Here is a 56030-nt window from a genome sequence, read left to right as displayed (position 1 = left end):
CGCCGGCACCACCGCGGTGACGAGTGGGTCGAACTCGGGCGCGGTCGCGCTCCAGAAGGCGGCCAGGTGGAGCACGAGTCCGAGCAGCACCGCAGGCCGGTGCGAGCGCGGCAGGACACCGGCGCGCTGCGCGTGCTCGATCGCCTCGACCGCCCCGGCGGTGCTGCTGACGACGGCCTCGATCGGCGCTTCGGCACCGCGCTCCAGGCGGTGCCAGGTCGCGATGCGCTGGGCCCACGGCCGCCGCACGTACGAGTCGTGCAGGCGGCCGGCCCACTCCGGCAGGTCGTCGGTGTCGAGCGGCACCTCGGCGAAGGTCTCGGCCACGGTCTGCGCGAGGAGCGCGTCGAAGAGCCCCTCCTTGCTGCCGAAGTAGTGGAAGACCTGCGCCTTGTTGCTCGACGAGGCCGCGGTGATGCGTTCGATCCGGGCGGCACCGACCCCGACCGCGGCGAACTCGTCACGCGCGGCGAGCAGGAGCTTCGCGCGCATCGCGTCGGCGGCAGGGGGCGTGAACGTGGCCATGCGGACCACCGTATCGACCGTGTGGCCCGGTGGGGTGCACTGGTCGCGACCACCCGACGGACTGGAGGCGCGGTGCCGGCTGGCACCGCGCCTCCAGGCAGTGGGACCGTGCGCCCAGGGCGCGGGTCAGGAGATCTCGTCGAACCGCCACTGGTGCGGCGGCCGCCGCACCAGGTCACCGGGGTCGGCCGCGATCCGCGGCCGGTCCTCGCCGTCGACCGACGCGATGACCACCACCCGGTCGTCGTTCGACCGGAAGAGCCGCGCGTCGTCCGAGCCGAGCTCGGGTAGGGCGACCGCCCGCACCCAGGCGACGAGGTCGTCGAGGCGCTCCGGGGCGGCCGCGGCCTCCCACATCAGGGTCGGGCGACGGTCGTTCACCGTTCCACCAGCGGCGGGACGCGCGGGATCTCCTCGGCGTGCTGCATGTCCGCCTCGGTCAGCCGGAACGCCTCGGGGTAGGCGTCACGCTCCGACCGACGTGCGGGCTCGGTGGTGCGCCACGTGTACAGGCACCGCTCGCACTGGCGGAGTTCCCAGACGCCCGCGACGGGACTGACGGCGATCGTCTCGATCACCTCGGCACCGCAGCGGGGGCAGACGGACTGGGACGGGGAGGCGGTCATCGCTGGGCTCCGATCATGGTCGTGAGGCGGGTGATCCACGCGGCCGTCTCGGGCAGGTCCCGCGCGGGCTGGCTGAAGTGGCCGCGGACGTCCGGGGCCACCGGGGTCGTCGCGTCGATGATGAGCTTGTCGGTGATGCCCGACGGCGAGGAGCTCGGGTCGAGGGCGACCACGGACATGTTCGGCAGTTGCACGAGGTCGCCGGCCGGGTTCACCTTCGTCGACAGCGCCCACATCACCTGCGGCAGGTTGAAGGGGTCGACGTCCTCGTCCACGACGATGACCATCTTCACGTAGCCGAGACCGTGCGGGGTCGTCATCGCCCGCATCCCGACGGCCTTCGCGAAGCCGCCGTAGCGCTTCTTGGTCGACACGATCGCGAGCAGGCCGTGCGTGTACATGGCGTTCACCGCCTGCACCTCGGGGAAGTCGGCCTTCAGCTGCTTGTAGAGCGGGACGCAGGTCGCCGGCCCGATGAGGTAGTCGACCTCGGTCCACGGCATGCCGAGGTACAGCGACTCGAACACCGGCTTCGTCCGGTACGAGATCCGGTCGATGCGGATGACCGGCATGCTGTGGCCGCCGGAGTAGTGCCCGGTGAACTCGCCGAACGGGCCCTCGAGCTCGCGCTTCCGGCCCTCGATGACGCCCTCGATGACGACCTCCGAGCCCCACGGGACGTCGAAGCCGGTCAGGGGCGCCGTCGCGATCGGGTACGGCGCCTGGCGGATCGCACCGGCCATCTCGTACTCGGACTGGTCGTAGCGGAGCGGGGTCGACGCCATCAGCGTGATGATCGGGTCGTTGCCGAGCGTGATCGCGATGGGGAGGTCCTCGCCGCGCTCCTCGGCGGCGTGCAGGTGCAGCGCCACGTCGTGCACCGGCACCGGCTGGATCGCGAGACGACGCTTGCCCTTGACCTGCATGCGGTAGATGCCGACGTTCTGCTTGTCGAAGCTGTCCGGGTCGTCCGGGTCGCGGGAGACGACAGCGGCCTTGTCGAGGTAGAACCCGCCGTCGCCGTCGTTGAGGCGGAAGAGCGGCAGGAGGTCGAAGACGTTGATGTCATCGCCCTCGACGGTGTTCTCGCGCCAGGGGGCGTCTTCGCGGCGCTCGGGCGCGACGGGGAACGCGTCCCAGCGGCGGATGAACTCGGCGACCTGTTCGCGCGTCGGCGTCTGCGGGTCCATGCCCATCGCGATCGCGTGGTTCGGCCACGAGCCGAGGGTGTTCAGCGCGACGGTGGCGTCGGTGAAGCCCTGGAGGTTGTCGAAGAGGAGGCCGGGCGCGTTCTCGCCGATCCGGCCGGCGGCGTTCGCGGCGGCGGCGAGGTCGGGTTCGGCCTGCACCTCGTCGGTGATGCGGAGCAGCTGGCCGTGTTCGTCGAGTGCGTCGAGGAACGACCTCAGGTCATCGAACGGCATCGGATGTCCTTCCTGGTTGGTGGGTGTCGTGCGGGTGCGGGGCGCCGTCCGGGAGACGGTCGAGCTGGCCGTCGCGTGCGCGGTCGAGCTGGCGGTCGCGCTCCGCGTGGAGTCCCTCCCAGCGCCGGGCGCGGGGGTGGGGCAGGTCGAACTGGTCGAGGACCCGGGCGACGACGTGGTCGACGATGTCGTCGACGGTCTCCGGGTGGTTGTAGAACGCCGGCATCGGCGGGACGATCCGGACACCGAGTTCGGCGAGCGCCGTCATGTTCTGCAGGTGGATCGCGCTGAGCGGCGTCTCCCGCGGGACGAGCACGAGCTTCCGGTGCTCCTTGAGGACGACGTCCGCCGCCCGGCCGAGAAGTTCGTCGGCGTACCCGGCGCGGATGCCCGCGAGGGTCTTCATGCTGCACGGGATGATCACCATCCCGTCCGTCCTGAACGAGCCGGAGCTGATCGACGCGGCCTGGTCCCCCGAGCCGTGCACGACGTCGGCGAGCGCCCGCACCTCGGCCACCGAGTACGGGGTCTCCAGCTCGATCGTCGTCCGGGCCCAGCGAGAGAGGACGAGGTGCGTCTCGACCTCGGGGATCTCGCGGAGTGCGCGCAGGAGTGCGACGCCGAGCGGCGCCCCGGTCGCTCCGGACATGCCCACGATGAGTCGCATTGCCGTCCTTTCTGTTCGTATACGAACGATCTGTCCGGACCGACTGTACTCTGTTCGTACACGAACTACAACCTCCGGAGGCCTCCGTGTTCGACGACACCGCGTTCCACCTGATGCGCGTGATCCTGCAGGAGCACGGCGCGCGCTGGACCGAGCGCCTCCCCGACCTCACGAAGCCGCAGTACGCCGTGCTCGAGGCGCTCGACGGCACCGGCGGACTCGACCAGAAGGCCGTGGGCGAGGCGAGCGCGACGACGAAGGCGACGCTCACCGAGATGCTCGGGCGGATGGAGACGCGCGGGCTCATCGAGCGACGGGCCGACGCCGGGGACGCCCGGCGGCGGCTCGTGCTGCTCACCCCCGCGGGGAGCGCCGCGCTCCAGGACGCTCGCCACGTCGCCGCGGCGCTCGAGACGGAGATGCTCGGTGCGCTGCCCGCGGGCGAGGTGGCGCACCTCACGCGGACCCTCGCGGCCCTCCGCGCCGCCCTGCGGGTCGGTGACCACGAGACGGCGTGAGCCGTGTGCACTGGTCGCGACCAGCGACTGACTGGAGGCGCGGTGCCGGCGGGTGCCGCGCCTCCAGGCCGACACGACCACGCGTCCACCACCCGCCGGACGCGCCCACGCTGCTAGCGTTCGAGCACGAGACGGGGGAAGTCGATGCGGACACGGTGGGGTGTGCTGGTGCTGGCGCTGGGCGCAGCGGTGACGACGGCGACGCTGGCCGGGTGCAGCGGGGCGGACCCGGCCCCCGACCCGACATCGTCGGCGCGGGCGTCGGAGACGGCCACCCGAGCCGACCCGGCCGACCTGACCGATCGCTTCGCGATCCTCGGACGGGCCTTCGCCGCGACCGACGCGCTGCCCGACGACATCGGCACGGTGGCTCCGGACACGATGGTGCCCAACAGCCAGCGCTTCGCCGTCGAACACGCGGGCACGCGGTACTGGGTCGCCGCGGAGCGGGACGGTGGCGTGTGCCTCATCGCCTGGAACCCCGACCGCGACAGCGTCGACTCGTACTCGGTCTGCGGCGCGACACCCACGGCGAAGGCCTCGGTCGTCACGAGCATGCTCGACGAGGCCGGGCACCAGACCGTCCTCGTGTCGGACGGGTTCGAGGACCACGGCAGCGACGCACTGCGGGAACTCGCCCCGAACGTCTGGGTCCACTGACCGCTGCCCGAACTGGTCACACCGGGCGGCGATGCCCCCGACGTATGATCCGGGAAGCACCACTCGTCAACGGAGACGGAGACCGGCATGACCAGCACCCACCCCCTCGCCGACCAGGCCACCGAACGACACGGTGAGACGCCGCGGCCGTCGCGGGCCACCGCCTCGGTGGCGGCGATCCTCGCCGAGTCGGCCGCCCGGTACCCGGACGACGTCGCGGTGATCGTCGGCGACCATCGCACCACCTACGCGGAGCTCTGGGCACAGACGCTCGCGTACGCCGGCGCACTGCAGGCGAAGGGCGTGACCGAGGGTGTCCGCGTGGCGATGCTCGTGCCGAACGTGGCCGACTTCGCCCGGGTCTACTACGCCACGCTGGCGCTCGGGGCCGTCGTCGTGCCGGTGCACGCGCTCCTGAAGCGGCACGAGATCGAGTACGTGCTGCGGGACAGCGGCGCGATGCTGCTCGTGTGTGCTGCTCCCCTCCTCGCCGAGGGTGGTGCGGGCGCGGCCCTCGCCGGGGTCGACGTGGTGACCGTCCTCGCTCCGGCCGGGTCCGACGAGACCGAGCACGAACGGCTCGAGTCGCTCGCCGAGTCCGCCGAACCGCTCGACACCTACGTGCCGCGCGACCCGTTCGACACGGCGACGATCCTCTACACGAGCGGCACGACCGGGCAGCCGAAGGGCGCCGAGGGCTCGCACTTCTCGCTGCTCGAGCAGGTCAACACGAACCTCATGAGCACGTTCGACATGCGCCGCGGCGACGTGCTCCTCGGCGCGCTCCCCCTGTTCCACACCTTCGGCCAGACCTGCACGATGAACACCGGCTTCCGCGCCGGTGCGACCATCGTGATGCTGCCGAAGTTCGACGGCGACGCAGCCCTCGCCGCCCTCGTCGAGCACGAGTGCGGCATCTTCATGGGCGTCCCGACGATGTACATCGCACTGCTCGACGCCGCGACCCGCAGCGACGCCCGGCCGGCCCTGCGCTACGCGATCTCCGGCGGCGCCTCCCTGCCGCTCGCCGTGCTGGAGCGGTTCCAGACCGTGTTCGACGCCCCGATCCACGAGGGCTACGGCCTCACCGAGACCTCACCGGTCGCGACGTTCAACCACGTCGGACGGGCCCCGCGACCGGGCACCATCGGCACGCCGGTCTGGGGTGTCGACGTCGAGATCGCCGACCCCGAGCGGACCGACGCGATCACGCTGCTGCCGCACGGCGAGATCGGGGAGCTCGTCATCCGCGGGCACAACCTCATGAACGGCTACCTCGACCGACCCGAGGACACCGCGGCGGCGATCGTCGACGGGTGGTTCCGGACCGGCGACCTCGGCACGAAGGACGACGACGGCTACCTGACGATCGTCGACCGGACGAAGGACATGATCATCCGCAACGGCTACAACGTGTACCCGCGGCAGGTCGAAGAGGTGCTCGCCACCCACCCGGACGTCACCATGGCGGCCGTGTTCGGGGTCCCCCACGAGCTGCACGGGCAGGAGATCGAGGCCGCCGTGGTGCTGCGCGCCGAGGCCACCGTGACGCCCGAGGAACTGGTCGCCTTCGTGTCCGCCGAGATCGCGGCGTACAAGTTCCCGCGCGTGGTGCACGTGCTCGACGCCCTGCCCCTCGGGCCGAGCGGGAAGGTGCTGAAGCGGACGCTCGTGGAGCGGTTCAGCGTCGCGGAGGAACCGACCACGGTGGCCTGACCCGCCTCCCCGTCGGCGGGCGGGGCGTGTCCACAGCACCCCCTGTTCACCGAACCGTCGCCCGCTCGTGGCACCCTGGTCGGGGGCACCGCCGCCCGCAGCCCGACCAGCCGCGACCGGAGCCCGATGCCTGCACCCGACCTGATGATCGTCACCGACCTCGACGGGACGCTCCTCGACCACCACGACTACTCGTTCGACGCCGCCGTGCCGGTGCTCGAGCGCCTCCGGCGTGCCGGCGTCCCCGTGGTGTTCTGCAGCAGCAAGACCCCGTCGGAGATCACCGCCCTGCAGGCGCGGACCGGCCTGGTCGGCCAGGCCTTCGTCGCCGAGAACGGGGCGGTCGTCGTCGGCGGTGGCGAGCGCGTCCTGGCCGGACCGGCAACGGGTGACCTCGACCGGATGCACACCGAACTCGACCGCATCCGCGACGAACTCGACCTGGGGTTCTCGACGTTCTCCGGCGTCACCGACGAGACCGTCGCCGCCTGGACCGGGCTCGCCCCCGACGCCGCGGCCGCCGCTCGACAGCGCGAGGCATCCGAGGTCCTGCTCTGGCACGCGGCCGACGACGACCGCGCGGACGCGTTCCGCCAGCAGCTCGCCGCCGCCGGGTACGGGCTGGTCCGGGGCGGGCGGTTCTGGCACGTCCTGCCCGCCGGGCACGACAAGGGCGCCGCGATCCGGATGCTCCTCGACGACCACGAGCGTCGCACGGGGACCGTCCCCCGCACGATCGGGCTCGGCGACGGACCGAACGACACCGAGCTGCTCGACGCCGTCGACCTCGCCGTCGTCGTCCGCGGCCACGGCCCGGCACCCGGACCGCTCGCCGACGACCGACCCGAGCGCGTCCACCGCACCACCGCCCCCGCCCCACTCGGGTGGGCCGAGGGCGTCACCCACTTCCTGAGGAGCGACCGATGAGCGACTTCCACCAGAACGGCGTCATCACGACGTTCCACGACCTCAGCCGTCGCAGCACCGCGAGCATCGAGGAGGACCTCCGCGGGTTCGCCGAGAAGCGCCCGATGAGCCTCATCCTGCCGGCGCTGTACTCGGAGCTCGAGCGCCCGGCGCTGTCGCGGATCGTCGACGAACTGGCCGAGGCGGACTGGCTCAGCGAGATCGTGATCGGGCTCGACCGGGCCGACCGCTCCCAGTTCGAACACGCCCGCGAGTTCTTCTCGCGGCTGCCCCAGCGGCACCGGATCCTCTGGAACGACGGCCCGCGGCTGCGCGAGCTCGACGCCGACCTGGAGCGCGAGGGCCTGGCACCCGGCGAGCCGGGCAAGGGACGGAACGTCTGGTACTGCACCGGGTACGCCCTGGCGTCCGAGCGGGCGGACTCCATCGCCCTGCACGACTGCGACATCACCACGTACGACCGCGGCATGCTCGCCCGGATGCTCTACCCGCTCGCCAACCCGGCGTTCGACTACGAGTTCTCGAAGGGCTACTACGCCCGCGTCGCCGACGGCCGGATCAACGGCCGGGCCGCGCGGCTGCTCGTCGGACCGCTGCTCCGGTCCCTCCGCCAGGTCTACGGGGAGTCCGAGTACCTCGAGTACCTCAGCAGCTTCCGCTACCCGCTGTCCGGCGAGTTCGCGATGCGCGCGCACGTCCTCAACGGGCTGAAGATCCCCGGCGACTGGGGGCTCGAGATCGGCATGCTGTCCGAGGTGTACCGCGATTACGCGACCCGGCAGGTCTGCCAGGTGGAGATCGCCGACGCGTACGACCACAAGCACCAGCCCCTCGCCGAGGCCGACGGCAGCGGCGGGCTCGCACGGATGGGCAACGACATCGTGCAGTCGCTGCTCCGGAAGCTCGCGACGATGGGTGTCCCGCTCACCTCGGACTCGTTCCGGGTCCTCAAGGCGACGTACTACCGGAACGCGCTCGACATCGTCGAGGTGTACCGGCACGAAGCCGAGATGAACGGCCTCGGCTTCGACCAGCACGCGGAAGAGGCGGCCGTCGAGCTCTTCACGAAGGCGATCCTCGACGCCGGCGGCGCGTTCACCGCACGCCCGAACGACAAGCCGTTCATCCCGAGCTGGAGCCGGGTGCGGTCAGCGGTGCCCGACGTCCTCGACCGGCTGCGGGCCGCGGTCGAGGCGGACCAGCAGGACTGACGGACCCGACGGGGCCGACGGGCGGTCACGCCCGTCTGCCCGTCTGCCCGCCTGCCCGCCTGCCCGCCTGCCCATCTGCCCGCCTGCCCGCCTGCCCTACACGGACGCTTCGGTCCCCCGCACCCGGCCGACCACCACGTCGACGATCCCCGCGAGGAGCGCCGCGGCGACGAAGCCGAGCGACACCGCGAGTGCGAGCGGCAGGCCCTCGGAGTAGTCCCCGCGCGAATCGGCGAGCGTCGAGTAGAACACGCTCCCGACCGCCGCGATCCCGATCGCGGACCCGACTCGGGCGCCGACCTGGATGAGTCCTCCCGCCGAGCCGCCCTGCTCGACCGGCACCTCGGACAGGGTGAGCGTCTGGTTCGGCGAGATGGTGAGGCCGGACCCGATCCCGGCGACGAGCAGCGGGGCGACGAGCCACCAGCCGAGGTCCGACTCGTAGTGGTTGGCGACCACCCAGATCACGCCGCCGAGGCCGAGCAGCACGAGGACCGTCCCCACGACGATGAGCTGCCGACCGAACCGGTGCACGATGCGCCCGCCGATCGTCGACGCGACCCCGGACCCGACCGCGAAGGACACCGAGGACAGGCCGGCGAGGAGCGCCGAGTAGTGCAACCCCGACTGCAGGGCGAGCGTCAGGACGAAGAAGAGCGGGGTGAACCCGGCGAAGTAGACCGTCGCCAGTCCGACGCCGAGCGAGAACGACCGACGCCGGAACAGCCGCAGGTCGATCACCGGCTCCTTCGTGCGCTGGTAGCGCCGTTCCCACAGGACGAACGCGACGCCGAGCACGACGGCGGCGACCACGAGCCACCACTTCGCGGTGCCCTTCCACTCCTGGGACTGCACGAACGGCAGCAGGAGCGCGACCACCGCGGCGCCGAGCAGCGCGATGCCCACCGGGTCGAAGTCGTGCTTCCGTCCGCGCTCGGCACGCGAGTCGGTGGGCAGGTAGCGGAAGGCCAGGAGGATCGTGACGAGTCCCACGGGCAGGTTCACGAAGAACACGAACCGCCACCCGTTCTCCGTCCCGAACGCCGTGATGAGCAGGCCGCCGACGAGCGGGCCGATCGCGGTCGCGATGCCGACGGTCGCGCCGAACAGCCCGAACGCCGTCCCGCGCTCCTTGCCGCGGAACAGCTGCTGGATGAGCGCGGTGACCTGCGGCGTGAGCAGCCCGCCGGCCAGGCCCTGCACGAGGCGGGCGATGACGAGCACCATCCCGTTCGGGGCGAAGCCGCACAGCGCGCTCGCCACCGTGAACAGGCCGACGCCGATCACGAACATCCGGCGTCGACCGGTGGCGTCACCGAGCCGGCCTCCCGGGACGAGCAGCAGGCCGAAGGACAGCGCGTACCCGGAGAGGATCCACTGCACCGCCTCGGGCGAGGCACCGGGGAGCCCCTTCGAGATCGACTGGAGCGCGACGTTGACGATCGAGACGTCGAGCAGCACGATCCCGCCACCGAGGAGGCAGATGACGAGGGCCTTCCAACGGTTCGGGTCCGGCTGGTCGGAGGGAGCCGCTTCGGGCTCGACGGGCGTGCGGGGTTCGGCAGTCATGACGTCCCCACGGTAGGCGCGCGCTCGGCCGGGGTCCGGGGAGAGTGCGCATCCCGTCCCACCGGCAGGGCGGTCTGAAGGCTTCCACAGCCCGGACGGCCCCCACCATCCCATCCGAGCCCGCCCGCCGGCCGTCCCCGTAGTCTCCAGGAGTGCCCACCGACCCGGCCCACTGGTTCCTCGCCCGCGACGAACGCGGCAACACCGCCACCGACGTGCACTCCGGTGCCGGTGACGCGACCGCGTGGTCCGGGGGCAACGCCGTGCGGCCCCTCGTGCACGGTGCCCCGTACTTCGAGCGGCTGCACGCGGAGCTGTCCGCGCTCGGCCCCGGCGACCGCGTGTGGTTCACCGACTGGCGGGGCGACGCCGACGAACGGCTCCTGGCTGACGGGCCGACGATCGGGGATCTGCTCGCCGACCGTGCGCGGGCGGGCGTCGAGGTCCGTGGCCTCATCTGGCGCTCCCACGGCGAGCGCGTCTCGGCGTCCCTCAGTGCCCGGGCGAACGAGCTCCTCGGACGGAAGATCAACGAGGCCGGCGGCGAGGTCCTCCTCGACCAGCGCGTCCGGGTGTTCGGATCGCACCACCAGAAGTTCTTCGTCATCCAGCACGCGGGCGACCCCGCCAGGGACGTCGCCTACGTCGGCGGGATCGACCTCTGCCACAGTCGACGCGACGACGCCGCCCACGCCGGCGACCCGCAGCACGTGTCGATCGACGCCCGGTACGGGGAGCGGCCCGCCTGGCACGACGCCTCAATGGAGCTCCGCGGTCCGGTGGTGGCGGACGTCCGCGCCGTCTTCGCCGAGCGGTGGGACGACCCGCACCCGCTCGACCGCAGCCTTCCGTACCGGATGCTCCTGCAGCGGCTCACCCGGATGCCGCGCCATCCCGAGCCCCTCCCCGAGCGGACGCCCCCGCCACCGCCCGCCGGCGACCACGCGGTCCAGCTGCTCCGGACCTACGGCGTGAAGCGACCACCGTTCCCGTTCGCACCCGAGGGAGAGCGGAGCATCGCGCGTGCCTACGCCAAGGCGTTCCGGCAGGCTCGCTCCCTCATCTCGATCGAGGACCAGTACCTGTGGTCACGCGAGGTCGCGACCGGGATCGCGGAGGCGCTCGAGCACAACCCCGAGCTGCGCGTCATCGTGCTCGTCCCGCGGTACCCGAACTCCGACGGCGTCCTGAGCGGTCCACCGAGCCGCCTCGGCCAGATCGACGCCATCGAGACCCTCCGCCGGACTGCTCCCGACCGGGTCGGCGTCTTCGACCTCGAGCACGAGGACGGCCGGCCGATCTACATCCACGCCAAGGTGTGCATCGTCGACGACACCTGGTTCACCATCGGGTCGGACAACTTCAACCGCCGCTCGTGGACGACGGACAGCGAACTGACCTGCGCGGTCGTCGACGAGACCCCGGGCGATGGGTCCCTCGCCCGTGACCTCCGGTCGCAGCTCTGGGCCGAACACCTGGCGACCACGCCGGACGACCCGCAGTTGCAGGGCTCCGGCGCCGAACTCCTCGCGCTCTGGCGGTCCCGTGCACGGGCGCTCGACCACTGGCACGAGGACGGGCGGCCCGGGCCGCGGCCGCCCGGCCGGATCCGTCAGCACGTCCCCGAGCCGGTGTCCGCGGTGCAGCGCCTGTGGGCCGCCCCGGCGGCGCGTCTGGCCGTCGATCCGGACGGACGTCCGCGCCGGCTGCGCGGGTCCACCCGCTTCTGACGAGCGACGCGCATGACGCCCGGACGCGCTGGCGCGCGGACGCGCCGATGCGCGGGACCGGAGGCGCGTTCGGCCCGCCCCGCGCCTCCGGGCCGGAATCGTCGCCGTGCGCAGACTCGGAATTGCTCAACAGCCTTGACATGTGATGTTCCGGTCTGCCACGGTGCGATGCGAGCGAGCAGAGGAGTTGCCATGGAGTCGGTCAAATCGCCCTACTCGAGCGCCCCTGTTGTCAAAACCGTACCGATTTTGGTACGGTTTCGGCAGGGTGGAGGTACGGCAGTGACGGCACGAGATGAGCTCTGGCCGATTGCGGTCGAGCAGTACGGCTTCATCACGACCAGTGACGCGCGAGACGTCGGCGTCGACCCGACCGCGCTCCGCAAGCTCGCGCACCGAGGCCGCCTCGAACACGTGGCGCACGGCGTCTACCGATTCCGAGAGCTCCCCGTGACGGGGAGAGACGACTTCATGCGGGCACTGCTCTCGACGGGTGTCCGCGACGCGGCACTCTCGCACGACACTGCCCTGTTGGCTCTCGACCTCTGCGACGTCAACCCGACCGCGATCCACGTGACCGTCCCGCGTCGATCGAGGATCCGCCGGAAGACCGACCGGGTGGCGCTTCACCATCTCGATCTCACGCCCTCCGAAGTCAGGTGGTGGGAAGGGATGCGGAGCGTCACCGCCGACACCGCGATCTGGCAGGGGATGCAGTCCGGGGTGCCCCGCCATCTCCTCGAACAAGCCACGGTGACCGCTGCACGACGAGGCGAGATCACGGCCGAGCAGCACGAGGAAGCGGCGTCGGCGTTGGCGCTGCTGTGACGGACGCCGCACTCAACTCGCTCCCCGGCAAGGAACGGGCGCCCCGTTCGGTCGGGATCCTCAACGGCTGGGTCACGAACGCTGCGAAGCAGGTCGGCGTCCCGCATGACCGACTGACCTGGATCATCGCCTCCACCGTCGCGATCGCGGTCCTGCAGCGAGCAACAGGAGCGGACGGTCGGACGCTGTTCGCGATGAAGGGCGGCGCCTACCTGGAGCACCGTCTCGAACCGAACGCCCGGAGCACCCGCGACGTGGACACGTTGTTCCGCGGTCCCGAAACGTCATTCCTCGGCGCGCTCGATGCCGCGATCGCTGAGCCGTGGGGGCCATTCACGATTCGGCGAAGTGAGGTGCGCGAGATAGCGAACGCGCGTGCCGCGACGACACCACGCCGCTTCGACCTCCGGTTGGAGATGCACGGCAAGGCGTTCCGACGCATCCCGATCGAGGTCAGCTTCGGCGAAGGTGGCGTCTCGGACGAAGTGGAGACGTTCCCGGCCCCGAGCCTCGCGTTCTTCGGCATCGATTCGCCGGACCGCATCGCCGGGATCACGCTCGCGTACCAGGTTGGACAGAAACTGCACGCTGCAACTGATCCGGACACCGACGAACGTCCGAACGATCGGGTCCGAGACATCGTCGACCTCGTGCAGATCCGGCGAGCATTCTTCCCCGGGTCGGCTGGACTCTCGGATCTGAAGCGTGCCTGCACGAGCATCTTCTCGGCGCGCGCAACAGTTGCCGCCGCCGCGGGTCGATCGCCGCGGACATGGCCTCCGCCGATCTTCGCGCGATCGACCTGGTCGCGAGACTGGGCGAGGCCAGCTGCGGAGGCAGGCCTCGACCTGACCCTCGACGAGGCACTCCGATCGGTTCGGGACTGGGTCGAGGACATCGACGGTGCCGGGACGAGCGAGGGTCACTGATCTCGGGAGGAACGGGCCGGGCGCGCCCGGTGCCGCAGACCGTGAGCGACGAACTGTTGCGCGGGACGAACGGTATCGGTGCGATCCGACCTGGACGCGCACCATTCCGCCACGAAGAGGCAGCTTTCCGCACCCGGGTTTTCCCTAGGCTCAGAAGCAGGATCCGCTCCGCGCACGATCCCGCCGCACCGCAGCGGCCGACCCGATGACGGGAGGTTCGACATGTCGCAGTTCGTCCAGGGGTTCACGCAGGACGCCATCGTCGGAGAGCCCGAGGTCGTCGAGGACCGCCTGCCCGTGCGCGAGGTCGCGACGCACCCCGCGTGGCTGCGGCTGCGGGACGCGGTCGTGTCGTTCCGTGCCGTGCAGACGGACGACGGCTCGGTACCCGACCCGTCGGACCACCGTGCCGCGTCCGCGGACGTGGCCACGATCCTCCAGGCAGTCACGGAACTGGCACCGCACTTCCCGCACGACGCCGCGTACCTCGCCGCGCTGCAGCGCGACTTCGCGCGGTGGGAAGCCGACGGCTTCGGTGTGCCCGACTTCCTCGACTCCCTGAACGCGTTCCAGCCGCAGCAGCACCGCGTCGACGGGCTCGGCCACCTGGTCGTCTTCCCCATGGTCACGCAGAACGGCAGCTCCTCGCGGTTCGTCGAGGCGCTCCTCGTCGAGGTGATCTGGCCCGACTTCATCGCCGAACTCGAGGCCGGCGACCACGGCAACGCGCTGTTCGTGGCCCTGCGCTTCGTCGACTTCACCCCCGGCTACGACACGAACTCGGCGGTGCTCTTCCCCGAGACGGTCGCGATGCGCGAGCTCCCGACGTTCACCTGGGGCGCGATCTTCCAGGACCGCGAGGCGGCCCGCTACCGCCGGGTCGTCCGCGCCGCCGCGGAGATCACCAAGCTCGAGCTGCCCGCCGACGCGGCCGCGATGCTCGACGACCAGGAGCTCACCGAGCGGGTCTTCGTGATGTGGGACATCATCCACGACCGGTCGCACATGCGCGGCGACCTGCCCTTCGACCCGTTCATGATCAAGCAGCGGATGCCGTTCTTCCTGTACTCGCTCGAGGAGCTGCGCTGCGACCTCACCGCGTTCCGCGAGTCCGTCCGGCTCGAACGCGAGCTGTCCGCGCGCCCCGACGGGGAGCTGTCCGACGCGCAGCGCGCGATCCGCGACCACGCGCGTCTCGTGCAGTACGCCGTCGTCTTCGACCGCATCTTCCGCTTCGCGATCACGGGCAGTCGCGTCCGGAACTACGACGGGCTGGGCGGGCAGCTGCTGTTCGCGTGGATGCACCAGCACGACGTGCTGCACTGGACCGACACGCAGCTCACGATCGACTGGGACGCCGTCCCGGACGTCGTCATCGCGCTCAGCGACGAGATCAACGACCTCTACCGGCGCTCGATCGACCGCCCCAAGGTCGCACACTGGCTCGCCGCCCACGAGATGCTGACGCGCACGCTGACGCCGCACCCGGCGTCGCGCTGGGCGCGCGGGCTGCCCGACGAAACCCTCGCCGGACCGCCGAAGGGCTACACCGACGCCGTGCTCGACGACGAGTTCCCGCTGTCCATGTTCTACGAGGCACTGGGCAAGAAGATGGCTGCGGTGATCGCGTCAACGGCCGGCATCACGGGGACCTCCGCGGTCCTGGGTGCCGCCGCGTGAGCGCGGGGGCCGTGGGCGGCCGCGCGGTGCTGATCGCGGGGGCGACCAGCACCAGCGGCGCAGCGGTCGCGCGGGCGCTCACCGCCGCCGGGGCGGCCGTCGTCGCGGTCGGTGCACGAGCCGACGGCCTGGAGGCACTGCGCGCCGCCGTCCCGGACGTCACCACCCACAGGTGCGACCTCGCCGACCCCGACGCGGTCGACGCGCTGGTGGCAGCGGTCCACGCATCGTCGGGTCGCGTCGACGGCCTGGTCCACCTCGTCGGCGGCTGGCGTGGCGGCGGCAGCATCGCCGGGCAGTCCGACGAGGACTGGGACTTCCTCGACCGGGGCTTCCGGACCCTGCGGAACACGACCCGGGCGTTCGCCGACGACCTCGTCGCCTCGCCCGCCGGACGCCTCGCGATCGTCTCGTCCACCTCGGTGGAGTCGCCCACCGCCGGCGCCGCGAACTACGCCGCCGCCAAGGCCGCGGCCGATGCCTGGGTCCGGGCCGTCGCGCAGGGCTTCCGGAAGGACGCGCCGGACTCCGCGGCGGCCACGGTGTTCGTCGTCGGTGTGCTCGCCGGGCTCGAGGAGCAGCTCGGCGACGCCGTCGTCCGGCTGTGGTCGGCACCGCCCGCGGACGTCAACGGCGTCCGGCTCCCGCTCACCCCTCGTTGATCCGCTCCCCACGCCCGCTGCTCCTTAGGATGACTCCGTGACCCTTCGACTCCACGACCTGGACCTCCGGGGCTTCGCCTCCGACAACTACGCGGGCGTCCACCCCGAGATCCTCGACGCGATCGCCGCGGCCAACGCCGGCCACCAGATCGCCTACGGCGAGGACGTCTACACGGCGCGTCTGCAGGAGGTGTTCGCGTCGCACTTCGGCGAGCAGTCGCAGACGTTCCCGGTGTTCAACGGCACCGGGGCCAACGTCGTCGGGCTGCAGTCGATGCTGCCGCGCTGGGGCGCCGTCGTGTGCACCTCGACCGCGCACATCCACACCGACGAGGCGGGCGCGCCCGAGCGGGTCGCCGGCATCAAGCTGCTGACCGTCGACGCCCCCGACGGCAAGCTCACCCCGGCGCTCATCGACGAGCAGGCCTGGGGCTGGGGCGACGAGCACCGGGCCCAGCCGCTCGTCGTGTCGATCACCCAGACCACCGAGCTCGGCACCGCCTACACGCCCGAGGAGATCCGGGCGATCGCCGACCACATCCACCCGCTCGGCATGAAGCTGCACATGGACGGCGCGCGCATCTCCAACGCCGCCGCCACCCTCGGCCTGCCGCTCCGGGCCTTCACCACCGACGCCGGCGTCGACGTCCTGAGCTTCGGCGGCACCAAGAACGGGCTGCTGTACGGCGAGGCGATCGTCGTGCTGAACCCCGCCGCGTCCGAGGGGCTGCACTACCTCCGCAAGATGAACATGCAGCTCTCCTCGAAGATGCGGTTCGTCTCGGCGCAGCTCATCGCCCTCCTGACCGACGACCTCTACCTGCGGTCCGCCCGGCACGCCAACGCCATGGCCGCGCGGCTCCGCGGCGCGCTCGAGGCCGGGATCGCCGACGGCAGCATCACCGGTGTCGCGTTCAGCCAGGAGACCCAGGCGAACGGGGTGTTCGCGACGCTGCCGGCCGGTGTCGCCGACCGACTCCGTGAGCACTTCCGGTTCTACGACTGGGACGCCAGCCGGAACGAGGTCCGCTGGATGTGCGCGTTCGACACCTCCGAGCAGGACATCGACGACTTCGTGGCGGCACTGGGGCGGGAGCTCGTCGCGGTCTGATCACCGTAAGATCTCGTGTGACCTCCGAGCGCTCCGACCCCAGCGGCATCCTCCCCGAGGACCTCGACGCCACGCTCCGGGTGCTCGAGCAGATGACGTCGATCGACGAGGCACACCCCGACTTCGTGCGGGTGCGCCAGGCCACCGCGAAGATGTTCAAGGCCGTCAAGCGCGCCCACCGGCTCGAGAAGCGCGCGGTCATCGCCGAGGCCGACCGCCTCGTGATCGCCGCCACCGCGACCGGAGCCTCCGACCGGATCGACGACGAGACCCGCGGGATCCCAATCAGCACCGCGACGACGGCGTCCACCGCCGGGACCCTGCTGAAGTCGCGCCCCTGCTACATGTGCAAGCAGCAGTACACGGTCGTCGACGCGTTCTACCACCAGCTGTGCCCCTCGTGCGCGGCGATGAGCCACGCGAAGCGCGATGCCCGGACCGACCTGACCGGCAAACGGGCACTCCTGACCGGCGGCCGCGCGAAGATCGGCATGTACATCGCGCTCCGGCTCCTGCGCGACGGCGCCCACACCACCATCACCACGCGGTTCCCCCGCGACGCGGTACGCCGGTTCACGAGCCTGCCCGACTCCGCCGACTGGATCTCGCGACTCAAGGTCGTCGGCATCGACCTCCGCGACCCTGCCCAGGTCATCGGTCTCGCCGAGGACGTCGCCGCGGCCGATCCCCTCGACATCCTGATCAACAACGCCACGCAGACCGTGCGCCGCTCCACCGGGGCGTACCAGCCGCTCGTCGACGCCGAGCTGGCACCGCTGCCGGACGGGCCGCTGCCCGAGCTGGTGACGTTCGGGCACACGAACGACCAGCACCCGCAGGCACTCGCCCGCTCGGTCACGGCGCACCCGATCCTCGCGGCCGCCGCCGCTCGGGCTGACGAACTCACCGAGCAGGCGATGGCTCCTGGTTCGAGTTCGCTCGAACGCCTCGCCTCCGGCACTGCCATCGACGCCGGTGGCCTCGTCCCCGACCTGCACGACGTCAACTCGTGGACGCAGGCCGTCGACGAGGTCGACCCCCTCGAGATGCTCGAGGTGCAGCTGGCGAACACCACGGCGCCGTTCATCCTGATCTCGAAACTCCGCCCCGCCATGGCGTCGAGCGGGGCGGACCGCACCTACGTCGTGAACGTGAGCGCGATGGAGGGCGTGTTCGGCCGCGCCTACAAGGGGCCCGGTCACCCGCACACGAACATGGCCAAGGCCGCCGTCAACATGCTCACCCGCACCAGCGCGCAGGAGATGTTCGAGACCGACCGCATCCTGATGACGAGCGTCGACACCGGGTGGATCACCGACGAGCGGCCGCACCCGACGAAGGTCCGGCTGGCGGAGGAGGGCTTCCACGCGCCGCTCGACCTCGTCGACGGGGCCGCCCGCGTGTACGACCCGATCGAGCGGGGCGAGGCGGGCGAGGACCTGTTCGGCGTCTTCCTGAAGGACTACCGGCCGAGCTCGTGGTGACCCGGCGTCGGCGCGGGTACGCTGCGCGTCAGGTCCAGGGGCCGTCCGCGGTCCCGAGGTGCTCGTGCCCGAGCGGCGTGATCGGCACGACACCGAGGCTGGTGAGCCCGACCTGCAGGAGCGCTGCGCGGGACGTCCCGACGCGGCCGATCGCGCCCATCCCCTCGATGACCGCGCAGAAGTAGGTACCGAGCGCATCGGCATCGGCGTCGGCGTCGATCTCACCGGCCTCCTGCGCGTCGACGATGCACGCGGTGTAGTCGGCGCGGATGGCATCGAACGCCTGCGTGACGGTCGCCGCGACCTCGGGATCACGGGCGGAGAGCTCGACCGCCGCGCGGAGCAGCAACGACGGCGGTCCCTGGGCTGCACCGTGCTCGATCGCCGAGGACACGAGCTGCGTGCGGATGCGGGCGATCGGGTACTCGGCCCCCTGCAGGACGGTCTTCACGGCGTCGACGGCCCCCGCGGTGTCGCTGAGGAACGCCCGCATGAAGAGCTCCTTCTTGCCCCCGAACGCGTTGTACAGGCTCTGGCGCCCGAGCCCGGTCGCCTCGAGCAGGTCGTCGAGCGACGTGCCCTCGAACCCGGTCTCGGCGAAGGTGCGTCGGGCGCGTTCGATGACGTCGGCCTCGTCGAACTTGCGTGGTCGTGGCATCGAGAACTCCTGCGCATCGGTTGTTGACTGATCCGTCCATTATGCCGTACCGTTCTGGATCATTCAGTCAACAACTCACATCGGAGGACGACATGACCGGAACACTGCAGGGAAGGACAGCGCTCGTCTCGGGCGGGACGTCGGGGATCGGGCTCGCGGTCGTGCACCGGTTCGTCGACGAAGGGGCGCACGTCTTCGTCACCGGACGGCGCCAGGAAGCACTGGACGCCCTCCGTGGGGAACTCGGCGACGCCGTCACCCCGATCCGCGCGGACGCCACCGAGGCGGACGGCATCGCGACGGTCTTCCGTGCCGTCGCCGAGCGAGGGTCGGGCCTCGACGCCGTGCACGTCAACGCCGGGATCGGAGAGTTCAAGCCACTCGCCGAAGTCACCGCGGATGACTTCGAGGCGACCTTCGGCACGAACGTCCGCGGCACCACCCTCACCGTGCAGGGTGCGCTGCCGTTCCTGCGCGAGGGATCCGCGATCGTGGTCACCGGGTCCACGGCGGCCTCCGGCACCGAGCCGTCGTTCGGGCTCTACGGTGCCTCGAAGGCCGCGATCGCCACGCTCACCCGCACGTGGGCAGCCGAGCTCGCACCGCGGCGCATCCGGATCGACACGGTCGTCCCGGGGCCCACCGAGACGCCCGGGCTGAAGGGGCTCGCTCCGGGCAACGGCGACGCCCTCTTGGCACAGATGGCCAGCGGGATGCCGCTCGGCCGACTCCTGCGACCGGAGGAGGTCGCCGCCGCAGTCCTGTTCCTGGTGTCCGACCAGAGCTCCGGGATGACGGGCAGCGAGCTCCTCGTCGACGGCGGCAGCACCATCGCCTGAACCGGCCACACGGCGCGACGGGAGGCGCGGTGCCAGCTGGCACCGCGCCTCCCGTCATGGTTCACCGGTCTCAGCGCTCACCGGTCTCAGCGCTCACCGGTCTCAGCCGGTGACCCGCCCCCGCCCGGCGAACCGGACGATCAGTCCGGAGATCACGGCGCCGAGGATCGGCGCGACGATGAACACCCAGAGCTGCCCGAGCGGCGTCGCTCCGCCGTAGACCGCAGCGGCGATCGAGCGAGCCGGGTTCACCGACGTGTTGCTCACCGGGATGCTCACGAGGTGGATCAGGGTCAGGGTGAGGCCGATGCCGAGCGGTGCGACCGCCGCGTACTCCTTCTTGGCGGTGATCGACAGGATCACCGCGATGAACACACCGGTCAGGACGGCCTCGGTCAGGAACACGGAACCGAGCCCGTAGCCGCCGGGGCTCGACGAGCCGTAGCCGTTCGAGGCGAACCCGCCCTCCCGAGCGGCCTCGAAGGCCCCGGACTTGCCGCTGAGGACCGCCGCGAGGATGCTCGTCGCGACCACGCCGCCGACGACCTGCGCGACGATGTAGCCGGCCACGTGGCGCGCGTTGGTCCGTCCGGCAGCCAGGAGCCCGAGGGTCACGGCCGGGTTGAAGTGGCCGCCGGAGATGTGCCCGACCGCGGAGATGCCGGCGACGAGCGTCAGACCGAACGCGAGTGCGACGCCGAGGTAGCCGACGCCCTGCTGGTTGTCGGTCGCGCTCGGCACGTTCGCCGCGAAGAGCGCGGTGCCGACTCCGCCGAGCACGAGCAGGAAGGTGCCGAAGAACTCGGACGCGTACCGAGCGAGCGGCGACCACTCGGCGGCGTCTTCGCGGCGCTGTTCTGATGTAGAGGTGCTGACGGCTTGCTTGCCGTTCTTCTTCGCCATGGAGGGCTCCTCGTGATGAGCGGCAGGACGCTGCGCGTCCTGCCGCAGGGAAGGGGTGGGTCAGGGAACGCGCCGGCGAGAGCGCCCGCGAGCGGGTTACTCGACGCGCGACTCCTGCTTGTCGTCGGCGTCGTCGTCACCCGGGATGTGGACGTCCTGGACGGTCACGTTGACCTCCGCGACCTCCATGCCCACGATCTGGGTCAGCGCACGGGACACCGACGAACGCACGCCGTCGGCGACCTGCTGCAGCGGGACCGGGTACTCGGCGACGATCACGACGTCCGCGGCGACCTGCTTCTCGCCGACCTCGACCTTGACGCCCTGACCGAGGTCGCGCTGGCCGATCGCGTCACGGATCGCGCCGATCGCGCGGGCCGCGCCGCTGCCGAGCGAGTGCACGCCGTTGACCTCGCGGGCGGCGATGCCGGCGACCTTCTCGACGACGGTGTCGTCGATGACGGTCTTGCCGGACGGGTTCGAGCCGGCGGAGTGGTTCGCGGCCGCGCGGGTGCCGGCGATCGTGTTGGGGGTCGCGGTGTCAGTCATGTCGTTTCCTTCCGGTCGTCCCGCCGGGCGTTCCAGCGGGTGCTGTTCAGGGAGGAGACGGGGCTCCCCGCGCGGAAGTCACACGTCGTCGGAATCACCCATCGACTTCCCAGACAACGCCCGTCCCCGGACCGACCTGTCCCCCGATCCGGAGTGCCACCGGGCACCGACACACAAGAGAACGGCCGTTCTGTCCCATCCTCTGGGGTATCCCCGCCCCCTGCCCGCAGGTACCGCTCCTCCGAACCCTCGGCACCCGCACCACCTCCCAGGATCGGAACCACCGTGCTGATGCCCGTACCCGTCGCCACCCCGGACGACTTCGCCGCCATCGTGCGCGGCCACGCCGGACTGGTCCGCGCGACCGCGATGAGCATCCTGCACTCCCGAGCCGATGCGGACGACGTCGTCCAGGAGACGTTCCTCGCTTCCTGGGAGCACCTGCACACGATCGACGACGTCGCAGCGATCGGCGGCTGGCTCGTGACCACCGCACGACGGCGGAGCGTCGACCGACTGCGGTGCGCGACGAACCAGTCGAGCACCGAACTGGACGAGACGTACGCCGCGCCGGGCGAATGGGCGCCCGCCGTCGTCGCCGAACGTGCCGAGCTCGTCCGTGGCGCGCGACGGGTGCTCGCCGGGCTGCCGGCGACCCAGCGACGGTGCTGGGAGCTCCGGCACCTCGACGGTCTGGCCTACCAGGAGATCGCGGAGGTGCTCGAGGTGCCGGTGTCGACGGTGCGCGGACTGCTCGTCCGGTCGCGGGAGACGTTCGAGCGGGAGATGGCAGGGTGGCGGTGAGCTCGGTCCGACGCCCCGCTCAGCCGAGCGGCTCGACGCCGTAGCCCACGACCACCGCCCGCAGTTCGTCCAGGTACGTCTGCGCCTGCACGGTGAGGGGCACCGAGGCGTGTGCGATCCAGCCGATCTCGATGCGTTCGTCGACGTCGAGGGGGATGGCGACGATCTCCGGGTCGAGGTCGTCGCTGATGAGGCCCGTCGAGATCGTGTACCCGCCGAGGCCGATCATGAGGTTGAAGATCGTCGCCCGGTCCGAGACGCGGATCTCCCGCTTGCTCGACATCGTCGACAGGATCTCCTCGGCCAGGTAGAAGGAGTTGTTCGCGCCCTGGTCGAACGTGAGCCGGGGCAGGTCGGCGAGGTCGGCGAGGGTCGCACGAGCACGGGACGCGAGCGGGTTCCGCCTGGCCACGAAGATGTGCGGCTGCGCGACGAACAGCGGTGTGAACACGACCCCGGCGTCGCGCAGCAGCTTGCCGAGGACCTGCTTGTTGAAGTCGTTGCGGTAGAGGATGCCCACCTCGCTCCGCAGCGTCCGGACGTCCTCGATGATGTCCCAGGTGCGTGTCTCGCGGAGCGAGAACTCGTACTCGTCCGCGGCGGCGCCCTCGACCATCCGGACGAAGGCCTCCACCGCGAACGAGTAGTGCTGGGCGGACACCCCGAGCAGCCGACGCGACCGCTGGCCGCCGACGTAGCGCTGCTCGAGAAGGGAGACCTGCTCGACGACCTGCCGCGCGTACCCGAGGAACTCGACGCCGTCGACGGTGAGCACGACGCCCCTGGCCGATCGGGTGAACAGCGGGCGTCCGATCCGCGTCTCGAGGTCCTTCATCGCCGCGGACATCGTCGGCTGCGACACGTAGAGCAGGTCGGCCGCTGCGCTGATCGAACCCTCCGTCGCGACCTCGATGAAGTACCGGAGCTGCTGCAGGGTGATGTCGTTCGAGACCCGGGCCATAGGCCGAGGCTATACCGGTGCATAGCGTCTCGGTATTACCTGATGGCTCGTCATTCCCGCCATGATCGATTCATCCTTCCCACCGTGCCCACGGGCCGCTCGACGAACAGATTGCCGACCATGGCGAACGACCTCACCTTCAGCATCACCAGGACGCGCTTCGACGAGGACTACTCCCCCGCCGACAGCTCCCGGCTGACCACGAACTTCGCCAACCTCGCGCGCGGCGAGCAGCGTCAGCAGAACCTCCGTGCTGCGCTGGCGATGATCGACGGGCGCGCGAACGACCTCGCCGGGGTGCGTGACCGCTACCGCCTGGAACTCGACATCGTCTCCGCCGCACTCGCGTTCTCCGACGGTGGGTCGGATGCCGAGTTCCCGCTGCTCGAGATGCTCGACGTCACGATCGTCGATCAGCACACCGGCGAGCGCCACCACGGCATCCTCGGCAACAACTTCTCGTCGTACCTGCGCGACTACGACTTCTCGGTGCTGCTGCCGTCATCGCCGGGCTTGCCGTCTGACTTCGGGGCGCTGCACGGGGCCCTCTTCCAGCGCTTCCTGGAGTCGTCCGCGTTCCGGGACCAGTTCACGGCGGAGCCCGTCGTCTGCATCAGCGTCTCGACGAGCCAGACCTACCGCCGCACCGGGTACGTCCACCCCGTCCTCGGCTCCGAGTACGAGCACGAGCACTCCTCGCTCACCGACGACTACTTCGGCCGGATGGGCATGCGGGTCCGGTACTTCCAGCCCGCCGGAGCGTCGGCCCCGCTCGCGTTCTACACGCGCGGCGACCTGACCGTCGACTACACGGACCTCCAGCTCATCGGCACGATCGCCACCATGGAGACGTTCCAGAAGATCTACCGCCCGGAGATCTACGCCGCGAACACCCCGGCCGGGAGCACCTACCGCCCCACGCTCGACCACACCGACTTCACGCCCACTCCGGTCACCTACGACCGTGAGGAGCGCAGCCGCCTCGGGATCACCCAGGGCCGGTGGACCGAGGAGCACCTCGTCACACCCCACCGCGCACTCCTCTCGCGGTTCGCTGCCGACTCCGTCCCTGCCCGCTGACCTCCTCTGACCGACTGGACCGACACTCCCATGAGCTCTCTCCTCCCCACCTCGATCGTCGGTAGCCTGCCGAAGCCCTCCTGGCTCGCCGAGCCCGAGCGACTCTGGTCCCCCTGGCTCCTCGACGGCGCCGCACTCACCGAGGGCAAGCAGGACGCACTCCGCTCCGCCGTCCACGAGCAGGAACGGCGCGGGATCGACATCGTCAGCGACGGCGAGCAGACCCGTCAGCACTTCGTCACGACGTTCATCGAGCACCTCGACGGAGTCGACCTCGACCGCAAGGAGACCGTCCGGATCCGCGACCGGTACGACGCGGCCGTCCCGACCGTCGTCGGCGCCGTGAGCCGCCGGGCGCCCGTGTTCGTGGACGACGCCCGCTTCCTGCGCGCGCAGACCGACCGGCCGATCAAGTGGGCACTGCCCGGCCCGATGACCATGATCGACACGCTCTCCGACCAGCACTACAAGTCTCGCGAGAAGCTGGCGTGGGAGTTCGCCACGATCCTCAACCAAGAGGCCCGCGAACTGCAGAACGCCGGCGTCGACATCATCCAGTTCGACGAGCCCGCCTTCACCGTCTTCCACGACGAGGTGCAGGACTGGGGCGTGGCCGCGCTCGAGCGTGCAGCCGAGGGGCTCCGCGCCGAGACCGCCGTGCACATCTGTTACGGGTACGGCATCGAGGCGAACAACAAGTGGAAGGAGACGCTCGGCGCCGAGTGGCGCCAGTACGAGCAGTCCTTCCCGCTGCTGCAGCAGTCCTCGATCGACATCATCTCGCTCGAGTGCATCCACTCGCACGTGCCGCTCGACCTCGTCGAACTCATCCGCGGGAAGAAGGTGATGCTCGGCGCGATCGACGTCGCGACCGAGACCGTGGAGACTCCGGAGGAGGTCGCGGAGGTGCTCCGTCGGGCGCTCGAGTTCGTCGATGCCGACAAGCTCATCCCGAGTTCGAACTGCGGGATGGCTCCCCTCGCGCGAGATGCCGCGCTGGACAAGCTCAGTGCACTGTCCGCTGGTGCGGACATCGTGCGGGCCGAGCTCGTCGGCGCGGCGGTCCCGTCGGCCCGCTGATCGCCGCGAAACACCACGGCGGCTCTCTTCCGAAAGGTGGAGGGCCGCCGTTCGTGTTGCGTCCGCCGCATGCGCGGCTTTCGGTCCGGCCTGGAGGCGCGGCTTCCGTCCGGCCGGCAGGTCGCGTTGGTACTGCCCTCGCCTTCACAGCCCCTCGACCGCGGTCGCCGTCTCAGCGATCCGCTTTCAGTCCCTCGCGAGGGGAAGCAGCCAGTACGGAACGAACGCCCACGCGGGCACCGCCGCGAGAAGCCACCAAGCCGTCGGACTCAACGTCGAAGCCGCCAATCCCACGATGATCAGCCAACTCATCGCGAGCACCGCGACGAACCCTGCGGTGACCGCACACGAGATGCGACCTCTGCGCCGGTCTCGAGCAAAAGCGGACCCGACAGCCGCCACGAGGAACAGCGCCTGTACCGCCGCGAGCAGGATGGCGGTCCCCAACGGTGTTCCGTACCCGCTCGGGCTGCCATCCGGGCCGAACGTCGTCGCGATCCGTTCGGGTAACCGATCCCACCAGGCGCCGGTGACCGCGACCTCGACCACGACGGGGAACGCAGCAGCGATGGCAGCGAAGACCCCCTCTCGCCTGCGTCGGCCGCGGGCGCCGGACATCGGTGCGGTCATCAGCGATTGCACGTCTCCCGCACTTCCCGCTCGATGAGCGCCGTGGCGATAGCGTCGGCCGCATGCGGAGCCTTTGCGAGCGCGTGGACCGCCGCGGTGACTCCTGCCGCGCTGGCGATCACCACTCCTGCCGCTCGCACCTCGCCGTTGATCCAGATCGATGCCCCTTCCCGCTGCCAGCTCACCGTGCGGGAGGGCCCCGCTTCAGGTTCGAGCACCCAGTCGGCGTAGCGACAGAGATCGTCGAACGTGGACCAGACGCCCCCTGCCGCCGCGAACGAGGACTCCCCGAGCGCCCACGGCTTGATCGCGCGACCGAACAGCTTCGGCACCACCCGGTCCGCCGGAGCTGGCACGAGCGCCGCAGAGCTGATCCCCGCCGGGTCGAGGACGTGCTGGCGCACAGCGGCGAACCAGTCGCCGTGCACCTCGTCGAGGACCGCGCCCAGGAGCGCGTACCCCAGGTTCGAGAACACGAACTGCCCTCGGGGTGCGACCGGCACCGCGACTGCTTGTTCGATGGGAACGCCGACGGCCTCTCGGTACGGGTCGCCGAACAGGCGGCCGCGCATCGTAGCCGCCAGCCGTGGCAAACCCGAGGTGTGGAGGACGAGGTCCGCAACGGTCATCTCGGAGTCGGGCACGCCTGGGAGGTAGTGCACGACCGGCCGCTCGACCTCGAGTGTGAGCCAAGCCGTCGTGCCCACGAGTCCCTTCGTGATGCTCCCCCACTCGAGCATGGAGGCGGTGGCGTAGGGCCCACGGGGCTCGCGGACCGCTCGCCAGCCGTCGGGTGCGCGAAGACTCGCACGCCAGTGCCCAGATGGCGTCCGTGAATCTCGCACGACGGCTCCGACCACTACGAGCCGAACCCATCTCCGTTGGCTTCGCTCGACCGCTCGCGGCACCGTGCGATGAGCCACGTTGCCGGCCCGATGATCGGGACGAAGAGGACGACAAGTGTCCATACGATCAAGCGACGGCCTGAGGTCGACCCGGATCGCATCAACGAGATGAACGCTGCGAGTGCGAGGAACAGCGCGATGAGTGACACGGTCATCAGCACTCCGTCGAGCGCGGTCGGAACGAGCGGGTTCATGGTCGACTTCTCGGTCCAAGACGTCAATTCGTTCACTCCCAGCGGTTGTAGGTGATCGCGCCGTTGCCCTTGGCGCTGAGCCGCTGGACCGCGGAGTACGTGCTCCACGCAATCGTTCCCCATGGGGTCGGCACGCCACGCTTCACGACGACCTTGCACTTCGCGGTGGCCTGTCCGCCACTGATGTAGCCGCTGCTCTTGGAGGTCGTCACCTGCGTGAATGGCTGGACGTTCCTGACAACCGTGCACGAGTACCCGAGCATCTTCCTCGCCGTGGTGCCGCTGTACTCGTACGACATCGCGACCTTCGTCTCGGTGAGCCTGATTCCAGCGAAGGCGAACCACTGCGTACCCCAGGACGACCGCGATGCCGCCCTGGTCCCCACCCCGACGCCATCTTCGTTTCGCACGGCCGCCGACGGTTCCACTTCTCCCCACTCGAAGTCCCCGCTCGTGCGAACGGTCACAGGGCCAAGGACCCTCTCGTCGGAGGCGGCAGTTGCGGCAGACGCAACAGCCGGATCCAAGAAGAACGACGCGAGCTCATGCCGCTGTTCAGCGCTGAGGTTTTCGAAAGCCGCGACGTCAGACGAGGCTCCGGAAGCAACGAGGTCGGCGCGGATAGCCGACAACACTGCAGACGACGTTCGCGGAGCGGCAACGTCGCGGGCGGCGGACGGTGCGGCCACAGCGTTGGCTGGCGCGGCACCAATGATGGAGGTGGCGACGACCGCGCAAACTGCGCCGATCGGGACCATCCGTCCGTAGGTCGGCTGCTTCATGAAACTTCCCCTCACTCTCCGGCCCCAACGCCGGGTCTCGTAGCCGGCAGCGTTGCCGACGGTGAGCAGTTAACTTTCGATACATCAGATACGCAACTTTAGACTCGAGTCGGGCGTGTCGCCTCCAGACGCGGGGCGAAAGCGTGCGGCCGTGCCCGGGCCTCGCCCGAGGGATGACAATGCTCGACATGCTCCAGCGCGAGAAGTTGGCGGAAGCTGCTTCCCCGTGACCGCCAGTCGCGATGCGCCTCCCCGCAGTCCGCCAGCCGCGTACAGTCCCAGCCAACGCAGCACTGGCGGAAGATCGGGAAACGCGATGCGACTGATCACGGGGACGACACGGGTCGTCGCACTGGCAGCGGGAGCGCTGATCGGTCTCGCGCCGCCAGCGACCGCGGCCGGATTGGGAACGATCACGGTGCAGCTCACGACGCTGGACGGCACCGCTATCCGATTTGGCGGACGTCGAACTCGCAGCGATCGGCGCCGACGCCGTCGTCGGGAACGCCACCACCGATGACGACGGCACCGCGACGCTCACCGGCATCCCCACCCCGGAGACGGTCACGGTGGCGACACGGCAGCTCCCGCCGCACGGTGCCGATACCTACACGCCCGGGCTCCGCTCGGACATCGAGGTTCGCAGTGGTTCGACCGCCTTGGTCACCCTGCCGCTCGTGGTCGGCGCCACCGTGCAGGGCGAGGTTGTCGGCCCCACCGGACCCGCCGCCAGACGCGTCATGTACGCATGGAACGAGGACACCTCGCAGGTGATCCGGACGACCTCCGACAGTGCGGGCAAGTACCAGTTCGTCGGGTTGGGCGCGGGGAACTAGCGCATCGAGGCGTACGCCAGCGGAACCTCGTCGCCCGCGGTCTGGAAGACCCGGGTGTACCAGCACCGCGGCACGCTCCCGGCTTCGCAGGTAACGCTGTCGCGGCACTACGCGCACAGCGACTACGACCTGATCGTCTACGCCGCCTCGGCTTCCCGCGACCCGTCAGCGCAACTCAGCGGCGCGAGCGCCACCGTGACGAACGCGACGACCGGAGCGTCGTTCTCCACCAGGTTCTCCACCCTGCTCGACAACGAACAGACAGCACAGTTCCAGATCCCCTCCGGGCAGTACCTGGTGGAACTGCGCACGGCGGCGACATCCACAACACCCGCACGAGCCCTGTGGCTCGCACGTCCCGGCGGCGTGTACCGGTACGTCTCCGACCGGGCACAGGCCGTCCCGGTGAAGGTCGTGTTCGGCGGTCACAACTTCTGGGGCGGGTCGTTCTCGGAGACAGCCTCGCGCTGAGTGCTCCGTGAAGCCCTCGGGGTCGCTTCACGATCGCTGACACGGTCGGGTCAGCCCTGGAGCGTTGACTGCACGCATGATTACCAAGAACGAGATCCACGAGGTCGAGAACGCGCCCGTCCGAGACCGTGACGGCGCGTCGGTCGGCAAGGTCGCGCAGGTGTTCCCTTCCGACAAGGACGGCAGCGCCGCGTTCGTCAGTGTCGCGACAGGGCTGCTCGGAAGTCACCACACGCTCGTGCCGGTCGAGGACGCCACTTTCGACGGCACGGACCTGCACGTCGGGTACACGAAGAGTGCGATCAAGGACGCGCCCTCCCCCGGGGCCGGGAACGCCCTGTCAGTCAGCGAGGCGAACGCCGTGCGCAAGCACTTCGGGCTGTCGCCCGCCGGCAAGGCGACCGGCGACATGGGCGACCCGCACGAGAACCTCGACCAGGCGGGCACCGGCCCTGCGGGCGCGGACGACACCGAGGGTGCGGGCACGACGCCGCCTGCGTGAGCGCTTCTGGGGCTCGCGCCGTCGCGCCTGCTGGATGCGCGCCTCCAGGCCCGGACTGGAGGCGCGGCAGCAGCCCGCGCCGCCGGTCACGCCGATGCGGCGTCACCCTGGTGCGTGACGACGCTCAGTCCCAGGGACCGTACGCGGTGCCGAGGTGCTCCTCACCGAACGGCGCGATCGGCAGTGCAGCGAGGCTCGCGATCCCCGCCTGCAGGAGCGCCGCCCGTGAGGTCCCGACGCGTCCGATTGCGCCCATTCCCTCGATGACCCCGTGCCCGACCGCCGCGGACACCAGCTGCGTCCGGATCCGGACGATCGGGTGCTCGGCACTCCGCATGACGGGCTGGACCACCTCGACGGCCTCCGCGGTGTCGCTGAGGAAAGAGATGCCGTACCGGCTGGTCGCGTTCACCGAGCATGAAGTCGACATGGCAGCGCTCGGCTTCGACCCCGACACAATCGGCTTTGCCGGCACCGAACTCATCCGGCCCGCCGACCCCACGGTCTTCCTCACCGCAGCCGCCGCCGGCTACACGGACCGCACCGACGACATCATCACCGCGAGCACGCTCCTCCGCGCTGACTACCGCAACGCTGACGACGCAGCATCACTGCAAGAAGATCACTGCAAGAAGCCCGCGACCGGCTACAGTTCCTCGCCGACACCGGCTACGACCTCCGCAACAACCTGCCCAGCTGACGGACACAATGACCCTCATACTGCAGGCCGATCATTCGCTGGCCGTCCTTCCGCGGATCGGGACCACCCTCATGTCGGACGACGACGAGCTTTGGTATCACGACCACAAGACGAACGCGCAGTGGGAGCGCCTCGACAACCTAGGGCAAGCAGAAGACGTCCTCCGGTCCCGAACGGACCGGAACCCCTGGGCTGGCATCGGCCGATACTCCCGTCGCAACGCAGACGGCGACTTCGAGCAGCTACACCTCTTCGAGGTCCTCGGCTGGGCAGACCGCGTCTACGTCTGCGGCGATATCTCCCGGATCGGGTCCCAGTGGCGATGGAGCAGCTGGCCAGCTGACGCTCTCGGTAGAGACCGCACGCTCAGTACGGTCGGACCCGCCTGGTATCAGGCCGCCGTCTACGAGCAACAAGTCGTCTCAGTCAACGATGCTGTTGCACAGCTGCGTCCTGCGCTACCCGCCGTAGAAGGACTCTCAGAGCAGGGAGCCCGCTACCTCTGGCTACCACGCGAACGCGACCTGGCACCGAATACGCTTCTCCGCGTCCCAATCCCGGACAGCTAGCTCTCACTGTTCGTTCCCGGACAGCTAGCTCCCACCGTGTGTTCCCGGAGAGGGCGGTAGCGGCGGTGACCTCTGGTGCACTCCGCTGCGCCAAACCCACGCCGTAACCTTGGATTCGCCGCGCCCCGCCTCCACCCGGACGGCGTCCCGCGTCATGCTCCGCGCAACCGCGTCATCCCGATGAATCAACCGGTCCGGAAACCGGAACCACGAATAGACCGGCAGCGGCTTGTCAAGCTCACGCACCTCCGCCCCACGCGCCTCCACCTCGAGCGAGAACAGCGGAGACGGCACCCAACGATCAGAACGACGACGGCCCACAGGACGAAGCGTAGGAGCGAACACCGACGCCCGAGACGTGTCCGCGTGCGGCACCCCATCACCGAGACGAGCTGCGGACCAGCCATGTGAGACTGCCGCCGCGTCGGCCAATGTCCGTACTTCAGGCTTGCTCTAGGGAAGCACCGGTCGGATTGGGCTGAACTCGTTGCAGGACTGCTACGCGAGACGGGCGGCTCGTCGTCGACACTGACCCGCCAGTTCCCCTAGTCTCATCGCAGACTGAAGCACATGAGGGGGAATTGCATGGCAACGAAGGAAGAAAAGGCTCAGAACAGAGTCTCGTTCGTGACACAGCTCGCGCCTGTGGATGAGCCCGGCCGCGCACTCCACGCCATCGTTCGATCGGTGCTTCGGGCAATGGTCGATCAAGTTCCACAGAGGTCGCTCAACGTAGTGCAGTCCACGAAAGAGGACCTCACGATGGATCAGCTTGCGGCCGTGTCTCGACTGCATCGTGACAAGGGCATGGCTGGGGACGGTTTCGAGTGGGCTGTTCACGAGGCGATCGCTGGCGGTGAAAAGCGAGTCATTGACCCCCTGGCGGAAGCCATGCAGGCTTCGTCTCGCGCCTTCAAGACTCTCGACAAGCCGACCTCGTTGCTCTTCGGCCAAGAACGGGCGAAGTACAACGGATTCCTCGACGCGGTCGTCGAGACCGCGGCTGACGAAGCAGTCCTCCTTGCCGACGGACGTGGGCACCCGCCTAAGTTCGCGCGGTGGATTCGTGAGGCGGCACGGGGCGAGGCAGCCGAAGCAGATCTAGGCGCACGGCTCAAGAAGGTGTGGCAGACAGACCTTTTTGTCAGCGACGAGGGTCGTCATCGTCACCTCGCCGTGACGATCAAGAGCAATAAGGAAGCCTTGACGGGAGGGCCGGGCCTCCGACTAGCGATAGTCCCCGAGCACCGCGACCTGCCCTCAGGGGTCTCGAGGCAGGAGACAGTTGCAGGAGACAAACTTATAGTCGTCACTTTGGCAGATCCGACCGGTTTCTGGGGCCTCTACAAGAACGGTTTTGCCGCCGTCGCCGAGGCGATAACCACGCTTGGCCACCACGACCGCATGGCCGCCTACTGGGCTAAGCCCGATCCGGCCGCGCAGCGAATCCAGCAGAAACTCGAGCAGTATGGCTCTGTCAAGGTGTCCGAGGTTGAGGCCGCTCTCGATGAGGTTGCGCAAGAGGGACTCGTCGGCGTCGAAGAGCACTTGCTGTCCGTGGATGCTCCTTCCTGGTTGCGCTTGGGTTCTCCAGATGCGGAAGCATCTCGACTCGCCCCTAGGCCGTCCTTCAACCTGTCTTAGGCCAGCCCGCCGCGGTGGCCCGCCGGCCAGAACATACTCTTGAGCGGCTTGGATAAGTGCAACTTTGCGCTCCTTCCTGAGCGGAGGCCGTTCGACTAGCCATCGGTCATCAGTCATTCAGTTGAATACCGGAAATGAGCATGTGTCGGCGGGGCGAGATGTAGGGTCGGCTTATGCCAGGCAGCAAGCGCCACCATTGGATTTCGCAGATGGTGCTGCGTCAGTTCGCCGACGCGCAGGGACAGGTTCACGTCGTCGACGTCGTCGAGGAGCTGCCACCGCGGCGCGCGAACCCAAGGGATGTTTTCCATCGCAACAACGCACACCGCATCACCGGGCTACCGGTAGAGCCCGACTTCTTCGAGCAGGCGCACAGCCGAGTTGAGTCCGACGCCTCTCGAGTGATTCGCCGGTGGGAGGCCGACCAGAGTGCCGTCGTGACTTCGTTGGACCGCGACGTGATGACGCGATTTCTCACCCTTCACATGCTTAGGCAGCCCAGCGTCATGAACAATGCTCGGACGCAGACTGCAGCTGAGCTCGGGTCGCTGACGCCGGAAGAGGAGCAGGACTACATGGTGTGGGCCGCATCCCTTCCTGCTCTCCTCGATGATGACTGGTTCAGCATCGACCTGAACAACGCCGAGCGGTGGCAGCAGTACAAGGAGGCGTTCTGTGGTTACGAGTGGTCACTCCAGCGCTTTCCTGAGCGGTCGCTCGTACTTGGGGACCGACTCGTCTCCGGCTTCGGGCACCGCTTTGCTGAGCCAGGCACATGGGAGTGGTCACAGGGCCAGCACGCCCGCGCAGGCGTAGGCGTCGCTAGACGTCTTAGCGTGCCACTCTCTCCAACCCTCGGCTTACTGCTTGCCTATGAGGGCCGCCCGACCTCACTCACCGCGGACCGATTCAATCTGACGTCAGTGACATCTGCAGAGAGAACTATCGTGCAGCACCGCGAATTCTCTCACTCGTCGCCGAGCAGAGCCGCGTACGTTGCGGAGCTTGTGCAGCGGCGTCGAGCGTTCGAGCGCACTGGGTTGAGCGCCCGATAGTCGATCCGTTACTGAAACGTCGGCAGCAGGGTGCTACCCGCCCGAGAGCCCACCGTCGTCGAACTACTTGCGCTGGCGGAGGCCTGCGTTGATGAAGCCGTCGGTATCGTCATCGAACACCGCGGACGGGTCGTTGACCTGGTGCCCTCATCACGGTCCGCGGCGAGGTGGGACGGGCGGGTCACTTGTTGGTGGTGGGATGAAATCCGACCGGTGGCCTCCGGGCGCTGTCGCCCGCTGACCATAGACTCAGGCTGTGACCGACGGCGAGGTGCGAAGCGATGGTTCTGCGTCCGTGTGCACCAAGGAGGACTGCGCTCCAATCCGCCATCATTGGTACGCCTCCGATGGCACGCAAGAACACCGAACCGTTGCCGGCCAAAACGTGGCGCAGGCGCTCCGACAACTGCTCACTGAGGCTGGACTCGAGGGCGAGGACCGGGACCGCGTCATGGGTGAGGTCGCGGCCCGCATGAAGCGACTGGTGCAAGGCAAACTTCTGCCGATTCACCACGTGAAGGGCCCGATGGAGACCGTGACCGGCATCGACCTCTTCGAGGTTCGAACACAGGTGTACCGCGGCGAGGGTATCGACGGGGTGCTGGTACGCGTCTACCACGTCGAGCCCGTCGACCTAACTCGGGTAGGGGGCTCCACCGTGGTAGGGCTGCATATGCATCTCAAGGACGTCTCAGACCCGAAGCAGGTCCGTAGCCGCCAAGACGAGGAGCTGCAGCACGCCCGCAAGCGTTACTTCGAGGGACGCGGTGGCCAGTGGGGCGGAGCCTCGCTCCCGTAACTACTGGCGGGTTCACAGCAGTGCCATATAGGCTGCGGCCTATGACCATCGAGTTCGACGACGGGCTGGGGTTCGAGGCAGAGGAGACGCCGTCCGAGCGTCTTGCCCGGCAGCTCGCAGACGCCGACCTTCAACTGATCGCCCAGATCCGTGCCAAGCGGATTGAGCTCGGCCTCTCGCAGGCCGAGCTCGGACGGATGCTGCACATCAGCCAAGCAACGGTTTCCGAGTTCGAGAGCGGGATGACCGAACCAAAGATGCAGACCGTCCGCCGCTACGCACATGCCCTCGGCCTGCTGATCGAGCACTCCGTCCGCGACGTTGACGCCACCTACGAGCCAGGGCGCGACGCCGTTGAGATCGAGCTCACCAGTGGTGCGAGATTCACCGCGCAGACCGGCTCATACACAGCACTGGCCAACTCGAAGCGAACGGACTTCGCCATTGCAGCGTGACGACCGCGTCGACGGTGACGAGCAGTTGGCGTCCAGCCGAGTCGTCGGGGACATCCATGAGCTGGTCGAACTGGTTGAGCTGGAGGACGTCTTTCTCTGGGAGGAACGAAGCCGCCGCATCGACGAGACGAAGACCGAAGGTGACGAGGTCCCTCGAGTGCGGAACGTGATGAACGTTGCGGACCGCGCCGACGGACTCGGAATCGGCTTTCGGTTCCGGATGACCTTCGACGACCGCCAAGGCAACGAGTTCATTGCCGATCTTCAAGCACAGTACGAAACACCGGAGCGACTCGAAGTCAGCCAAGAGCTGCGAACCGAATTCGCCGAAAGGGTTGCCTTCTTCACGGTCTACCCGTATCTGCGGGCCTCGATACAGACTGCCGCCGCCCGTATGGGGGTTTCCGCACCGGTGCTGGCGATCGTGCGTGCTGGACAGTTCAAACTGGGTTCACCCATGAGCGCAGACGCCGCAGCAAACGAGTTCGAGGACAGGGCACCCGAAGAGTAGAACCACAGCGACTGTTGCGGGTCAGAGGTGATCGGGGCTGCGGAGTGCGGGCTCAAACCGGCGACGCTCCAAGAAGTTCCGAACAACCCCGTTTCGCCGAGGTCGGCGCTTTAGCTCACGGGACCTCTCGAAGGCGCTCGCGTGCAGTGGTCACGACAGCTTGCAGCCCGGAACCTCGTCCGTGCAATCACCGAAGGCTTCTCGGGCATACAACGAACCCTCTGGGTTCGACAAGCACTGGCCGGCTCGCCTGCCCACCACAGTCAGGACAGCCCGTCGAAGGCGGCCCTAGGTGGGTGTTTAGGCGGATGCGTGGCGGAGCTTCAACACGACGAGAGGTCACCTGTGCTCGAAACAGCGCTCATCCAACCGGGCATCGACGCCTCCGAACAGATGGAGTCCATGCTCGCCAGCGATTTGCACGCAATCATCTGGCGTCACGCCCCACACGATTCAGATGGTGCGGATCTCCGCGACTACGTTCTCGGCGCTGCTCGGAGTGTGCGGTCGAACTTGTATAGCGCGCTCGTGCAGCTCGCTTCGTACCGCGAGGCACGATACAAGCTCGACAACGCTCTCATCCTCGCGCTCCCGCGCACCGGCTCTATCCCGCGAGGGCCTCACATCGACGAGCTCGGCGCGCGGCTCAACGCTCATCAGCAAGCGCTCTTCACCGCGCTAGGTGCTGCACTTGACTGCACCGCTGCCGTCTGCGTCGCCGTCAGTGGGTTGAAGATGAACGTTCGGCGGGCTCAGATGCCGGCGCTCTTGCCTACCTCTGACGATGCGGACTTCCCGACCGAAGGTCGGAGTCAGAGCCTGAAGAGGGCGATGCGGTCGGCGCCGGAGCGTGTGGCCGAGCTGCAGCATCAGATTCTGCGCGGGATCCGCGGCTCATACATGTCCGCCGGGCCTCCCGGCTGGCTGCGTTGGATGCTTGATGCTCGGAACACCGCCGTACATCGCGAACAGTCAGCAAGTTACGTCTTCTTCGAGGGCGACAAGAAGACAGGCTTGACCGTCTATCGGAACCTGCAACGCCACCCGCAGATGAGCAACCTGCAGTCCGTGCGATCAGCGGATTCGCCTGCAGCGATGCTCCTTGAAGAAGATGCAATGGTGACGATGCGAGAGTGCGTCCGGTCAACAGGCCTCGTCGTGAACGGCGTGGGCGCAGTTATCGAGACAGAGTGGGCGAAGCGCCGAATCGCTCTGGATATCCGTGTGCCCATCAGTGAGCAGTGGGACGCAGCGGATCCATCTACTTTCGATGGCTTCAAACCCGGGTCGGCGAAGTTTGTGCCAAAGCCCGGCACCGTGCTGTTGATGAACCCGCGGGACAGCGCACGGCTCGCGGCCGGCGGTGCTCTCGATTCTTCTGAGAAACGCTGAGGCTTCGAAGCGTCGGCGCAGCAGTGTCGCAAAAAGCCGGGGTGATCCGCCTACCAGAGGTCGGTGGGCTCAGGCGGCTTGCGCCTTCGCTGCGGCAGCTCTCAGCGCCACTTCTGGCGTGACGCTGGTGTGCCCACCTACTCGGGTTCGTCGTCGCGATCGAAGCGGCTGAGGTATGTCCGGACGGAGCGGAACGTGTCGACGCCGACGAGAATGCCCTCGCCCGGTGAGCCAAGGGTGGTCAGTACCCAGCCGGCGCCGGCTGCGACTCCGGCGCCGACCGCCAACGGTGTCCGCGCGGCGCCGGCCCACAGCTCGAGGTAGCTGCGCAAGCCAGCGAAGCTGAGGGTCCGATCTACCAGCTCATCTGAGACACCGAGCTGATCCTGCGCGGCCGGGAGGCTCGCCTCGAGTTCGCTGCGGACCGGCTCGGGTGCGGCGTCGTATGCCGCCTTGAAGTCATCAGCAGCTGCCCGGACACGGGCGTAGTCCACGCCCAGCGGGCCTGTTGTCGCCAATGCGTCCGCGAGGTTCTCGGTCGCCTGCAGCAGGCTCGGTGACTTCGCGACCGGTGCGTACATGGTGCCGAGACCATCGAGGCGTGTTGCGCTCCGGCCCTGGTACCCGGCAACCGCGACATCCAGCGAGGGCTTCACGATGCTGTCAAACCGGAGCTGCCGAAGAGTCTGGTGCTGCACCGCGTACGCGGAGATGGCCGGCTGCATGAGCCGGATCGTGCGCTGCAGCTCCTCGCCGTAGTTCAGGTCGAACTGTCGCACGCTCTCCAACGCCGGAGCGATCGCCTGCGCAGCCGAACGGTTCATCTGCGCGATGGCCTGCGCTGCGGGGGCGGCGTCTCGGATGATCTGCAACGCCGGTGCGAGCTGCTCAACCATCTGCTCACGCCACACCGCTGCCTGCGCTGCGTAGGGCTGCATGGCAAGGATGGCTGACTGGATAGACCGCATCGTCTGTGTGATCGAGACCTGCTGCAGGTTCGGGACCGTCGTTGCAGTTACCGCTGCCGTCAGCGCAGCGGTGCTCTTCTGCACAGCATCAATAGCTTCAGCTCCCGCCACTGAACCGCTATCGGCTTCTGACTCGTTCTCGCTGTCGTCCGGCTCTGCTTCCTGCGACACATCCGTCATTCGTTTGTCCTTCCCCATTTGTGGCGCACTCGCTCGCACCGGGATATCAGTGTGCCGGTTCCCCACACAGCCTTCGACCCAAGTTCACCGCAAGCGTGACGAATGATTCGAAGCAATCAAGTCGATCTGTCAACACATTCCACACTGGGGAACGAGTGGCAGCCTTGACGTCGGCAGACCCTGGAGACATCGACACCTGGTGGTGCCGGCGCGTCGGATCCGTCCCGCTCAGCCGCCCCCGAACCAGGAGGAAAGCGGCTCATGAAGTACTGACTACTTGCTACTGGCGGCCCCACGCCCAGTCGCCGACCCCGGAACCAGAGTTACCCGCAGAGACATTTGCAACCGCGCCACCGTCGCAAGATCCGGCCACGCCAGTCCTGCCAACACGTTCGCTAATGTCTGCGGATTCACCTCCGCCTCCAGAGCAACTGACCGGAGGGACCGCGACCCGATCGCGCTCCTAAGCCGCAATACGAACTGCCGGCCGAACTCGCCCAGCGAGTCTTCCCTTGACACTTCAGGCCAAGGCGTTGGACACAGGTCCAAAGGCCGCGGACGGCTCACGCGCGGCACATCAACCTCCCATGGTCCAACAGCGCACATTTACGGAAACCGGTGGCGCTCCGCAAAACCGGAGACCAGGCGAAACTGGCCAGAACTATGCAACTTCGGCCAACCACCGCGCGCTGCCGACCACATCTCATTCCTGCTTGGCCAAGTACCGGCTCGCGCATCACGAAGCCAGCGGGGCGTCCCCACGAGTCAGACCAGGATCAGAAGTCCCAGTCCTCGTCCTCGGTGTTCACGGCCTTGCCGATGACGTACGACGAGCCGGACCCCGAGAAGAAGTCGTGGTTCTCGTCGGCGTTCGGCGACAGGGCGGACAGGATCGCCGGGTTCACGTCCGTGATGTTCTTCGGGAACATCGGCTCGTAGCCCAGGTTCATCAGCGCCTTGTTGGCGTTGTAGTGCAGGAACTTCTTGACGTCCTCGGTGAGACCGACCTCGTCGTAGAGGTCCTGCGTGTACTGCACCTCGTTGTCGTACAGCTCGTACATGAGCGAGAAGGTGTAGTCCTTCAGCTCGTCGCGCTCGGCCTGCGTCGCCTGCTCGAGCCCCTTCTGGAACTTGTACCCGATGTAGTACCCGTGGACGGCTTCGTCACGGATGATCAGGCGGATGAGGTCCGCGGTGTTCGTGAGCTTGGCGCGCGAGGACCAGTGCATCGGCAGGTAGAAGCCGGAGTAGAACAGGAACGACTCGAGCAGCGTCGACGCGACCTTGCGCTTCAGCGGGTTGTCGCCCTGGTAGTAGTCCATCACGATGGACGCCTTCTTCTGCAGGTTCGGGTTCTCCTCGGACCAGCGGAATGCCTCGTCGATCTCCGGCGTCGACGCGAGGGTCGAGAAGATCGAGGAGTAGCTCTTGGCGTGCACCGACTCCATGAACGCGATGTTCGTGTAGACGGCTTCTTCGTGCGGGGTGATCGCGTCGGGGATGAGCGACACGGCGCCGACGGTGCCCTGGATGGTGTCCAGCAGGGTCAGGCCGGTGAACACGCGCATGGTCAGCTTCTGCTCGGCCGGCGTCAGCGTGTTCCACGACTGCACGTCGTTCGACAGCGGCACCTTCTCGGGCAGCCAGAAGTTGTTGACGAGGCGGTTCCAGACCTCGACGTCCTTGTCGTCCTGGATGCGGTTCCAGTTGATGGCCTGGACCCGATCAATGAGCTTCAGCTTCTCGACCAACGCACGTTTCCTTCAAGAGATGGTGACTAGGTGACGGCCTGGAGGCGCGGTGCGGGCTGGCACCGCGCCTCCAGGCCAAAGAGTGATCGCGTGAGCGATCAGAGCATGCAGCTAACGCAGCCCTCGACCTCGGTGCCCTCGAGCGCGAGCTGGCGGAGACGAATGTAGTAGATCGTCTTGATGCCCTTGCGCCATGCGTAGATCTGCGCCTTGTTGATGTCACGCGTGGTGGCGGTGTCCTTGAAGAACAGCGTCAGGGACAGGCCCTGGTCCACGTGCTGCGTCGCCGCGGCGTACGTGTCGATGATCTTCTCGGCACCGATCTCGTACGCGTCCTGGTAGTAGTCCAGGTTGTCGTTCGTCATGAACGGCGCCGGGTAGTAGACGCGACCGAGCTTGCCTTCCTTGCGGATCTCGATCTTCGACGCGATCGGGTGGATCGACGACGTGGAGTGGTTGATGTACGAGATCGAACCGGTCGGCGGGACGGCCTGCAGGTTCTGGTTGTAGATGCCGTGCTCCTGGATGGACGCCTTCAGCGCCTTCCAGTCGTCCTGCGTCGGGATGGTGATGTTCGCGTTGTCGAAGAGCGAGGCCACGCGAGCGGTCGCGGGGGTCCACGCCTGGTCGGTGTACTTGTCGAAGAACTCACCCGACGCGTACTTCGAGTCTCGGAATCCGTCGAAGGTCTCGCCGGTCTCGATCGCGATCTTGTTCGACGCGCGCAGGGCGTGGAACAGCACCGTGTAGAAGTAGATGTTCGTGAAGTCGATGCCCTCTTCGGAGCCGTAGTAGACGCGCTCACGAGCGAGGTAGCCGTGCAGGTTCATCTGGCCGAGGCCGATGGCGTGCGACTTGTCGTTGCCGTCCTCGACGGAGCGGACCGACGAGATGTGCGACATCTGCGACACCGAGGTGAGGCCGCGGATGGCGGTCTCGATGGTGCGACCGAAGTCCGGCGAGTCCATCGTCAGCGCGATGTTCAGCGAGCCGAGGTTGCAGGAGATGTCCTTGCCGATCTCCTTGTAGGAGAGGTCCTCGTTGAAGGTGGTCGGCGTGTTGACCTGCAGGATCTCGGAGCACAGGTTGGACATGTTGATCCGGCCCTTGATCGGGTTGGCCTTGTTCACCGTGTCCTCGAACACGATGTACGGGTAGCCCGACTCGAACTGGATCTCGGCGATCGTCGTGAAGAAGTCGCGCGCCTTGATCTTCGTCTTCTTGATGCGCGAGTCGTCCACCATCGCGCGGTAGTTCTCGGAGATCGGGACGTCGCCGAAGGGGACGCCGTAGACCTTCTCGACGTCGTACGGCGAGAACAGGTACATGTCCTCGTTGTTCTTCGCGAGCTCGAACGTGATGTCCGGAACGACGACACCGAGGGAGAGCGTCTTGATGCGGATCTTCTCGTCCGCGTTCTCGCGCTTGGTGTCGAGGAACTTCATGATGTCCGGGTGGTGGGCGCTGAGGTAGACCGCACCGGCACCCTGACGCGCACCGAGCTGGTTCGCGTAGGAGAAGGAGTCTTCCAGCAGCTTCATCACGGGGATGATGCCCGAGGACTGGTTCTCGATCTGCTTGATCGGAGCGCCGGCCTCACGGATGTTGGAGAGGAGCAGGGCCACACCGCCGCCGCGCTTCGAGAGCTGCAGCGAGGAGTTGATGCCACGCGAGATCGACTCCATGTTGTCCTCGATGCGGAGGAGGAAGCAGGAGACGAGCTCGCCGCGCTGGGCCTTCGCGGTGTTGAGGAACGTGGGGGTCGCGGGCTGGAAGCGGCCGGCGATGATCTCCTCGACGAGGTCGATCGCGAGCTGCTCGTTGCCCTGCGCCAGGCCGAGGGCGGTCATCACGACGCGGTCCTCGAAGCGCTCGAGGTAGCGCTTGCCGTCGAACGTCTTGAGCGTGTAGCTCGTGTAGTACTTGAACGCGCCGAGGAACGTCTGGAACCGGAACTTCTTCGAGTACGCCAGGTCGTTGAGCTTCTGGATGAAGTCGAGCGAGTACATGTCGATCGTCGCGCGCTCGTAGTACTCGTTCTCGACCAGGTAGTCGAGCCGCTCCTTCAGGTTGTGGAAGAAGACGGTGTTCTGGTTGACGTGCTGCAGGAAGAACTGCTTGGCGGCCTCACGATCCTTGTCGAACTGGATGTTCCCGTCCGCGTCGTAGAGGTTGAGCATCGCGTTGAGGGAGTGGTAGTCCATCCCCGTCTGCGGCGACGTCAGATCGACGTCTGCAACTGCTGCGTCCAAAATGCATCCAATCCTGAGTTGACCGCCGACACGTCGTCAGGGGTCCCGAAGAGTTCGAAACGGTAGAGAAGGGGGACGTTGCACTTCTGCGCGATGACGTCCCCGGCGAGGCCGTACGCCTCGCCGAAGTTCGTGTTGCCCCCGACGACCACGCCGCGGATGAGCGAGCGGTTGTGGGCGTCGTTGAGGAACTTGATGACCTGCTTGGGGACCGCTCCCTCGCCGTTGCCGCCACCGTAGGTGGGCAGGAACAGCACGTACGGCTCGTCCACGTGGAGGAAGGACTCGCTCGGGTAGAGCGGGATCCGGTCCGCGTCGCGGCCGAGCTTCTCGACGAAGCGCGCGGTGTACCCGGACACGCTCGAGAAGTAGACCAGTCGGCTCATGGTGCGCCTCCGGAGGAGAAGGAGCGGACGGACGGACCGTGGGTGTCCTGCGGCGGTGAGCCGAGCGTCCTGAACGAGCTCGGGTCACCGTCCGCCGGACGGGAGACGCCTCAGGCCAGTTCGGCGCTGAGGGTCGCGATCTTGTCGGGGCGGAAGCCCGACCAGTGGTCGTCGTCAGTGACGACGACCGGGGCCTGCATGTAGCCGAGGCTCTTGACGTGCTCGAGCGCGGCTTCGTCAGTGGAGACGTCGTGCACTTCGTACTCGATGCCCTTGTTGTCGAGCGCACGGTACGTCGCGGTGCACTGGACGCAGGACGGCTTGGTGTAGACGGTGACGGCCATGATCTCCCCTGGTTCTGCTGATGCTGTGGTGGGTGTTCTGGTGCTTGTGGACCGGCGTCCCTGCGCCTGTGAACGGTGCCCGTCGAAGCCGACTGGGCGCAGTTCCGGGGCGAGTGCTTTCCGGTGACTCGATACTACATCTAGTGGCCGACACCGCGACCGACCACAAGAGAAAGTGTTACAGCCGTGTAGTTCTCCACAGGCCATCCACACTGTGGAGACCTGCGCGCGGTGCTTCCGAAGCCCGGAATTCCGCCAGTCTCACCCCGACCACCGACACTCATCCACACCTTGTGGAGCAGATTGTCCCCGGGTGTGGACAACCGGCATCGGGCGTGTCGCGGCGGACCCCTCCCCAGGACGGGGGACAGCCCGATCCGGCCGGTCCGTACACTCGTCCCGTGAGCACGTACGGACCCCTCCTGAAGACCCCTGGCGTCGGTCGCGTCATCGCCGCGCAGCTCACCGCACGCTTCCCGTTCGGCATGCTGTCGCTCGCCTACCTGCTGCACGTCGAGCACGTCTTCCACTCGTACGGCTCGGCTGGACTCGTCCTCGCGACCACCAGCGTCGGCCAGGCGCTCGCGGGTCCGCTCACGAGCCGGTGGATGGGCAGCTGGGGCATGCGGCCGGTCCTCATCCTGACGAGCCTCGTCGCGCTCGTGAGCATGGGCGTCATCGCGTTCGTCCTCATGCCGCTCTGGGCCTACGTCGTCGTCGGGTTCATCGGCGGCCTGGCGGTCCCACCCGTGCAGCCCGCCGTGCGCACCATCTACCCGAAGATGGTGACCTCGTCGCAGCTCACGCCCCTCTTCTCCCTCGACGCGAGCGCGCAGGAGCTCATCTGGGTCGCCGGCCCGGTCATCACCACCTTCGTCGCGACGCAGATCGGCACCGTCGAGGCGATCGTCGTCGCCATGGTGTTCCTCGTGGTGGGCGGCACCTGGTTCATCGCCTCCCCCGAGCTCGGTCGCGTCCGGATCCCCCGCTCGAAGCGCGCGTTCGGCGTCGTCCTGAAGCGTCCGTCCGTCGTCGTCGCCACCCTCACCGGCCTCCTCCTCATCGGGGCGTGCGCCGCGGTCGAGGCGAGCGTCACGAGCGTCTTCGGCGAGGGCAGCCCGAACGCGGGCATCGTCCTGGCCGTCTTCGCCGTCGGCTCGCTCATCGGCGGTCTGACGCTCGGCCACCTCCCGATCTCGCGCAACACCCTGTGGACACGGATGTCCATCGTCTTCGTCGGCCTCGCGCTGGCCGTGGGCGGCACGAACTTCTGGTGGCTCTGCTTCGCCCTCGTCATCGCGGGTGCCGGCATCGCGCCGGCCCTGGCGGTCATGTTCGGCTCCGTCTCGGCGACGGTCAAGTTCTCCGACACTGCCGAGGCCTACGGCTGGATGGGCACGGGCCAGCTCATCGGTGCCGCCGGCGGTTCCGCCGTGGCCGGCTTCCTCATCGACAGCAGCGGTCCGACGGGAGGCCTGATGGTCGGCGCGATCGCAGCCGCCGTCGGCGTGGTCCTACCGCTCGTCACCAAGCGGTGGCTGCCCGACCTGCGCGGTCGCGACGCCAGCCCCATCCCCGACACCGAACCGGTGAACATCCCCACCTGATTCCGGACGGTCGCGTTCTCCACAGCGGCTCGGTTCTCCACAATCGGCCTGGAGGCTCGGCGCACCTCCGTCGAGATCGGCAGGATGGGTGCATGGTCACCTCGGTCCCCCTCCGCGACGGCGCGTCGATCCCCGCGATCGGCTTCGGCGTCTACAAGGTCGACGACGCCGAAGCGGAGACGGCCGTCGGCCTCGCGCTGGACGCCGGCTACCGGCACGTCGACACAGCCGAGATGTACGGCAACGAGACCGGCGTCGGGAAGGCGATCCGTTCCTCCAGGCTGGACCGTGACGACGTCTTCGTGACGACCAAGGTGTGGAACGACCACCAGGGGCGCGACGCGACCCTGCGGGCGTTCGACGGCAGTCTGGCGCGGCTCGGACTGGACGCGGTCGACCTGTACCTGATCCACTGGCCGGCCGCGGCGAACGACCACTACGTCGAGACCTGGCGCGCCCTCGTCGAGCTGCGGGAGTCCGGCCGGGCGCGCAGCATCGGTGTCTCGAACTTCCAGGTGCCGCACCTCGAGCGGATCATCGACGACACCGGCGAGGTCCCCGTCCTGAACCAGGTGGAGCGGCACCCCTGGCTGCCGCAGCGCGAACTCATGGGCTTCCACGAGCAGCACGGCATCGTGACGGCTGCCTGGTCACCGCTCGGCCGTGGGCGACTCATCGAGGAGCCGGTGCTCACCCGCATCGCCGACGCCCACGGGGTGAGCGTCGCGCAGGTGCTGGTCCGCTGGAACGTGCAGCAGGGCGTCGTGGTGCTGCCGAAGTCGGTGACGCCGTCGCGGATCCGGTCGAACCTCGACGTCGACGGGTTCGTGCTGAGCGACGACGACCTGGCGGCGATCGCGTCGCTCGAGTCGGGGCAGCGGACCGGATCCCACCCGGACTCGGTGTCCTGACGGGCCGCTACCCCCGGCGGTCCTCCTCGGACTGCCACGGCAGGTGGAGATCGCCCGGTTCGGGCTCGACGTCCCCGGCGTCGTCCGCCCCACCGGTCCCGGGGGCCGCGACGATGCGGGTCGGGTCGATGCCGTCCTCCTCCAGGTCGGCACGGTCCCGCTGCTGCGTCTGCGAAGCGTCCATCTCCCGCTCGCTCGACGGGCTGTAGGAGGTGTCGGCGGCGCGCTGCTCACGCTCCCCCGAGCCCTGCTCGTCGTCGTGCTGGGTCCGCTCGCGCAGAGCGTCGTTGCGGGCGCGGTCGTCGGACGGTTCGGGTCCCGGTGCGTTCGGGATGCTGTCGCTCATGCCCGGGACGTTAGTCCGCGTGTCCCGGGTACCGGTTCGGTCACGTCGCTCGGATCACGCCCGGGGCCTCGCTACGCTCTCGGCGAGGGGGAACGATGCGAGGAACACGCGCCACCACGACGGTGGTCATCGGCTCAGTCCTGACGGGACTGCTGCTCACGGGGTGCTCGGCGTTCGGCGGGAACGACAGCGTCCCGAAGCCGACACGGCAGGCGTCGGTCGACGGCGGCGGTCAGGACGCGACGCCGATCCCGACGCCCGGTACCGAGGCAGTCCGCGCCGAGCAGGTCGTCCCGGCGGGCACGGTCGTCGCCGAGACCGACGCGGTGTCGAAGAGCGGGGACACCAGCATCCACGTCCGGGTCGTCGCCGACGACCATGGCACGTTCGAGGCGGAGTTCTCCGGGTACCGGACGACGAACCCGCAGCCGATGCGCCTCGAGTTCCGCCGGACTGCGAAGCTCGGGGACTACTGGGACAACGGCGCGATGGGCGAGACGACCTGGGGTACCGACGGCCCGGTCCCCACCGGCGTCACCCTCCGGAAAGCAGGCGCGTACCCGGACTTCCTCCGCGACGTGGTCCTCGTTCCGCAGCCGTCCCCGGACAGCAGCGACGACTCCGACCGCCCCTGGGTGGGATCCGTGCTCGCCGTCGGTGCCCTCGACTGGACGATCCCGCAGCCCTTCCCCGACCTGCGGATCACCGTCGGCAAGGACCGCCCGGGCGCCTACGGCTACGTGTTCGACAGGGACGCCGCTCACCTCGCCGCCGGCGGCACGCCGAGCAAGTACGAGGTGGCGCACGGCGACGACCAGACCACGGTGGCGAAGCGCTTCGGGATCACGGTCCCCGCGCTCCGCTGGTTGAACCCGACCATGCAGGTCAAGGAGAACGGCTGGATCTACGAGGGCACGATCCTCAACCTCGACCCGGCGACACGCTGAGGTCCGGGGCGTCGGTCGGGTCCGTTACGGTGGACCAGCACTCGCCACACGCAGGAGGTCCCACCGTGACGATCGTCGCCGCAGCAGACGGCTCAGCCCTCGGCAACCCCGGCCCGGCCGGCTGGGCCTGGTACGTCGACGACGACCGCTGGGCCGCCGGTGGGTGGCCGAACGCCACGAACAACCAGGGCGAGCTGACCGCCGTCCTGCAGCTGCTCCGCGCCACGAAGGACACCGGCGAGCCGCTGCACATCCTCTGCGACAGCCAGTACGCGATCAAGGCGTGCACCGAGTGGCTCGCGGGCTGGAAGCGGAAGGGCTGGCGGAAGGCCGACGGCAAGCCCGTGCTGAACGTCGAGATCATCAAGGAACTCGACGCGGAGCTGCAGGGGCGCAAGGTCACGTTCGAGTGGGTGCGCGGCCACGTCGGGCACGAGATGAACGAGGCGGCGGACGTCCGCGCCCGCGGTGCCGCGACCGCCTACCAGCAGGGCACCGAGGTGCCGCACGGCCCGGGGTGGCCCGGGGTCGAGGTCACCGAGCCGGCCGCGCTGCCCGAGGCGACGCCGCCGGCGACCCTGTTCTGACCCGTCCTCGGGCGTCAGTACGTCCCGTCGCGCCGGTCCTGGCGCGTGATCTGCTCGCCCGAAGCCGGGTCGACGCCTGAGCGTGTGGTGGTCGTCGTCCGGCGTCCACCGAATGCAACGGCCAGGCTGATGATGAGCAGCACGACGCCGGCCGCCATCAGGATGTACCCGATCAGCCGCAGGTCGACGCCGGCGAGCTGGATGTTCAGGGCGAACGCCACGATGGCGCCGATGACGATCAGGGCGATGCTCGATCCGATGCGCACGGGTGGGGTCCTCTCGGGGTGGTCCCGGGCCGGTCGGCTCAGGGCTGGCGCCGAACCTACCCGCTCGCCGGTGTCACCGTTCCGAGCCGAGGTGACGACGCCGCGACCGCACGGCGCAGCCACCACGACCGCGTCAGTCGACGTCGACGTCCGACCACCCGTCGAACCGGCCGATCTCGGTGACCCGCACGACGGCCTCGCCCGCTTCGTCCGACGCATCGAGGTCGATCGTCGCGGAGAAGCCGAAGTCCTTGTCGCCCTCGGGGTCCGCGAAGATCTGCCGGGCACGCCACACCCGCGGGGTCGAGGTCGCGCCGGTCTCGTCGAGCACGAGGTACTGCATCGATCGGGCGTCGGCGTCCGTCCCGACGGTGTCGTGCTCGTCGTAGTACTCCTCGAGCACGTTGTCCCACGCAGACCGGTCGAACCCGTCCTGGGCGTCGAGCATCCCGAGCCCCTCGACGTTGTCGTCGGCAGCGAGCAGCACCCGCTGGAACAGGGCGTTGCGCACGAGCACCCGGAACGCCCGCGGGTTGCCGGTGAGTCGTGCGGGCTGCGGTGGCGAGATCTCCTCGTGCTCCTCGGAGGCCAGCAGGACGTCGCCGTTGAGCAGCGCCTCCCACTCGTCGACGAGCGAGGAGTCGGTCTGCTTGACGACCTCGCCCAGCCACTCGATCAGGTCGTCGAGTTCCTGGGTCCGCTGTTCCTCGGTGATGGTCTGCCGCATCGTGCGGTACGCGTCGGACAGGTAGCGGAGCACGAGGCCCTCGGAGCGGGTGAGCTGGTAGAACCGCACGAAGTCGCCGAAGGTCATCGCGCGTTCGTACATGTCCCGGACGACGGCCTTCGGGGAGAGCTGGAAGTCGAGGACCCACGGCTGCTCCGCCGCGTAGGCCTCGTACGCCGCCTCCAACAGCTCGGCCAGCGGGCGAGGCCACGTGACCTCCTCGAGCAGCTCCATCCGCTCGTCGTACTCGATCCCCTCCTGCTTCATCCGGGCGACGGCCTCGCCACGCTCCTTGAACTGCTGCTGCGACAGGATCGCCCGCGGGTCGTCGAGGGTGGCCTCGACGATGGAGACCATGTCGAGCGCATAGGTGGGAGAAGACGGGTCGAGCAGTTCGAACGCGGCGAGCGCGAACGGCGACAGCGGCTGGTTGAGCGCGAAGTTCGGTGCGATGTCGACGGTCAGCCGGTACTCGCCGTCGACCTTCTCGATCACCCGGGCGTTGATGAGCGTCCGGGCGATCACGAGCGCCCGCCGGGCCATCGCGAGCTGCCGCGCGCGCGGTTCGTGGTTCTCGAAGACCAGGGCCCGCACCGACGAGAAGGCGTCGCCGCCGCGGGCCACGACCGACAGCACCATGGCGTGCGTGACCTTCATCCGGGACACCATCGGCTCGGGTTCGGCGGCGATGAGCCGCTCGAACGACGCCTGCCCCCAGGACACGAAGCCCTCGGGCGCCTTCTTCCGCTTGATCTTGTTCTTCTTCTTGGGGTCGTCACCGGCCTTGGCGACGGCTCGGGCGTTCTCGATGTCGTGCTCTGGTGCCTCGGCGACCACGTCGCCCGCGGTGTCGTACCCGGCGCGTCCGGCGCGGCCGGCGATCTGGTGGAACTCGCGTGCGGAGAGCTGGCGCATCTTCGTGCCGTCGAACTTCGTGAGCCCGGTGAACAGCACGGAACGGATCGGCACGTTGATGCCGACGCCGAGGGTGTCGGTGCCGCAGATGACGGGCAGCAGTCCGCGCTGGGCGAGCTGTTCGACGAGCCGCCGGTACTTCGGCAGCATCCCGGCGTGGTGGACGCCGATGCCCGCCCGGATGAGCCGTGACAGGGTCTGCCCGAACCCGGCGCTGAACCGGAACCCGGCGATGGCGGCGGCGATCTCGTCACGACGCTCGCGGGACGCGACCTTCGCCGACATGAGCGACTGCGCCCGTTCGAGCGCGGCGGCCTGGGCGAAGTGCACGATGTAGATCGGTGCCTTGCCCTCCTCGAGCAGGCGCTCCACCGTCTCCTGGACGGGCGTCATCACGTACTCGTACTCGAGCGGCACCGGCCGCGAGACACCCGTGACCCGCGCCGTCGGCCGTCCCGTGCGGCGGGACAGGTCGTCGGCGATGGTCGTGACGTCGCCGAGGGTGGCCGACATGAGCAGGAACTGCGCCCGTTCGAGCACGAGGAGCGGCACCTGCCACGCCCAGCCCCGGTCGGGGTCGCCGTAGAAGTGGAACTCGTCCATCACGACGACGTCGACCTCGGCGTCCGGGCCCTGCCGGAGCGCCAGGTTGGCGAGGATCTCGGCGGTGCAGCAGACGATCGGAGCGTCGGCGTTGACGCTGGAGTCGCCGGTGACCATGCCGACGTTCTGGGCGCCGAACAGGTCGACGAGCTGGAAGAACTTCTCGGAGACGAGCGCCTTGATCGGCGCAGTGTAGTAGCTGCGCTTGCCCTCGGCGAGCGCCGCGAAGTGCGCTCCGGCGGCGACGAGTGACTTGCCGGTGCCGGTCGGGGTGCTCAGCACGACGTTGGCACCGGAGACGAGCTCGATGAGCGCTTCGTCCTGCGCCGGGTAGAGGGGACGCCCGCCCTCCTCCGCCCAGTCGGCGAACGCCTGGTAGACGGCGTCCGGGTCGACGACACCGCCGACGGCCGCCGGCAGTGCGGCGACGAGCGGGGCAGCGGTGGTGGTGTCGGTCATGTCCCCATCCTCCCAGGGCGGGACTGGAGGCACGGCTCGATACACGCGCATAGACTCGCGTCGTGCGCGAACTCGGCTTCCTCTCCTTCGTCCCGAACCACGGCGGCACCGCGGGGGCGGCTGCGGCCCTCGAGGACGGCCTGCGGCTGTTCGAGACCGCCGAGGCCCTCGGCTACGGCACCGGGTGGGTGCGCGGGCGACACTTCGAGCCGTTCCTCACGAGTCCGATGACCTTCTTCGCCGCCGCGGCCCAGCGCACGCGCACGATCGGGTTCGGCACCGCCGTCCTCGGCATGCGCTACGAGGACCCCGTGCGGCTCGCCGAGGACGCCAGCACCGTGGACCTGCTGAGCGGCGGCCGTGTGCAGCTCGGCATCAGCACGGGCATCGCCGGGTACGGCCCGATCCTCGACCCGGTGTTCGGTGGGTCCGAGCGCAGCTTCCGCGACGAGGCCGAGGCCCGCGCGGCCCGCCTGCTCGAGGTGCTGCAGGGCGACCCGCTCGGCAGCGCGGGCAAGGGGTACGAGAGCATCCCGGCCGGCGCAGACCTCACCCTGCAGCCGCTCAGTCCGGCGCTCCGGAACCGTGTGTGGTGGGGTGGCGGGAGCATGGGGACCGCGGTGCGGACGGCCGAGAAGGGGCTGCTGCTGCACTGCTCGACCCTCAACACCGAGGACACCGGTGCGCCGTTCGCCGAGGCGCAGGCCGACCAGATCGCCGCGTACCGCGACCGCTTCGCCGAGCTCCACCCGGACCGCACACCGAAGGTCGCTGTGGGCCGGATCGTCGTCCCGCTGCTCGACGACCACGACCGTGCCGTCCACGAGGAGTTCCTCACCGGGTACGCGAGCGGGATGGACGACGAGGGACGCCCGCTCTCCGGCACACCGCCGTTCCGGTTCAGCACGGTGCTCTCCGGGGAGCCGTCAGCGATCGTCGACGCGCTGCTCGCCGACCCTGCCGTCCGGGCGACCGACGAGCTCGTCATCACCCTGCCGGCGAACGGCGACGCGGCGTCGCACGAGCGGATCCTGCGCATCGTCGCCGAGGAGATCGCGCCGGCTGTCCGCGACCGCTGACGAGCGCCACACCGCCAGAAAACGGCAGCACGCAGCACCGCAGCCCAGCACGGGCGGAACAGGCATCCGGCGGGCCCGCACCGAGGGTGGTGAGGCGCTCGGGAGCCCGGCCGGATGACCATCTCGTCCCTGATCCGCACGGGATGGTGCACCCATCGTTCCACCTACCGTCCGGTTTGTCACACCAGATTGCGGATCAGGGACCGTAAACCTGACGATCGATCACCCGTTTTTCCAGTGCTGCAAGAAGTCAATCGCTTGACCCGCCGCAAACTCGGATCCGCCCCGGGAAGACGAATGCGCCCCCGCGCGGACGCGGGGACGCATTCTGAACGCACCAGGGGCACCAGGGCTCCATCGACCGGATCAGGAGGCCGTGTCGCACGGGGCACCCCGTTCTCGGTGCGTGCGCCGACGGTAACCAGCCGCCTGGCGCACGTAGATGCTACTGAATGAACATCAGGCCTGCGCGGAAATGGGACGATTCACCTCAGTTCGAGGGGCACCGAACCCGACTCCTCCGCCACCGACGCCCCGACGTGCAGGGTGAAGACGCCCGGCTCGTAGGCCCAGGCACCGTCCCAGTGCGCGAACGCCCGGGCCGGCACCTCGATCGACACCTCGGTCGACTCCCCCGCACCGAGACGCACCGGAGCGAACCCGACGAGCCACCGCACCGGCCGGTCCACCGCGGACTCGGCACGCGAGGCGTACACCTGCACGACGTGCTTGCCGGCACGGTCGCCGGTGTTCGCGACGGTCGCCGTGACGATGACGGCGTCCCCCTCGGACACGGTCGGGGTCGCCGCGACGCCGTCGATCGTCCAGCTCGTGTACCCGAGGCCGTGCCCGAACGGGTACGCCGGCTCGGTCCCGGCACGGAGCCAGGCCCGGTAGCCGATGTGCACGCCCTCGTCGTAGGCGACCCTGCCGTCGACCGGCGTGACGTCGAGGACGGGGACGTCGGCCATCGCCGCCGGCCAGGTGGTGGGGAGGCGTCCGCCCGGCTCACGCGCGCCGGTCAGCACGTCGGCGAGCGCGTTGCCGTACTCCTGGCCGCCGAACCAGGTGAGCAGGACCGCGGCGACGTCGTCCCGCCACGGCATCTCGACCGGCGACCCGGCGTTGACGACGACGATGGTGTTCGGGTTGGCTGCGGCGACCGCGCGGACGAGGTCGTCCTGGTGCCCGGGCAGCGCGAGCGACGACCGGTCGTACCCCTCGGACTCGACCTTCGAGTTGGTGCCGACCACGACGACCGCGACGTCCGCGCCGGTCGCCGTCGAGACGGCTGCGTCGATGAGGACCGACGGGTCCTCGTCCGACGGCTCGGTGCCGAACTGGTAGGCCAGCACCCCGCCGAGCGTCTCGTCCTGGATGACGTCGTACTCGATGCGGATCGCGACCTCCTGCCCGGCCGTCACGTCCACCGGCACGGACCGTGCCGGCGGGTTGAGGAACGCGGCGCCGAGCTGGTCGCCCTCGAACGGCACGTCCTCGTCGAGCACCAGCTCGCCGTCGATCCACATGCGCGACCGTCCGGCCGCACCGATGCCGATCCGCGCGGTGCCGGTGGACTCCGCCGTGTACGTCGTGGTGATGTCGAGCCGGTCGGCCTCGCGCGTCGGGGCGTCTCCGCCGAACCAGAACAGCGCGGTGGCACGGCGGTCCTCGACGTACAGTTGCTCGCCGTCCTTGACGAAGGCGACACGAGCGCCGGGCTCCCCGGTCGCCGGGTTCGTGATGGTGGACAGCGGGAACTCCGCGATGCCCTCCTGCACGACGGCGCCGATGGAGTAGTCGACCGTCGCGCCCGGGAACGCGGCGCGGACACCGCCGAGGGGTGACACGACCGAAACCGGCACGACCGTGGCCGAGCCACCGCCCTGCGTGCGGGCCTGGTCGGCGTTGTGGCCGATGACGGCGATGCGGGAGACGGCGGGCGCGTCGAGCGGCAGGATGCCGGTGTTGCGGACCAGGACGGTGCCCTCGGCCTCGGCCTCGCGGACGAAGGCGACGCCGTCCTCGACGTGCACCGGCTGTGCGGCCACCGGCTCGAAGCCCTCGAGTGCGCCGACGCGGGCGGCGAGGGTCAGGATGCGGCGGACCTTGCGGTCGATCGACTCGATCGGCACGTCTCCGGACTGCACGGCGGCGAGCAGCGGACCCTCGCTCCACCACTGGTTCGGTCCGGGCATCGCGACGTCCTGCGAGGCCTTCGCTGAGTCGACCGAACGGACTCCGGTCCAGTCGGACACGACGATGCCGTCGAAGCCCCACTCCGAGTTGAGCGGCGTCTCGAGGAGGTCGTTCTCCGAGGCCGTCACGCCGTTGATCGCGTTGTACGAGGACATGATCGCCCAGGCGTGCGCCTCGGTCACGGCCTTCTCGAACGCGAGCAGGTACAGCTCGCGCAGGGCCCGCTCGGACACCTCGGTCGACGCGGTGAACCGGTCGGTCTCGTAGTCGTTCGCGATGTAGTGCTTCGGCGTGGCGGCGACGCCGTTCTCCTGCACGCCCTCGACGTACGACGCCGCCAGGTCACCGGTGAGCACCGGGTCCTCGCTGAAGGCCTCGAAGTGCCGTCCGCCGAGCGGCGAGCGGTGCAGGTTGATGGTCGGGCCGAGGACGACGTCGACGCCCTTGCGGCGGGCCTCGACGGCCGCCGCCGCGCCGTAGCGCTTCGCGATCGCACGGTCCCACGACGCGCTCAGCGCGGTCGCCGACGGCAGGTTCAGGGACGGGTCGCGCTCGTCCCACACCTCACCACGGACCCCGGAGGGTCCGTCCGACATCAGGATGCGCCGCAGCCCGATCTTCTCGATCGGCCAGGTGGTCCAGAAGTCCCGCCCGGTGAGCAGCTGCACCTTCTCGTCGACGGTCAGCTGGTCGACGAGCGCGTCGATGCGCTCACCCAGCGGGGACGGACTGGAGGCAGTGGTCACGTCGTTCGTGGAAGTCACGGGACGGGTCCTTTCGTTCAGAGCCGGAGCAGGTCGTCAGCGCACGCCGCGGATGCGCGAGACCGACACGATCCCGAGCAGCCCGACGACGGCGCCGGTGATGAAGAAGCCGGGGTAGCCACCGGTGAGCGCGATGACGCCGGGTGCGGCGGCGGGGACGATCGACTGCGGCAGGGCCTGCGCGATGTTCACGACGCCGAGGTCCTTCGCGTTGTCCTCGTCGGACGGCAGCACGTCGGTGATGAGGGCCAGGTCGACGGCGTAGAAGACGCCCATGCCTGCGCCCATCACGAACTCGCCGACGAGCACCATGCCGAGCGACGGTGCGAGCGCGATGAGCACGAGGCCGACCACGCCGACGATGCCGGCGACCGCCACGAAGAGCTTCCGCCGCCCGAGCTTGTCGGACAGCCACCCGGCGACGAGGGACGTGAGGACGATGCCGACGACGTTCCACAGCGTGCCCTGGAACACCGCGTTCGCCAGGTTCGAGGCGTTCACCCCGATGTCGTCGCGCAGGAAGTACGTGAGGTAGCTCACCGCGGTGTACTGCGCGGCGACCATCATGAAGCGCGTCAGCCAGGCCCAGCCGAGGTCCGGGTGCTTGACGGGGTTGAACACGAACGAGCCGAACAGCTGCCCGATGCCGAGACGCGAGGTCGGACGGTTCGTCAGGACGCGGTCGCGGAAGACCAGTGCGTAGAGGACCACGACGGCCGACCCGATGGCGCCGGGCACGATCATCTGCGTCGCCGACGTCGAGAACAGCTGCACGAGGAACGTGCCACCGACCAGCGCGAGGTTCTGCGCCAGCCCGAGGAGCGCTGCGACCCGACCCCGCTGCGACCTCGTGACGTGGTCCGGCAGGACCGCGGTGAGCGCCGCGATCGTGGCGTTGTAGGCGATCTGCGCGACCGCCCACGCGAGCACCAGCACGACGGTGGACGACGTCGTCGCGACGACCACGAGGGCTGCGAAGCCGACCACGGTGCCACCGATGATCCACGGACGACGCATGCCGAGCCTCCCAGCAGTCCGATCGCTGAAGCGACCGGCCAGGGGGTTGGCGACCATCGCGGCGAACGCGCCGATGCCGAGCGCCAGCCCGAGCACGCCCGCCTGGTCGTCGGGCGCGATCTCGGCGACCTTGAGCGCCATGGCGACGAGCACCGGCGGCAGGAGCGCGATGTACAGGCCGAGCATCGCGATCGGCATGCCGAGCGTGTACATGAGGGGTGCACCGCGTCCACCGGTGGGAGCCACCGCGGTCGGGGTGTCGTTGACGGTCAGGGCATCGTTGGCCACGGCAACCTCTTCTCGGGTTCGCCGCCGACGTCGGCGACTCGCACGCCTTCGTCGGCGGCTCCCGCAACCGTACCACCAAAACCAACTCTGGCTAGGTTTTGGCGGGCTCTTCCGGACGGTAGGGTCCTGCCATGGCACGACGGGGTTCGTACGCGAAGGGCATCGCGAAGCGCGAGGAGATCCTCACGGTCGCGCTCGACCTCGTGGCACAGCAGGGCTTCCGCCGCACGAGCATCAAGGACATCGCCGAGGCGGTCGAGCTGACGCAGGCGGGGCTGCTGCACTACTTCGACTCGAAGGACGAGCTCTGGGTCGAGATCCTCCGGCGTCGCGACGAGCTCGACCTGGCGCACGACTGGCAGGCTGACGACCCGGCCGCGCTCCTCGCCGCCATCGTCCGCCACAACACCGAGGTCCCCGGGCTCGTGCAGATGTTCGTGAACCTCTCCGCCGCGGCCGCGACGGACCCCGAGCACCCGGCGCACGAGTACTTCCGCGAGCGCTACGAGCGCAGTCGCCGCGACCTCTCCGACGACTTCCGGGTGATGCAGGAGGACGGGCGACTCCGCGCCGACGTCGACCCCGAGCAGCTGACGAGCGTCCTGCTCGCGGTGTCGGACGGCATGCAGATCCAGTGGCTCTACGACCCCTCGCGCGACATGGCCGAGCACGTCGAGCTGGTCGCGCGGCTCGCGATCGCGCAGGCGGTCCCCTCCGCATAGCCGGGAGGCGCGGTTCCGGATCGCGCGGTTCCGGGTCGCGCGGTTCCGGATCGCGCGGTTCCAGATCGCGCTCCGCACCGTGCGCGCTTGCCAGCCGGTGCAGCGTCGGCGGCCCCGTGCCGGGTT

The 56030-nt window shown here is 68.9% G+C and carries 57 protein-coding genes (1 of these 57 only partly in view); 32 read left to right on the top strand and 25 right to left on the bottom strand.

Going from position 1 to position 56030, the window contains the following annotated elements; all coding sequences use genetic code 11:
* The 5 genes from BLT36_RS09695 to BLT36_RS09675 all read right to left on the bottom strand — a co-directional run.
* Positions 1–525: the 5' portion of a TetR/AcrR family transcriptional regulator gene (locus BLT36_RS09695; RefSeq protein WP_092094688.1), read on the bottom strand. 51 nt of this gene lie to the left of the window's left edge; the window shows 525 of its 576 coding nt (coding positions 1–525); it begins with the start codon at positions 523–525; its stop codon lies off the left edge, out of view.
* A 126-nt stretch (positions 526–651) separates the two neighbouring features.
* The gene (locus BLT36_RS09690) at positions 652–906 is read right to left on the bottom strand and encodes a hypothetical protein (RefSeq protein WP_217638290.1); all 255 of its coding nucleotides are present in this window, start codon (positions 904–906) and stop codon (positions 652–654) included.
* A complete protein-coding gene (locus tag BLT36_RS09685) occupies positions 903–1151 on the bottom strand; it encodes a non-oxidative hydroxyarylic acid decarboxylases subunit D (RefSeq protein ID WP_092094686.1) in 249 nt (82 codons plus the stop codon). The genes BLT36_RS09690 and BLT36_RS09685 overlap by 4 nt, the downstream gene beginning before the upstream one ends.
* Positions 1148–2575 carry a non-oxidative hydroxyarylic acid decarboxylases subunit C gene (locus tag BLT36_RS09680; protein ID WP_092094684.1) on the bottom strand — a complete coding sequence of 476 codons (1428 nt, stop codon included), beginning with the start codon at positions 2573–2575 and terminating at the stop codon, positions 1148–1150. The genes BLT36_RS09685 and BLT36_RS09680 overlap by 4 nt, the downstream gene beginning before the upstream one ends.
* Positions 2562–3242 (bottom strand): non-oxidative hydroxyarylic acid decarboxylases subunit B, encoded by a 681-nt coding sequence (locus tag BLT36_RS09675; RefSeq protein WP_092094682.1) that lies wholly within the window; start codon positions 3240–3242, stop codon positions 2562–2564. Before BLT36_RS09675 ends, BLT36_RS09680 begins: the two co-directional genes overlap by 14 nt.
* 86 nt (positions 3243–3328) lie before the next feature.
* Between BLT36_RS09675 and BLT36_RS09670 the strand changes: the two genes are divergently transcribed.
* The 5 genes from BLT36_RS09670 (at position 3329) to BLT36_RS09650 (ending at position 8274) form a co-directional block, all read left to right on the top strand.
* The gene (locus BLT36_RS09670; protein ID WP_217638289.1) at positions 3329–3760 is read left to right on the top strand and encodes a MarR family winged helix-turn-helix transcriptional regulator; all 432 of its coding nucleotides are present in this window, start codon (positions 3329–3331) and stop codon (positions 3758–3760) included.
* Positions 3761–3904: 144 nt separating this feature from the next.
* Positions 3905–4420 (top strand): hypothetical protein, encoded by a 516-nt coding sequence (locus tag BLT36_RS09665; RefSeq protein ID WP_139166433.1) that lies wholly within the window; start codon positions 3905–3907, stop codon positions 4418–4420.
* Positions 4421–4507: 87 nt separating this feature from the next.
* Positions 4508–6136, top strand: coding sequence for a long-chain-fatty-acid--CoA ligase (locus tag BLT36_RS09660; protein ID WP_092094678.1), 1629 nt, complete (start codon positions 4508–4510; stop codon positions 6134–6136).
* Positions 6137–6262: 126 nt separating this feature from the next.
* Positions 6263–7063 carry an HAD-IIB family hydrolase gene (locus tag BLT36_RS09655; RefSeq protein ID WP_092094676.1) on the top strand — a complete coding sequence of 267 codons (801 nt, stop codon included), beginning with the start codon at positions 6263–6265 and terminating at the stop codon, positions 7061–7063.
* Positions 7060–8274 (top strand): glycosyltransferase family protein, encoded by a 1215-nt coding sequence (locus tag BLT36_RS09650; RefSeq protein ID WP_092094674.1) that lies wholly within the window; start codon positions 7060–7062, stop codon positions 8272–8274. Before BLT36_RS09655 ends, BLT36_RS09650 begins: the two co-directional genes overlap by 4 nt.
* A 96-nt stretch (positions 8275–8370) precedes the next feature.
* Here BLT36_RS09650 and BLT36_RS09645 read toward each other — a convergent pair whose 3' ends face one another.
* Positions 8371–9843, bottom strand: a complete 1473-nt coding sequence (locus BLT36_RS09645; protein ID WP_092094672.1) for an MFS transporter — start codon at positions 9841–9843, stop codon at positions 8371–8373.
* 152 nt (positions 9844–9995) lie between these two features.
* Here BLT36_RS09645 and BLT36_RS09640 point away from each other — a divergent pair, with 152 nt between their 5' ends.
* From BLT36_RS09640 to BLT36_RS09610, 7 genes are all read left to right on the top strand, one after another.
* Positions 9996–11573 carry a phospholipase D family protein gene (locus tag BLT36_RS09640; protein WP_139166432.1) on the top strand — a complete coding sequence of 526 codons (1578 nt, stop codon included), beginning with the start codon at positions 9996–9998 and terminating at the stop codon, positions 11571–11573.
* A gap of 192 nt (positions 11574–11765) precedes the next feature.
* Positions 11766–12401, top strand: a complete 636-nt coding sequence (locus tag BLT36_RS09635) for a type IV toxin-antitoxin system AbiEi family antitoxin domain-containing protein (protein WP_175529589.1) — start codon at positions 11766–11768, stop codon at positions 12399–12401.
* Complete coding sequence (locus tag BLT36_RS09630; RefSeq protein ID WP_092094668.1) at positions 12398–13330, top strand: nucleotidyl transferase AbiEii/AbiGii toxin family protein; 933 nt, start codon at positions 12398–12400, stop codon at positions 13328–13330. Before BLT36_RS09635 ends, BLT36_RS09630 begins: the two co-directional genes overlap by 4 nt.
* Before the next feature lie 222 nt (positions 13331–13552).
* Positions 13553–15010, top strand: coding sequence for a DUF6421 family protein (locus BLT36_RS09625; RefSeq protein ID WP_092094666.1), 1458 nt, complete (start codon positions 13553–13555; stop codon positions 15008–15010).
* Positions 15007–15672: an SDR family NAD(P)-dependent oxidoreductase gene (locus BLT36_RS09620; RefSeq protein WP_254787543.1), complete on the top strand. Its 666-nt coding sequence runs from the start codon at positions 15007–15009 to the stop codon at positions 15670–15672. The genes BLT36_RS09625 and BLT36_RS09620 overlap by 4 nt, the downstream gene beginning before the upstream one ends.
* Positions 15673–15709: 37 nt before the next feature.
* Complete coding sequence (locus BLT36_RS09615) at positions 15710–16783, top strand: threonine aldolase family protein (protein WP_092094664.1); 1074 nt, start codon at positions 15710–15712, stop codon at positions 16781–16783.
* A 17-nt stretch (positions 16784–16800) separates the two neighbouring features.
* A complete protein-coding gene (locus BLT36_RS09610) occupies positions 16801–18267 on the top strand; it encodes an SDR family NAD(P)-dependent oxidoreductase (RefSeq protein ID WP_092094662.1) in 1467 nt (488 codons plus the stop codon).
* A 28-nt stretch (positions 18268–18295) separates the two neighbouring features.
* Here the strand turns inward: BLT36_RS09610 and BLT36_RS09605 are convergent, their stop codons facing one another.
* Entirely contained in the window at positions 18296–18925 is a 630-nt protein-coding gene (locus tag BLT36_RS09605; RefSeq protein WP_092094660.1) for a TetR/AcrR family transcriptional regulator, read from the bottom strand.
* A gap of 92 nt (positions 18926–19017) precedes the next feature.
* Here BLT36_RS09605 and BLT36_RS09600 point away from each other — a divergent pair, with 92 nt between their 5' ends.
* On the top strand, positions 19018–19764 hold the full coding sequence (locus BLT36_RS09600) for an SDR family NAD(P)-dependent oxidoreductase (RefSeq protein WP_092094658.1): 747 nt from the start codon (positions 19018–19020) through the stop codon (positions 19762–19764).
* A gap of 102 nt (positions 19765–19866) precedes the next feature.
* On the opposite strand, the gene aqpZ is transcribed toward BLT36_RS09600, so the two are convergent.
* Together aqpZ and BLT36_RS09590 are read right to left on the bottom strand one after the other, a co-directional pair.
* The gene (aqpZ, locus tag BLT36_RS09595) at positions 19867–20667 is read right to left on the bottom strand and encodes an aquaporin Z (protein WP_092094656.1); all 801 of its coding nucleotides are present in this window, start codon (positions 20665–20667) and stop codon (positions 19867–19869) included.
* A gap of 96 nt (positions 20668–20763) precedes the next feature.
* Positions 20764–21216, bottom strand: coding sequence for an Asp23/Gls24 family envelope stress response protein (locus BLT36_RS09590; RefSeq protein ID WP_092094654.1), 453 nt, complete (start codon positions 21214–21216; stop codon positions 20764–20766).
* Positions 21217–21507: 291 nt separating this feature from the next.
* Between BLT36_RS09590 and BLT36_RS09585 the strand changes: the two genes are divergently transcribed.
* Positions 21508–22020, top strand: coding sequence for an RNA polymerase sigma factor (locus tag BLT36_RS09585; protein ID WP_139166430.1), 513 nt, complete (start codon positions 21508–21510; stop codon positions 22018–22020).
* Positions 22021–22039: 19 nt separating this feature from the next.
* On the opposite strand, the gene BLT36_RS09580 is transcribed toward BLT36_RS09585, so the two are convergent.
* Positions 22040–22981 carry a LysR family transcriptional regulator gene (locus BLT36_RS09580; RefSeq protein WP_092094650.1) on the bottom strand — a complete coding sequence of 314 codons (942 nt, stop codon included), beginning with the start codon at positions 22979–22981 and terminating at the stop codon, positions 22040–22042.
* Positions 22982–23101: 120 nt separating this feature from the next.
* Between BLT36_RS09580 and BLT36_RS09575 the strand changes: the two genes are divergently transcribed.
* Together BLT36_RS09575 and BLT36_RS09570 are read left to right on the top strand one after the other, a co-directional pair.
* Entirely contained in the window at positions 23102–24061 is a 960-nt protein-coding gene (locus tag BLT36_RS09575; protein ID WP_092094648.1) for a putative oxygenase MesX, read from the top strand.
* A 30-nt stretch (positions 24062–24091) separates the two neighbouring features.
* Entirely contained in the window at positions 24092–25141 is a 1050-nt protein-coding gene (locus BLT36_RS09570) for a methionine synthase (protein WP_092094646.1), read from the top strand.
* A 186-nt stretch (positions 25142–25327) separates the two neighbouring features.
* On the opposite strand, the gene BLT36_RS09565 is transcribed toward BLT36_RS09570, so the two are convergent.
* From BLT36_RS09565 to BLT36_RS09550, 4 genes are read right to left on the bottom strand one after another with little or no spacing between them, the layout of a single operon-like run.
* Positions 25328–25771, bottom strand: coding sequence for a DUF1648 domain-containing protein (locus tag BLT36_RS09565; RefSeq protein ID WP_092094644.1), 444 nt, complete (start codon positions 25769–25771; stop codon positions 25328–25330).
* On the bottom strand, positions 25771–26739 hold the full coding sequence (locus tag BLT36_RS09560; protein WP_092094642.1) for a serine hydrolase domain-containing protein: 969 nt from the start codon (positions 26737–26739) through the stop codon (positions 25771–25773). The genes BLT36_RS09565 and BLT36_RS09560 overlap by 1 nt, the downstream gene beginning before the upstream one ends.
* Positions 26631–26870: a PLDc N-terminal domain-containing protein gene (locus BLT36_RS19175; RefSeq protein ID WP_217638288.1), complete on the bottom strand. Its 240-nt coding sequence runs from the start codon at positions 26868–26870 to the stop codon at positions 26631–26633. The genes BLT36_RS09560 and BLT36_RS19175 overlap by 109 nt, the downstream gene beginning before the upstream one ends.
* Before the next feature lie 32 nt (positions 26871–26902).
* The gene (locus BLT36_RS09550) at positions 26903–27652 is read right to left on the bottom strand and encodes a hypothetical protein (protein WP_139166429.1); all 750 of its coding nucleotides are present in this window, start codon (positions 27650–27652) and stop codon (positions 26903–26905) included.
* A 455-nt stretch (positions 27653–28107) separates the two neighbouring features.
* On the opposite strand from BLT36_RS09550, the gene BLT36_RS09545 reads away from it, so the two are divergent.
* The 3 genes from BLT36_RS09545 (at position 28108) to BLT36_RS09535 (ending at position 29461) form a co-directional block, all read left to right on the top strand.
* Positions 28108–28488, top strand: coding sequence for a hypothetical protein (locus BLT36_RS09545; RefSeq protein WP_092094636.1), 381 nt, complete (start codon positions 28108–28110; stop codon positions 28486–28488).
* 54 nt (positions 28489–28542) lie between these two features.
* Positions 28543–28959 carry a hypothetical protein gene (locus BLT36_RS09540; RefSeq protein WP_092094634.1) on the top strand — a complete coding sequence of 139 codons (417 nt, stop codon included), beginning with the start codon at positions 28543–28545 and terminating at the stop codon, positions 28957–28959.
* A gap of 76 nt (positions 28960–29035) precedes the next feature.
* Positions 29036–29461: a PRC-barrel domain-containing protein gene (locus tag BLT36_RS09535; RefSeq protein ID WP_092094632.1), complete on the top strand. Its 426-nt coding sequence runs from the start codon at positions 29036–29038 to the stop codon at positions 29459–29461.
* Positions 29462–29585: 124 nt separating this feature from the next.
* On the opposite strand, the gene BLT36_RS09530 is transcribed toward BLT36_RS09535, so the two are convergent.
* Positions 29586–29873, bottom strand: a complete 288-nt coding sequence (locus tag BLT36_RS09530; protein ID WP_092094630.1) for a hypothetical protein — start codon at positions 29871–29873, stop codon at positions 29586–29588.
* Between the two features lie 296 nt (positions 29874–30169).
* On the opposite strand from BLT36_RS09530, the gene BLT36_RS09525 reads away from it, so the two are divergent.
* From BLT36_RS09525 to BLT36_RS09495, 7 genes are all read left to right on the top strand, one after another.
* Positions 30170–30730 (top strand): hypothetical protein, encoded by a 561-nt coding sequence (locus tag BLT36_RS09525; RefSeq protein ID WP_092094628.1) that lies wholly within the window; start codon positions 30170–30172, stop codon positions 30728–30730.
* Positions 30731–31315: 585 nt separating this feature from the next.
* Positions 31316–32374, top strand: a complete 1059-nt coding sequence (locus BLT36_RS09520; protein ID WP_139166428.1) for a hypothetical protein — start codon at positions 31316–31318, stop codon at positions 32372–32374.
* Between the two features lie 173 nt (positions 32375–32547).
* The gene (locus BLT36_RS09515; protein ID WP_092094624.1) at positions 32548–33429 is read left to right on the top strand and encodes a DUF4238 domain-containing protein; all 882 of its coding nucleotides are present in this window, start codon (positions 32548–32550) and stop codon (positions 33427–33429) included.
* A gap of 256 nt (positions 33430–33685) precedes the next feature.
* Complete coding sequence (locus tag BLT36_RS09510; RefSeq protein ID WP_139166427.1) at positions 33686–34228, top strand: hypothetical protein; 543 nt, start codon at positions 33686–33688, stop codon at positions 34226–34228.
* Between the two features lie 41 nt (positions 34229–34269).
* Positions 34270–34683, top strand: coding sequence for a helix-turn-helix domain-containing protein (locus tag BLT36_RS09505; protein ID WP_056069870.1), 414 nt, complete (start codon positions 34270–34272; stop codon positions 34681–34683).
* On the top strand, positions 34673–35194 hold the full coding sequence (locus tag BLT36_RS09500) for a hypothetical protein (protein ID WP_092094619.1): 522 nt from the start codon (positions 34673–34675) through the stop codon (positions 35192–35194). Before BLT36_RS09505 ends, BLT36_RS09500 begins: the two co-directional genes overlap by 11 nt.
* A 345-nt stretch (positions 35195–35539) precedes the next feature.
* Positions 35540–36586, top strand: a complete 1047-nt coding sequence (locus BLT36_RS09495) for a hypothetical protein (protein ID WP_092094617.1) — start codon at positions 35540–35542, stop codon at positions 36584–36586.
* Positions 36587–36723: 137 nt separating this feature from the next.
* Here the strand turns inward: BLT36_RS09495 and BLT36_RS09490 are convergent, their stop codons facing one another.
* The 5 genes from BLT36_RS09490 to nrdH all read right to left on the bottom strand — a co-directional run bounded on the left by BLT36_RS09490 (position 36724) and on the right by nrdH (position 42467).
* A complete protein-coding gene (locus tag BLT36_RS09490; protein ID WP_092094615.1) occupies positions 36724–37734 on the bottom strand; it encodes a hypothetical protein in 1011 nt (336 codons plus the stop codon).
* A gap of 776 nt (positions 37735–38510) precedes the next feature.
* Positions 38511–39485 (bottom strand): class 1b ribonucleoside-diphosphate reductase subunit beta, encoded by a 975-nt coding sequence (gene nrdF, locus BLT36_RS09485; protein WP_092094613.1) that lies wholly within the window; start codon positions 39483–39485, stop codon positions 38511–38513.
* A 98-nt stretch (positions 39486–39583) separates the two neighbouring features.
* Positions 39584–41689, bottom strand: a complete 2106-nt coding sequence (nrdE, locus tag BLT36_RS09480; protein WP_092094611.1) for a class 1b ribonucleoside-diphosphate reductase subunit alpha — start codon at positions 41687–41689, stop codon at positions 39584–39586.
* A gap of 17 nt (positions 41690–41706) precedes the next feature.
* Positions 41707–42123, bottom strand: a complete 417-nt coding sequence (gene nrdI, locus BLT36_RS09475; RefSeq protein WP_092094610.1) for a class Ib ribonucleoside-diphosphate reductase assembly flavoprotein NrdI — start codon at positions 42121–42123, stop codon at positions 41707–41709.
* 110 nt (positions 42124–42233) lie between these two features.
* On the bottom strand, positions 42234–42467 hold the full coding sequence (nrdH, locus tag BLT36_RS09470; protein ID WP_017886897.1) for a glutaredoxin-like protein NrdH: 234 nt from the start codon (positions 42465–42467) through the stop codon (positions 42234–42236).
* Between the two features lie 401 nt (positions 42468–42868).
* Between nrdH and BLT36_RS09465 the strand changes: the two genes are divergently transcribed.
* Entirely contained in the window at positions 42869–44074 is a 1206-nt protein-coding gene (locus BLT36_RS09465) for an MFS transporter (RefSeq protein ID WP_092094608.1), read from the top strand.
* Positions 44075–44166: 92 nt separating this feature from the next.
* Positions 44167–44985 (top strand): aldo/keto reductase, encoded by an 819-nt coding sequence (locus BLT36_RS09460; protein WP_092094606.1) that lies wholly within the window; start codon positions 44167–44169, stop codon positions 44983–44985.
* A 7-nt stretch (positions 44986–44992) separates the two neighbouring features.
* Here BLT36_RS09460 and BLT36_RS09455 read toward each other — a convergent pair whose 3' ends face one another.
* Positions 44993–45331: a hypothetical protein gene (locus BLT36_RS09455; RefSeq protein ID WP_092094604.1), complete on the bottom strand. Its 339-nt coding sequence runs from the start codon at positions 45329–45331 to the stop codon at positions 44993–44995.
* Between the two features lie 95 nt (positions 45332–45426).
* Between BLT36_RS09455 and BLT36_RS09450 the strand changes: the two genes are divergently transcribed.
* A complete protein-coding gene (locus tag BLT36_RS09450) occupies positions 45427–46278 on the top strand; it encodes a LysM peptidoglycan-binding domain-containing protein (RefSeq protein WP_139166425.1) in 852 nt (283 codons plus the stop codon).
* A 65-nt stretch (positions 46279–46343) separates the two neighbouring features.
* Positions 46344–46865 (top strand): ribonuclease H family protein, encoded by a 522-nt coding sequence (locus BLT36_RS09445; RefSeq protein WP_070417909.1) that lies wholly within the window; start codon positions 46344–46346, stop codon positions 46863–46865.
* A gap of 14 nt (positions 46866–46879) precedes the next feature.
* On the opposite strand, the gene BLT36_RS09440 is transcribed toward BLT36_RS09445, so the two are convergent.
* Positions 46880–47131 (bottom strand): DUF6458 family protein, encoded by a 252-nt coding sequence (locus BLT36_RS09440; protein WP_071291234.1) that lies wholly within the window; start codon positions 47129–47131, stop codon positions 46880–46882.
* Positions 47132–47264: 133 nt separating this feature from the next.
* Positions 47265–49835: a DEAD/DEAH box helicase gene (locus BLT36_RS09435; protein WP_092094600.1), complete on the bottom strand. Its 2571-nt coding sequence runs from the start codon at positions 49833–49835 to the stop codon at positions 47265–47267.
* A gap of 62 nt (positions 49836–49897) precedes the next feature.
* Here BLT36_RS09435 and BLT36_RS09430 point away from each other — a divergent pair, with 62 nt between their 5' ends.
* The gene (locus BLT36_RS09430) at positions 49898–50914 is read left to right on the top strand and encodes an LLM class flavin-dependent oxidoreductase (RefSeq protein WP_092094598.1); all 1017 of its coding nucleotides are present in this window, start codon (positions 49898–49900) and stop codon (positions 50912–50914) included.
* A 485-nt stretch (positions 50915–51399) separates the two neighbouring features.
* Here the strand turns inward: BLT36_RS09430 and BLT36_RS09425 are convergent, their stop codons facing one another.
* Both BLT36_RS09425 and BLT36_RS09420 read right to left on the bottom strand, forming a co-directional pair.
* Positions 51400–53877: a glycoside hydrolase family 3 protein gene (locus BLT36_RS09425; protein WP_092094596.1), complete on the bottom strand. Its 2478-nt coding sequence runs from the start codon at positions 53875–53877 to the stop codon at positions 51400–51402.
* A 36-nt stretch (positions 53878–53913) separates the two neighbouring features.
* Positions 53914–55182, bottom strand: a complete 1269-nt coding sequence (locus BLT36_RS09420; RefSeq protein WP_254787541.1) for an MFS transporter — start codon at positions 55180–55182, stop codon at positions 53914–53916.
* Between the two features lie 131 nt (positions 55183–55313).
* On the opposite strand from BLT36_RS09420, the gene BLT36_RS09415 reads away from it, so the two are divergent.
* Positions 55314–55904, top strand: a complete 591-nt coding sequence (locus BLT36_RS09415) for a TetR/AcrR family transcriptional regulator (RefSeq protein ID WP_092094594.1) — start codon at positions 55314–55316, stop codon at positions 55902–55904.
* Positions 55905–56030: the final 126 nt, after the last annotated feature.

The organism is Curtobacterium sp. UNCCL20 (genome assembly GCF_900101675.1).
GTDB lineage: Bacteria > Actinomycetota > Actinomycetes > Actinomycetales > Microbacteriaceae > Curtobacterium.
Note: the sequence above shows the minus strand (reverse complement) of the source record. Positions and strands in the feature narration are given on the sequence as shown.

Excerpts from the sequence above, each read along its gene's own strand:
- BLT36_RS09520 (WP_139166428.1), top strand. The coding sequence starts at position 31,316 with ATGGCAACGAAGGAAGAAAAGGCTCAGAACAGAGTCTCGTTCGTGACA.
- BLT36_RS09505 (WP_056069870.1), top strand. The coding sequence starts at position 34,270 with ATGACCATCGAGTTCGACGACGGGCTGGGGTTCGAGGCAGAGGAGACG.
- nrdI (WP_092094610.1), bottom strand. The coding sequence starts at position 42,123 with ATGAGCCGACTGGTCTACTTCTCGAGCGTGTCCGGGTACACCGCGCGC.
- BLT36_RS09645 (WP_092094672.1), bottom strand. The coding sequence starts at position 9,843 with ATGACTGCCGAACCCCGCACGCCCGTCGAGCCCGAAGCGGCTCCCTCC.
- nrdE (WP_092094611.1), bottom strand. The coding sequence starts at position 41,689 with ATGGACTACCACTCCCTCAACGCGATGCTCAACCTCTACGACGCGGAC.
- BLT36_RS09625 (WP_092094666.1), top strand. The coding sequence starts at position 13,553 with ATGTCGCAGTTCGTCCAGGGGTTCACGCAGGACGCCATCGTCGGAGAG.
- BLT36_RS09590 (WP_092094654.1), bottom strand. The coding sequence starts at position 21,216 with ATGACTGACACCGCGACCCCCAACACGATCGCCGGCACCCGCGCGGCC.
- BLT36_RS09665 (WP_139166433.1), top strand. The coding sequence starts at position 3,905 with ATGCGGACACGGTGGGGTGTGCTGGTGCTGGCGCTGGGCGCAGCGGTG.
- BLT36_RS09455 (WP_092094604.1), bottom strand. The coding sequence starts at position 45,331 with ATGAGCGACAGCATCCCGAACGCACCGGGACCCGAACCGTCCGACGAC.
- BLT36_RS09675 (WP_092094682.1), bottom strand. The coding sequence starts at position 3,242 with ATGCGACTCATCGTGGGCATGTCCGGAGCGACCGGGGCGCCGCTCGGC.
- BLT36_RS09575 (WP_092094648.1), top strand. The coding sequence starts at position 23,102 with ATGGCGAACGACCTCACCTTCAGCATCACCAGGACGCGCTTCGACGAG.
- BLT36_RS09655 (WP_092094676.1), top strand. The coding sequence starts at position 6,263 with ATGCCTGCACCCGACCTGATGATCGTCACCGACCTCGACGGGACGCTC.
- BLT36_RS09580 (WP_092094650.1), bottom strand. The coding sequence starts at position 22,981 with ATGGCCCGGGTCTCGAACGACATCACCCTGCAGCAGCTCCGGTACTTC.
- BLT36_RS09570 (WP_092094646.1), top strand. The coding sequence starts at position 24,092 with ATGAGCTCTCTCCTCCCCACCTCGATCGTCGGTAGCCTGCCGAAGCCC.
- BLT36_RS09565 (WP_092094644.1), bottom strand. The coding sequence starts at position 25,771 with ATGACCGCACCGATGTCCGGCGCCCGCGGCCGACGCAGGCGAGAGGGG.
- BLT36_RS09450 (WP_139166425.1), top strand. The coding sequence starts at position 45,427 with ATGCGAGGAACACGCGCCACCACGACGGTGGTCATCGGCTCAGTCCTG.
- BLT36_RS09635 (WP_175529589.1), top strand. The coding sequence starts at position 11,766 with ATGGAGTCGGTCAAATCGCCCTACTCGAGCGCCCCTGTTGTCAAAACC.
- BLT36_RS09585 (WP_139166430.1), top strand. The coding sequence starts at position 21,508 with ATGCCCGTACCCGTCGCCACCCCGGACGACTTCGCCGCCATCGTGCGC.
- BLT36_RS09685 (WP_092094686.1), bottom strand. The coding sequence starts at position 1,151 with ATGACCGCCTCCCCGTCCCAGTCCGTCTGCCCCCGCTGCGGTGCCGAG.
- BLT36_RS09525 (WP_092094628.1), top strand. The coding sequence starts at position 30,170 with ATGACCCTCATACTGCAGGCCGATCATTCGCTGGCCGTCCTTCCGCGG.
- BLT36_RS09650 (WP_092094674.1), top strand. The coding sequence starts at position 7,060 with ATGAGCGACTTCCACCAGAACGGCGTCATCACGACGTTCCACGACCTC.
- BLT36_RS09600 (WP_092094658.1), top strand. The coding sequence starts at position 19,018 with ATGACCGGAACACTGCAGGGAAGGACAGCGCTCGTCTCGGGCGGGACG.
- BLT36_RS09515 (WP_092094624.1), top strand. The coding sequence starts at position 32,548 with ATGCCAGGCAGCAAGCGCCACCATTGGATTTCGCAGATGGTGCTGCGT.
- BLT36_RS09460 (WP_092094606.1), top strand. The coding sequence starts at position 44,167 with ATGGTCACCTCGGTCCCCCTCCGCGACGGCGCGTCGATCCCCGCGATC.
- BLT36_RS09680 (WP_092094684.1), bottom strand. The coding sequence starts at position 2,575 with ATGCCGTTCGATGACCTGAGGTCGTTCCTCGACGCACTCGACGAACAC.
- BLT36_RS09560 (WP_092094642.1), bottom strand. The coding sequence starts at position 26,739 with ATGGACACTTGTCGTCCTCTTCGTCCCGATCATCGGGCCGGCAACGTG.
- BLT36_RS09415 (WP_092094594.1), top strand. The coding sequence starts at position 55,314 with ATGGCACGACGGGGTTCGTACGCGAAGGGCATCGCGAAGCGCGAGGAG.
- BLT36_RS09550 (WP_139166429.1), bottom strand. The coding sequence starts at position 27,652 with ATGAAGCAGCCGACCTACGGACGGATGGTCCCGATCGGCGCAGTTTGC.
- nrdH (WP_017886897.1), bottom strand. The coding sequence starts at position 42,467 with ATGGCCGTCACCGTCTACACCAAGCCGTCCTGCGTCCAGTGCACCGCG.
- BLT36_RS09535 (WP_092094632.1), top strand. The coding sequence starts at position 29,036 with ATGATTACCAAGAACGAGATCCACGAGGTCGAGAACGCGCCCGTCCGA.
- BLT36_RS09605 (WP_092094660.1), bottom strand. The coding sequence starts at position 18,925 with ATGCCACGACCACGCAAGTTCGACGAGGCCGACGTCATCGAACGCGCC.
- aqpZ (WP_092094656.1), bottom strand. The coding sequence starts at position 20,667 with ATGGCGAAGAAGAACGGCAAGCAAGCCGTCAGCACCTCTACATCAGAA.
- BLT36_RS19175 (WP_217638288.1), bottom strand. The coding sequence starts at position 26,870 with ATGAACCCGCTCGTTCCGACCGCGCTCGACGGAGTGCTGATGACCGTG.
- BLT36_RS09660 (WP_092094678.1), top strand. The coding sequence starts at position 4,508 with ATGACCAGCACCCACCCCCTCGCCGACCAGGCCACCGAACGACACGGT.
- BLT36_RS09490 (WP_092094615.1), bottom strand. The coding sequence starts at position 37,734 with ATGACGGATGTGTCGCAGGAAGCAGAGCCGGACGACAGCGAGAACGAG.
- BLT36_RS09435 (WP_092094600.1), bottom strand. The coding sequence starts at position 49,835 with ATGACCGACACCACCACCGCTGCCCCGCTCGTCGCCGCACTGCCGGCG.